We start from the raw sequence: 44,114 nt of genomic DNA on the forward strand, positions 1-44,114 counted from the left end.
AAAAGGTTGACGGTTTGCCATTGTTCTTCTATAATCTTAAACAATAAGTCATTCAAAATTGAATTATGAAAAGAAACTCTTATCGAGAGCGGCGGAGGGACTAGGCCCTGCGAAGCCCGGCAACCTTCAGGCATTTGCCTGAAAAGGTGCTAATTCCTACAGACATGCGTCTGAAAGATAAGGGAGGAACTTACATACATTGTAACCCTCTTCCCTTACGAAGAGGGTTTTTTCATTTCCTCTTCCATCTTTCACGAAAAAATTTTAAAAAATCAGGAGGCTTTAAAATGACACAACCATCATTCCAACCGGAAACTTTATTGTTGCACGGCGGCCAGGAACCGGACCCGGCGACAGGATCGCGCGCCGTACCGGTATACCGGACGACTTCTTACGTTTTTCCGGATACAGAACATGCGGAGGGCGTCTTCAATTTATCAAAAGAAGGTTTCATTTATTCCCGTCTCGGCAATCCGACTGTGGATGTTTTTGAAAAACGTGTTGCTGCACTGGAAGGCGGAACAGCGGCTGTCGGTTTATCATCCGGCGCATCGGCCATTGCCTTTTCCATTTTGAACATCGTGCGTGCGGGTGATGACATCGTATCCGCCAGCAATCTTTACGGCGGCACCTATAATTTGTTTGCTGTGACATTGCCGAAATACGGCATTAACGTCAAGTTTGTGGACGGGTCCGACCCTGAAGCGTTCCGCCAGGCGATCACCCCGAAAACAAAAGCATTGTACGCGGAAATTATCGGCAACCCAAGCCTGCAGGTGCTCGACGTGGAAAAAGTGGCGGAAGTGGCCCATGAAAACGGTATTCCTTTGATTGTCGACAACACGTTTGCTTCTCCGTATGGCGCGAATCCGATCAAATGGGGCGCGGACGTGGTTGTCCATTCGGCGACAAAATGGATCAGCGGGCACGGAACGGCGATCGGCGGTGTTGCCGTTGACGGCGGGCGTTTTGACTGGAACACAGACAAATTCCCGGACTTTAGCGAACCGGATCCGAGCTATCACGGCTTGCGCTACGGCGTCGACACGGCACAGGCTGCGTTCGCCACAAAACTTCGCGTTCAGCTTTTGCGCGACTTCGGGCCTGCTTTAAGCCCGGACAACGCCTTTTTATTCCTGCAAGGGCTTGAAACGCTGCATCTGCGTGTGGAAAGGCATAACGAAAATGCATTGAAAGTCGCGGAATTTCTGAAAAACCATCCAGATGTTGCTTGGGTCAATTACCCGGGCCTTGAAGACCATCCGTCCCATGAGCTGGCGCAAAAATATTTGAACGGCGGTTACGGCTCCATTGTCAACTTTGGTGTGAAAGGCGGCCGGGAAACAGGAAGACGCGTGATCGACAATGTTAAGCTGTGGTCGCATGTAGCGAATGTCGGCGACGCGAAATCGCTGATCATCCACCCGGCAACGACTACGCATTCGCAGCTGAGCGATGAAGAACTGGAAAAATCAGGGGTCACAGGCGATTTGATCCGCCTGTCCGTCGGGCTTGAAGCCGTCGAAGATTTGACAGCCGACCTCGATCAGGCCATTACAAAAGCAACAGCCGTTACAGCCCGGTAAAAGCGGGGAGCGGGTCCGGCAGATTCGTGCGAAGGCCGCCATGCGAATGCCAACAGGCGATCCGGAAAACTTATACGATGTTCTGGGCTGATCCCATTGAACAATGTTGCGGCCCGGACGGTCTGCATACCTGATCCAGATCGGGAGCTTCTGGATACCGGCTGCACCGAATACTGTCGGACCGCTTGACCGTTTTAAATGAACAAAACGCTTCAGAGGCGAAAGAGCGCTAGATGTAGGGAGGAGTTTGGATAATGAGAGTGATTAAAGCAGCGCTGCTCGGCTTTGGGACGGTCGGCCAGGGCGTGTACGAAGCGGTCCGGACCCACCGGGAGCAGCTGAAAGAAAAGCTGCATGCCGAGGTAGAGATTGCAGCGGTTCTGATCAAAAACCCCCGTAAAAAGCGGAACATTGACAGTTCTGTACTCGTCACGACGGACTTCCGGGAAGTTCTCGCCATTCCCGGTCTTGAAGTCGTGTTTGAAGCGATTGTCGGGGAAGAACCAGGCTTTTCCTACTGTTTACAAGCGATTGAAAAAGGCTGCCACGTCATTACTGCCAATAAAGTCATGTTTGCACGATATGGAAATGTGTTGCTTGAAAAAGCGAGAGAAAAAGGCGTGTTTGTCGGTTATGAAGCGACAACTGCAGGCGGCATCCCTGTGATCCGGACGATTTCCCAGCAGCTTCAGGTCAATGACATCCAGCGTGTACAGGCGATTTTAAACGGCACATCCAATTTTGTTTTATCGGCCATGCGCGAAAAACATCTTCCGTTTGAAGAAGCGTTGGAAATCGCCAGGCAGCACGGCTACGCAGAAGCTGACCCGGGCAATGATGTAAAAGGGCAGGACGCCTTTTGCAAGCTGATGATCCTGAGTCGGCTCGTATTCGGAACCCAGCCGGACTGGGAGAAAGTAGAAGTTGAAGGCATAGGCGGCCTCTCGCTTGCGGATATTGAAAGAGCGGATCGGCAGGGACTCCGTTATAAGCATATTGCGGACATATACCGTGATGGCGGTACGCTGAAAGCATCCGTTAAGCCTGTCCTTGTCCCTCCCGAACACGCCCTTTATGCGGTGGAAGGCGTCAACAATGCCATCACGATTTACGGCAGCCTGATCGGAAAAATTACCCTTACAGGTCCGGGTGCCGGAAAATTTCCGACGGCAAGCGCCATGATTGAAGACTTTGCGGCGGGTTACCGGCCCGTTCCGCAATTGGATGCCGTTTCGTGAACCAAGGAAACGTATCCATATTTTTTGCGATGCTAAGATGTCATTTTAGCGCGGGGGGAGAACCCCTCAACCTCTTTACGGCTTCTTCCGTTTTTGCTTTGCCGGCTTAGCGGAAGAGGCTTCTTTTTTACATGTTGTGATGGTGGCTCCGTCCCGTTCGTGCTGTTTTGTGAACAGCATGGTCATGGCCGGATCGCGTATCCCCTAAAGAAACCAGAGCCCGTTTTGCATTACGCATTTTTTAGCTTCACGGCAGCCTGTTTGCATCCTCGGCGGGACTTTCGCCGTCTTTTTCCGCTACCCGGCATATGCCCCCCGGCTTGTACATATATTGAATTATCGAGATGAAGAACCCCGCTTTTGGCGGCGCTTCTTGTACAAGGAGGGCATCACCATGAAACGAAAATGGCTGGCGCTTGCGATTTCGGGATCGCTGCTTGCCGGTGCAGGCGGCGGCTATACGGCAGGCCAATGGTTTTCACAAAAGGACAAGGCAGCCCCCACCCGCCAGGAAACAACCGGTGGGACAAGCAATATGCCGGACCTCACAAAAATTGCCCAGGCATACCAATTAATCAAAAGTTCCTATGTCCGGAAAGTTGACGAAAAAACACTCGTGGAAGGCGCAATCAAAGGCATGGTCAGTACATTGGACGATCCGTATTCCGTCTACATGGACAAAGAGACAGCCGCGCAATTCAATGACACGCTGGATTCCTCTTTTCAAGGCATCGGCGCCGAAATTACCAAAAAAAACGGAAAAATACTGATTGTTTCTCCTTATAGAAACTCCCCGGCGGAAAAAGCGGGACTGCGCCCGGAAGACGTGATTACAACAATTAACGGAAAAAGTACGGCAGGCATGGACTTATACGAAGTGACAACACGAATCAGAGGAAAAAAAGGCTCCAATGTGAAGCTGGGTATTTCAAGGGCCGGATCCGGCAAACAGATGACAGTGACGGTCAAACGTGATGAAATCCCGCTTGACACGGTCTACTCGAAAATGAAAAAGGCAAACGGGAAAAAAATCGGTTATATCGGCATTACCCAGTTTTCAAAAGATACGGCAACAGATTTTGCACAGCAGCTCGAAAAACTTGAAAACCGCGGCATGGAAGGGCTTGTTATTGATGTACGGGGAAATCCGGGCGGCCTTCTTTCCAGTGTTGAAGCGATTCTCAAGCAGTTTGTTACAAGAAACAAGCCGTATTTGCAAATTGAGGAACGGAGCGGGCACCGTGTCCAGTATGTGTCCAAACTGAAGAAAAAGAAGGCTTACCCGGTTGCGGTTCTCGTCGATAAAGGCAGCGCGAGCGCTTCTGAAATAATGGCGGCAGCACTTCATGAAACGGAAAATTATCCGTTAATTGGCGTCCGGACATTCGGCAAAGGGACGGTGCAGGAAGCGGTGCCGATGGAAGATGAGAGCATCATCAAACTCACCATGTTTAAATGGCTTACGCCCGATGGCCATTGGATCCATCATAAAGGCATTGCCCCGACGATTGAAGTGAAACAGCCGGACTATTTTGATGCCCAGGCTTTGCAAATTGCACACATTTTGAAAAAGGATATGAACAACACCCAAATCAAAACCGCCCAGCAAATGCTAAAGAGTCTTGGTTTTTCACCGGGAAGGGAAGACGGTTATTTCGATATCCAGACGGAAAATGCCGTCAAGGCGTTCCAGTTTGACAAAGGCCTTCCGGTAACCGGCAGCATCAATCAAAAAACGGCCGATGAAATGGAAAAATCGCTGTACAAAATGGCGCACGCGGAAAAAAACGATTTGCAGCTGCAAGTCGCATTAAAGGTTGTCAGCAAGTAACACCGTTTTAGCGGACCGGGTTGCAAGCCAACGTGCAGCAACTTGCTTTTTTTGCCCTTAACTCTCATGTCTCTGTCTTACTGCCACTTTTTGCGACTCCCAGCGCAATTGTAAAAAAACGGAAAAATAAACGTGGATGCCGGTTTGGACAGAAAATCTATGAGTCTGGAAAAAATCCTTATGGTCATTGTCTTATGACGGTAATATAATAAAGAAAAGATAACTATGCCTTTGAAAAAGGGGTTAATGATGTATTGGAAATTAAGAATTCCTTTATTGTTACTTGTTTTTGGTGTTACAGCTGGTTTTTGTCAAAAGTATCCCACGCTCTTTTTGGCGAATGTAAGTAACTTTGTAGCAAGTGCAGTATATATTGGATTGGTAGCAGTCATAATTCTTATTTTAGAAAGAACAGGAATAAACGAAAAAAGGTCCACTTCCTTTTTGCAATTCTCTTAATTTGTGTAGGATACTTATTTGACAGTTGGATGGCATAAGGGCTTGCTGAACGAATCCGCTTCTGCGTTTGTCCCCACTTTGTCAGTAAGCTCTAGAAGAACTTCGAAAATGCGATTATGTCTTTTCTATACATTGAATCAGTTTTCAAGTGCAAGCTTTTCTTTGGATTTTTATAATCCCCTTGTATTTAAATTTTTGCCAAAGCTGTCAGCATCCTTGCCAAATCTAGGAATTTTACTTATTTAGCAAGCCCTATGTTAAGGAAGCGCGGGAAAAAGAAGGCCTTTCTTCACATAGAGTCCGTCTACGTTAAGAAAGCAAGCAAAAACGAGACTCTTCCTTCACATAGGGCGCGTCTAGTTATGCCCCTTTGAACTGTCCTCCGGAACTCTTTGAAGTCCATCCCCGCAGCGAGGCACGAGCGAGGAGGCTCGCCGGCCGCCCACGAAAAGCGAGTGGATTTCGCGCGCATTAACACCCCTGTTATCCATCTTTATACAGAAATATTACGTCACTTCGGGGCAGCTTCCTCCTGAGCCAGGAAAGCAAGCATAGCGCGGTAGCCAAAAGTGTACAAAAAGAGCGTCTTAGAATACCCGATTTTAAACCCCTGTCGCGAAAAACTTGGTACATATCCCTATCGCTGAAAAACTTGACACATACAAAATCCGGAATTTCGAAGCGCTTTTCGCCAAAATCTGCTAAAATAATACTACAAATAGGTACGTGCGGGGGATGGTGTTTCGGTTGGAACAGATTTGGCTCATTGAAGTGTTAAAAGGCATCGGAAGATTTTTTCTCCATCCGATATTCTATTATGCGCTGTTGCTCGCGCTCGTTTCTGGTGCGGCAAGAGTGAAGCGGGAAAGAAACGATTTTCATATCAGGATTTATAAAGGATCGCTTGAACTGCGGTCTTTATTTCCTGCCGGGCTCATATGCGGGTTGATCCTTTCCGCTCTCTCAGTGGCGGCGGGGGTTGAAGTGTCATGGCCTGTTCTTGCTGCGGTGGCGGCTGCGACGATTTTATTTTCGCTCGTAGGCCAATTCCGGTTTCTCTCACCGGCATTTACCTTGGTCATACCGGTACTCCTGTTTTTTGTTTTCACATGGCTGCCGGTTCAACTGCCGGATTGGATGAGCGGCACAACCGATGCGATGGTTGCCGGGCTCTCCATTTTAGCAGGTCTTCTTTTGTTAGCGGAAGGCGTGCTGCTGAGGACAAGCGGCACGAAGCATGTTTCCCCGAAACTGCGGAAAAGCCGGCGCGGTTTGAATGTCGGTGCATTTGTGGCCAAAAAACTCTGGCTTGTGCCGGTCGTTTGTTTTCTGCCCGCAGGCCCGCTTTCGGTCACCGCTTCATGGTGGCCTGTTGTGAACTGGGGTGGACATACGTTTTCACTGGTGCTTGTCCCGTTTTTAATCGGTTTCCAGCACCAAATCCAGAGCACTTTACCGCAATCTGCATTGAAGCGGATCGGGACCTGGGTTATTTGGGCGGGCATCATGACGACCGCAATCGGAGCAGCAGGGCTCTATTTTCCTTATTTTCCTGCAGCAGCAGCCGTTTTTGCCATTGTCGCGAGAGCATGGATCTCCATTCGCCACCGGATGCGTGAAAACAACGCACCGTATTATTTTACACAGCAGAACAACGGCATGATCGTTTTAGGGATCATACCGGGTTCAAAAGCGGAGAAAATGGGGCTTTCCATCGGTGAAGTGATTTCCAAATGCAACGGCGAGCCCGTTCGCAATACGGATGAATTTTACCGTGCCCTACAGAAAAGCCCGGCTTATTGCAAACTTGAAGTCATCGATACGAACGGGGAAATGCGCTTTGCCCAGGGCGCGCTTTATGAAGGCGAGCATCATGAACTTGGCATATTGACCGTAGAAAATAACATCAACTGGGATCCGGACCAGGCGGGATGACCGGAAAATAGAAAGCGGCGGAAACTTCCAAAAGGAGGTCCCGCCGCTTTTTTCATCGACACATCGTAACCACAATTGCGTTTGTCACTGACCATCTCGTACGGAGGCGATTTCAAAAGGCCGGTTGCGTTTTTCGTTGACTATGATCCTTGCAATTCTATCTGTCAAAATTCAAAACCTGTTTTCTATGGAAAACACGTTAAAAATATTGAAAACTTAATTGACAATGATTCTCACTATCAATATAATTATAATTGATAATGAAAATCAATTACAACGAGCTGACAAAAGAAACGGGGGAGTACGAATGGAATGAAAAAAAGATATTTAGTGCCCCTGCTTGCCGTCCTGTCCATCATTTCAATTTTCATCGGCGCAGAAAATATCAGACCGGCGGATATGCTCCATTTAAGCAGGGAGCAGACGGAAATTTTGCTGGCAAGCCGCCTGCCGCGTCTGATCAGCATCATCATTGCAGGCATGGGCATGAGCATCTGCGGCCTTGTGATGCAGCAGTTGACGAGAAATAAATTTGTCTCCCCGACGACAGCCGGCACGATGGACTGTGCCCGGCTCGGCATTTTGGTTGCGATCATTCTGTTTTCGGCGGCAAGCCCGCTGATCAAAATTGCGGTTGCTTTTTGCTTTGCACTGGCTGGCACCTTGCTGTTCATGAAAATACTGGGCCGGATTAAATGGAACGATACAATTTTCATCCCGCTTGTCGGGCTGATGTTTGGCAATATCGTAAGCTCTGTATCGACTTTCTTTGCGTATAAATTCGATTTAATCCAGAGCCTGTCCTCATGGCTGCAAGGCGATTTTTCAGGCGTGCTGAAAGGGAAGTACGAGATGCTTTATTTAGCAGTTCCCGCCGTTTTGGTCGCGTATGTGTTCGCAAACCGGTTTACGGTCGCCGGCATGGGGGAAGATTTTGCCAAAAACCTTGGCCTGAATTACAAGCAGGTGGTCAATATCGGCCTTGCCCTTGTCGCGCTGATTACTTCGGCAACTGTACTGACAGTCGGCACCATCCCGTTTCTGGGCTTAATTATTCCAAATATTGTGTCCATTTACCGCGGCGACCATATGAAAAAAAGCATTACGGTGACGGCGCTGCTTGGGGCAGTGTTCCTGCTATTTTGCGATATTTTGGGGCGCCTTGTCATTTATCCATATGAAGTGCCGATCAGTTTAACAGCCGGCATCATCGGGAGTGGCATTTTTGTATATTTGCTGCTGAGGAGACACGCTTATGCATAGTCGTTCAAAACTGCTTATGCTTGCCGCAATCGCAGCGGGCCTCATAGCAGCGTATATTTGCATCGGGTCTTACTGGGATTTCAACTATATTATCCCGTCAAGAATCCGGAAAATTTTCGCCATCATTCTGACCGGCTGTGCGATTGCCTTTTCAAGCCTTATTTTTCAGACGATTACGAACAACCGCATTTTAACGCCGAACGTGCTCGGGCTGGATTCCCTTTATCTCATGATCCAGACGGCGGTCGTTTTTGCAATGGGGGCCAAAACGCTAACGATGATGCAGAACCATGTCAATTTTGTGGTTTCACTTGTGGCGATGGTGCTGTTTTCTGCCGTTTTGTTCCATTTGATTCTTCGCCGGGGCAGGCAAAATATGTATTTTCTGCTATTGATCGGGATGATTTTTGGCACTTTATTCGGCAGTTTCACTTCTTTTATGCAAATGCTGATCGATCCGAATGAGTTTCAGGTGCTGCAGGATAAAATGTTTGCCAGCTTCAACAATGTGAATGTCCATTTGCTGTGGGTTTCTTTTGTGCTTGTTGTATTGTGCGGGTTGTATTATTTGCGTTTTGCCAAGTTTATGGATGTGATGCTGCTCGGGCGGGATCAGGCGGTCAACCTTGGTGTCGATTATAACCGGGTAGTGCGGCATCTGCTTTTGATTGTCGTCATCCTTGTCTCCGTCTCGACAGCGTTGGTCGGGCCGATCACATTCCTTGGCCTGCTCGTTGTCAACGTCGCTTATCAATTTTTTGATACATACCGGCATACAATCCTTATACCGGGTGCAATGCTGATCAGCGTCGTCTTCCTGACAGGAGGGCAGTTGCTTGTGGAAAGAGTCTTCCAGTTCTCTGTTCCGCTCAGCGTCATCATCAATTTTGCCGGGGGCATCTATTTTATTTACTTACTTTTAAAGGAGAGTCGCGCATGGTAAATGTGATGAATGTCTTAAAAAGCTACGGGAGCAAGAAGGTCATTGACCATGTGTCTGTTAAAATTCCAAAAGGAAAAATCACTTCTTTTATCGGGCCAAATGGTGCCGGGAAAAGCACCCTGCTTTCGATCATCAGCCGGCTTGAATTTTCGGATGAAGGGGATGTATACATAGACGGGGAGGCCGTCAGCCGTACAAACAGTAAAAAGCTGGCGAAAAAAATATCCATCCTGAAGCAGTCCAATCATATGAACATCCGGCTGACAGTAAGGGAACTTGTCGCATTCGGGCGCTTTCCGCATTCAGAAGGGCGGCTCACGGATGCGGATCAAAAAATGATTGATCAAGCGATTGCCTATATGGAATTGGAAGAATACGAGAACCAGTACCTTGATGAACTGAGCGGCGGGCAACGGCAGCGCGCTTACATCGCAATGGTTATGGCCCAGAACACGGAGTATATTTTGCTTGATGAACCGTTAAATAATCTTGACATGAAACATTCGGTCCAGATTATGAAAGTGTTGCGCAAGCTTGCCGATGAGCTGGGCAAAACCGTTTTAATTGTCATTCACGACATTAATTTCGCCTCGTTTTATTCGGATTACATTGTGGCGATGAAAGACGGGAAAATCGTAAAACAGGGAAAAACGGATGACATCATTCGCCCTTCTGTTTTAAAGGAAATTTACGATATGGATATTCAAATTCAGGATTACTGTCAAAATAAGTTTTGCTTATATTACGGATGAAAAGGGGATTTGAGATGAGAAAGCGCTATTTAGCTGGAGTCATGATTTTGTTGTTAGCAGTATTTGCTGCCGGGTGCGGAACGAAAGAAAGCGCCGGGGGTAGCAGTGCCTCATCAAAGAAAATAACTGTAAAGCATGAACTTGGAACCACGAAAGTCACGGAAAACCCAAAGAAAGTCGTCGTGTTTGACTTTGGTGTGCTGGATTCGATGGATAAGTTGGGCATTAAAGTGACAGGTGTGCCGCAGGACAATCTTCCGTCATATTTGAAAAAATACAAAAGCAGCAAGTATGAAAATGTCGGCGGCGTCATGGAACCGGATTTTGACAAGATCAGTGAAATCCATCCGGACCTGATCATCATTTCCGGCAGGCAGCGGGACAACTACAAGGAATTTAAGAAAATTGCCCCGACGGTTTATATGGGGCTGGATCCAACGAAGTATATGGATTCCTTTAAACAGAATATGGAAACGCTCGGCAAAATTTTCAATAAAGAAAATGCCGTGAAAAAGCAATTGGCCGATATTGATGATTCAATCAACAGCCTGCATGCAAAAGCGGAAAAAGTGAACGGCAAAGCGTTGATTGTCCTGACGACCGGCGGAAAAGTGAGCGCGTTCGGGCCGGGTTCGCGATTTGGCATCATTCACGACGTATTCGGTGTGCCGGCTGCGGACAAACACATCAAAGCATCCATTCACGGGCAGAATGTGTCATTTGAATATATCATGAAAACCAATCCGGACTATTTGTTTGTCATTGACCGTGATGCAGCCATCGGGCAGGGCGGAAATGCCAAGAGCATCATCGAAAACGACCTCGTCAAGAAAACGAATGCTTACAAGAACAAACATATCGTTTACCTTGACCCGGGCTACTGGTACCTTTCCGGCGGCGGGCTCGTCTCCGTATCCGAAATGGTGAAAGAAGTCCGGAATGCGATTGATTAAGCCGTGCCAACGCCCGGTTTTAAAAATAACCCCCGCATATGGTGCGGGGGTTATTTTTACTCTGAATAAAATTTGCGGGCTTTTTCCAGGAAGGCCATATCCTCTTCTTCCAGTTCTTCTTCATGATAGATGGCTTCTACCGGACAAACTGCCTGGCAAGCGCCGCAATCGATGCAAATATCCGGGTCGATAAAGTACTGGTCTTCCCCCTCGGCAATACAATCCACGGGGCATACATCCACGCATTCGGCCGCTTTTTCGCCGATGCACGGTTGGGTAATTACAAATGCCATTTTCCAGATCACCTTTTTCCTATATGTTAATCATTATCCGTCTAGCGTTGCGTTTATATCCATCCATTTTGCCAGCCGGACATCCCCGGGCCGGCAGGGTGACAATACGCAATATTCGAAGCCGGGCGTCCATGCTTTATCTTTTAACGATCATTTTTAATATAACAAAATGGTAGGAATCTTTCAATCAAAACTCTCTGCGTGTGGGAAGGAGATTTAAAAAACACGCAACAAGAGACGTCTTAAAAGCAGGACATTTTATGACGGAGGCTGAATATAACAATAAAGAAAAGGAGGGGGCAAAAATTGAAGGCATATGCTGTTATAACCGGAATGATCATTGCTGCGGCTGGCATCATTGCAGGGCTGTTTACCAGGGATTTTTCAAAAACCTATTGGATCTGCGGGATAGCGGCAGCAATTGGGATTGTTTTCTCCGGCATCACGATGGGGGCGTTTGTGGGCGGCATGGAGACACGGGCTAACTATTTTTCTGAAACAAAAGAACATCACCAATCAAGATTCAGCCTGACGATGCTTTTTTTCCTGTTCGGATTGCCGAATCTTATTGCCGTTCTGGCAGTATTTCTCATCCAAATGTACGCTTAACATTTACATATTTTCCGGCCGCGCGCGGAATGCTTGAAATCCGGCTTTACAATGGAAAAGCAGGCACGATACAATGAAGAAAAACAAGTCGGGGAGCGGGGCTATAACAGATGGCTAAAAAAATTTTGGTTGTGGATGATGAACCATCCATTGTGACCCTTTTAAAATTCAATCTCGAGCAAGCCGGTTTTGAAGTGCTGACTGCCAGTGACGGAAACGAGGGATATGATACAGCGAGGAGAGAAAAACTTGATGTCATTATTCTCGATCTGATGCTTCCGGGCATGGACGGCATGGACGTTTGCAAGCAGCTGCGGCTTGGGAAAATCAATACGCCCATTTTAATGCTGACAGCCAAAAGCGATGAACTGGATAAAATTCTCGGCCTTGAACTCGGGGCAGACGACTATATTACAAAACCGTTCAGCCCGCGGGAAGTGGTGGCACGTGTGAAAGCGATCCTGCGGCGGGCAGAAACAAAAACAGAAGAAGAAACCGCTGAGGCGATAAAAGTGGGCGACCTGCGCATTTTACCGGAACAATTCGAAGCCTATTTTAAAGAGAAAAAACTGGAGCTGACCCCGAAAGAATTCGAATTGCTTTTGTATTTGGCAAACCATGCAGGAAAAGTGTTAAGTCGCGACCAGCTGCTTAATGCTGTTTGGAATTTCGATTTTGCGGGTGATACAAGAATCGTCGACGTACACATCAGCCACCTTCGCGAAAAAATGGAAGAAGATACGAAACAGCCGCAATATATTAAAACAGTCAGGGGTTTTGGCTATAAAATGGAAGTGATGTAGCAGGAAAGGGCTATGCAATGAATAAATTATGGATCCGCATTTTTATTGCATTTTTATCGATTTTGGCCGCCGTATTGCTGGCCATCGGCTTTTTCGTTGCTGATATGATTCAACATACATATATGGACATGGCGCGCACGCAGCTTTCCCAGGATGCAGATCTACTGATGAAAACGATCCGTCCGCAAACATTCAAAGACAAGCCGGATGTACTGCAAGGAAAAGTCCGGCATTATTATTCCAACCACGAACCGCGTATTACCATCATTGATACAAACGGGAAAGTGCTCGCAGATTCGGACGATGATCCGGCAAAGATGGAAAATCACGCAAACCGACCGGAATTCAGGCAGGTTATAAGGCAGCATAAAGCAAGCGGTGAGTCCATCCGCTCAAGCCATACGCTCGGGTACAATATGATGTATGTCGCAAATCCGGTAAAAGAAAATGGGAAAGTTATCGCAGTCATCCGGACCTCCATTGCGCTTAACCGGATTGATGCTGTGCTAAAAGGATTGTGGTTCAGCCTCGGGCTTGCAATGGCGGTGGCCTTCCTCATTTCCGGCTGGATCAGCTATGTGCTGGCACGGAAATTTACGCGCCCGATTGAAGCGAGCATTGAGGTTAGCAACCGCCTGATTGAAAAAGATTATGACAGCCGTGTCCGTGTCAATGCAAGCGGGGAATTGCGGCAGCTGACAAAAGCCATTAATAATCTTGCCCATAACTTAAAGCAGCAAATGAACGAGATTGATGAAAACGAGCAGCAGCTGACCGCCGTATTGGAAAATATGGACAGCGGGGTCATGCTTATTCAGACATCGGGGCGGATCATGCTCGTGAACCGGGCAATGGAAGAAATGACGGGTTTGTCGTCCGGCGAATTGATTGGAAAGCGCCATATCGAAGCGGGAAAAAGTTTCGGGCTCAGCCAGCTGATCGATCGTTCATTAAAAACGGGTGAACGGTTTCGGGACGAGGTCCATCTTTATTACCCGAAAGAGCGCATTCTCGATGCCCATATTGCGCCATATGTCGGGGAGAGCGGAGAGCTGCGCGGCGTTGTGGCGGTCCTGCACGACGTAACAGAAACGAGACGACTTGAGCAGATCCGCAGCGAGTTTGTTGCAAATGTCTCCCACGAATTGAAAACGCCTGTCACCTCTGTCAAAGGGTTTGCGGAAACGCTTCTGGACGGTGCCATGTATGATGAAGCGACACTCAGGGAATTTTTAAAGATCATCTATGACGAGTCTGACCGGCTGCACCGGCTCATTTCCGACATTCTCGATTTGTCCAGGATCGAGCAGCACCGCATTCCGTTGAAAATGGAACAGCTCAATGTGGTGGATGTTGTCGCAGAGACCGCCCAAACGATGCGGAAGAGAATAGAAAAGAAACAGCTGGAACTTGTCCTGCCACAAAAGCGGCACGTCATGATGGAAGCAGACAAAGACCGTCTCCGCCAAATCCTGTTGAATTTGGTAACGAACGCGATTGCCTATACGCCGGATAAAGGCAGGATTGAAATCAGCCTGATCGAAAGGGAAAATGAACTGGACTTGATTGTAAGCGATACAGGCATTGGCATTTCTGAAAGGGATTTGCCGCGCATCTTTGAACGGTTTTACCGGGTCGATAAAGCCCGGTCAAGGCAGTCCGGCGGCACCGGGCTCGGTCTTGCAATCGTTAAGCATCTTGTTGAATCGTACCATGGCAAGATCCGAGTGGAAAGCGAGGAAGGAAAAGGCAGCACCTTTATAGTCACCCTGCCACGGACGCAAACCAGGCCGGACGCTGTTTAAAAGTGCCCGGCCTGTTGCTTTTTGCGGATATGGGAGGTGTTCATAAGCGGGATGAAAGACAAAAAAGCAAGAGCTGCGGACCGAAATGTCCTTCATAAGCGGGATGAAGGACAAAAGGGGGCGAACTGCAAATTTTGTCCATTCGGCAATACATGATTTACACATTTAAACTGCCCTGCTCCCTTAGTTTTTCCATTACCTTTCCCGCCGTTTCTTTTCCATTCACGATGCAATCGGCGATGCCGACGCCGTAGTAAGAGCAACCGGCGAGCACCACGTCCGGGTCGCTTGCTGATAGCTTTTTGGTTAGCGCTTCTACCCTCTGACGGTGGTGCAAATCGTACTTCGGCATCTTGCCCAGCCATTTTGTCACTTCCGCTGCCACTGGCTGTGCACTTATCCCGAGCGCCTGCCGCACATCTTTCAGCGCCGTTTCAATCAGGCCCTCCTGATCCATCGCATTCAGCCGGTTAAACAGTGCGGCATCCGCGTCTTTATAAAACAAGCGCAACAGCAGGCGTCCATTTTTCGACGTGTGCGGCCATTTCCGGCTTGTCCATGTGCAGGCATTGCAAACGAGCCCGCTTCCGCCGGAAACAATAAAACCTGTCCCGTCTTTCGGCAAGACTGCATCCGGCACGTCAAAACCAAGATAAACGGTGATCACCGAAGCGGCCTTAAACTGATCCCATTCCTCATCCAAAGCAGGGTTCGCAAGCAGTTTCTTCGCTGCAGCATGCGGTACGGCAAGCACCACCACATCTGCTTTAAGCCTGCGCTCGTCCGACAATACAACAGTATAGCCTTTTTCGTGCCGTTCAAGCGCAACTGCTTTTACCCCTTTTATAATGTCAGCACCCGCTGCCTTTTCCTCGAGGCGGCTAGCCAGTTCGGACAAACCGTTTTTAAACGATACAAATTTTTTCTTCTCAGGAGACAAGAAAGTTTGCTTATGTTCGGACAAACCCTTCATAATGCTGCCATACCGATTTTTATAATCGACAAGAAACGGCATTGTTGTCGCCAATGTCAGTTCATACAAATTGCCGGAGTAAACGCCGGACAGCACCGGCGCAATTTGTTTCTCCACCAGTTCTTTGCCGAAAAAAGCCTCCAAAAATTCTCCGGCTGAACTGTCTTTTGTAAAAGAATGGTTTTTCGTAAACAAATCTTTCAGCGCTGCCAGTTTCCCTTTCGTTGAAACAAGTTCGCTGCCAAAAAGGGCATCCAAACTTGCCGGAATGCCAAACACTGCCTCTCGCGGAATCGGTTTTAACCCATCTTCCCGGTAAAGATACGAGATGCCGGTAGCATTGTGGCGGATCCGGTTTTCAAGCCCAAGTTCTTTCAAAAACCCGGCTACCCCTTTTTTGCGGGCAACGATCGAATCCGCGCCCGTTTCCATAATAAAACCCTCTTTCCGGACGGTACGGAGCTTTCCGCCGGCTTCCGGATTTTCTTCCACAAGGGCCAAGGATACCTGTGCCCCTGTTTTTTCAATCTGTTTATGAAGCTCGTACAATGCGGTAAGGCCCGTAATGCCCCCGCCAATGATCACGACCGATTTCAATTTTATACCTCCGTTCAGCCTCTGTTACTTCTATTATAAACAAACCGGTTTCTTCTATTTTTTATGTTTTTGCCTAAAATGTGACAATCACCCTTTAAAATCTTACACCTGGTTCTATCATCTTTACAAACTCTTAACATTCCATTCATATCTGCTTAATACCGCACGATTATCTTTAAAAGTGCAAGGAGCAAGCCAATAAAAAACAGGGGGCAAAAAAATGAAGAAAAAGTTTGCAGCGGTATTTGGCTTATTCACGATTTTCGCAGTGATTGCAGCCGGGTGCGGGAACACAAAAGAGACGACAGTATCCGGCAAGGGCGCAAAACAGGAAAGCATCACGGCTGTCGGTTCAACCGCACTCCAGCCGCTTGTGCAGGAAGCCGCGACACAATATATGAATGATCATCCTGAAGCAACCATTAACGTACAGGGCGGCGGCAGCGGAACTGGATTGAGCAAAGTTGCGGAAGGCGCTGTCCAAATCGGGAATTCTGACGTTTTTGCCGAGGAAAAAGACGGCATTGACGCAAGCAAAATTACGGACCATAAAGTTGCGGTTGTCGGATTTGCGCCGGTTGCAAATCAGGATATCGGCGTCGATAACCTGACAAAACAGCAGCTGATCGGCATTTTCACTGGAAAAATTAAAAACTGGAAAGAAGTCGGCGGAAAAGACCTGAAAATCGTTGTGATCAATCGTGCGGAAGGATCTGGCACACGGGCCGTCTTTGAAAAACAGGCTTTAGATGGCGCTACTGCAGTGAAGGCGCAGGAACAGGACTCTTCGGGTACTGTGCAAAAAATTGTCAACGAAACACCGGGGGCTATCAGCTATCTCGCATTCTCTTATATGAACAATAAAGTCAAAGCTTTAAAAGTGGACGGCGTTGAACCGACAGAAGAGAACGTCAAAACAAACAAATGGAAAATTTGGGCTTATGAACATATGTACACAAAAGGAAAGGCAAAAGGCTTAACGAAAAAGTTTATAGATTACATGCTTTCGGATGAAGTGCAAAAAAACTTCGTTCCGAAACTCGGGTACATGCCTATTTCTGAAATGCAAGTTGAACGGGATGCAAGCGGAAACGTTACAACAAAATAAAGTGGATTTAAAACTTTGCGGAGCTCTGAACTGATGCAAGCAGCAGAATGATCGCCAGAACGATACGGTTTCCGGTTATCCGGGGCACGTCCGGCGGCACATTTCTGCTTGTCTTGTCCTTTTTTGAAAACCGCAACTGAAAAGGATAGACCATGTAAAAGCACAAGCAGCCAAGCGGGCAGAGCGGGTTGCTCGCAAAGCAGAAATGAGTTCGGCAATCAAAGCGGCAACCATGCCCGTTTTTCAAAACCGCAACTGAAAAGGATAGACCATGTAAAAGCACAAGCAGCCGAGCGGGTAAAATAGGTTGCTCGCAAGGCAGAAATGAGTTCGGCAATCAAAGTGGCAACCATGCCCGTTTTTCAAAACCGCAACTGAAAGGGATAGACCAAGTAAAAGCACAAGCAGCCGAGCGGGTAAAATAGGTTGTTCGAAAACAAAATGAGTTCGACAAACAAGCGGCAACCATGCTCTTTTTTCAAAACCGCAACTGAAAAGGATAGACCGTGTAAAAGCACAAACAGCCGAGCGGGCAAAGCAGGTTGCTCGCAAAGTAGAAATTCATCCGGAAATCAAAGCGGCAACCATGCCCGTTTTTAGAAACCGTAACCGGAAGGGGATTTGAACAACGTGAGTGAAAATGCACTCAAATGGACAGAACAGGTTGTCAAAAATAAAGCTAAGCCGCGTTCGAAAATCAAAATAGAACGGCGCGGGAAAATGATGACACTGATTTGCATTGCTTTGATGGCGGTTGTTGCCGCATCGATTTTTATTTTTGTCGCAACAAAAGGGCTTGCCCTTTTCTTTGAACATCATGCCAGTGTCCTAGAATTTTTCACTGGAAAAGACTGGAACCCGGGCAAAAAGGATGCTGCCGGAAACCCGGTTGCGGGGGCTTTGCCTATGATAACCGGTTCCTTTGCCGTCACATTTCTTGCCGCTATCGTCTGTGCGCCGCTTGCAATCGGCGGGGCTGTATTTATGACGGAAATTTCCGCTAAACGGGGGCAAAAAATGTTGCAGCCGGTCATCGAATTGCTTGTAGGCATTCCGTCGGTTGTTTACGGATTTATTGGATTAAGCGTCGTCGTTCCTTTTCTTCGTGAACATATATCAGGAAGCGGCTTTGGCATTGCGGCAGGAACTATTGTGCTTGCGGTCATGATTTTGCCGACTGTGATGAGTCTGTCGGTGGATGCAATCCGGGCTGTGCCCGATTCGCTCCGGGAAGCCTCGCTTGCACTTGGGGCGACGCGCTGGCAAACGACTTACAAAGTTGTGCTGCGGACGGCGCGGCCGGGCCTGTTAACGGCTGTTATTTTCGGGATGGCCCGGGCATTCGGCGAAGCACTCGCGGTGCAGATGGTGATTGGCAACGCAACGGTGATGCCCCGTTCATTGTTCGAACCGGCATCCACTTTAACAAGCATTTTAACGATGGGCATGGGCAATACCGTGATGGGAAGCGTGGAAAATAACGCGCTTTGGACGCTGGCGCTCGTGCTGCTGCTCATGTCGCTCGTCTTTATCATCATCGTCCGTTTTATCGGCCGCAGGAGGGATGCAGCATGAAAACAAAAATGGCAGACCGTATCGCAACATCTGTTCTTTACTTCATTGCCATGTTTATCGTCGCCATTCTTGCGGGGCTCGTCGGATACATTCTTGTAAAAGGGCTGCCGCACGTCAGCTTGTCATTCATTTCGTCCCCTCCCCAAGCCTTTAAAGAAGGCGGGGGAATCGGGCCGCAGTTGTTCAATTCCTTTTATTTACTCGTGCTGACAATGGCGATCAGCATGCCAATCGCACTTGGCGCAGGCATTTATATGGCAGAGTATGCACGGAAAAACCGGCTGACGGATTTGCTCCGGACGGCGATTGAAGTGTTGTCTTCGCTTCCGTCTATTGTGGTCGGGCTGTTTGGTTTTCTGTTCTTTGTCCTGTCGATGGGCTGGGGATTTTCGATTTTGTCCGGCGCGTTTGCATTGGCGCTTTTCAATTTGCCGCTGCTGGTCCGGGTCGTGGAAGATTCACTCCGTGCCATTTCGCCAGCGCAGCGGGAAGCAGGCCTTGCACTTGGGGTGTCAAGATGGGAAACGATTCAATCGGTGCTGCTGCCGGCTGCGTTGCCGGGGATCATCACCGGGATTATTTTGGCCTCCGGGCGCGTTTTCGGCGAAGCAGCAGCCCTTATTTATACAGCAGGCATGAGCTCGCCGAATCTTGATTTTTCAAACTGGAACCCGTTCAGCATGAATTCTCCGCTGAACCCGCTCCGCCCGGCTGAAACATTGGCTGTGCATATTTGGAAAATCAACGGTGAAGGCCTCATGCCGGATGCCGCATCCGTATCAAGCGGCGCGTCCGCAGTGCTGATCCTTTTTGTGCTCATCTTTAATTTTTCAGCAAGGTTTATCGGCAAATGGCTCCACAACCGGATGACGTTGCAATGAAGGCGCCGTATCCATTTGGAAACGTGCCGTGCCTGCTTCCAAATTGGTGCATGGCAGGCTTAAAAGCAACAGCTTCGCAACCGGATAAGTGGGGATGTTCAAAAACTAACAACTTAGCCAAGACAAAAAACAGATCCACCTGAATCATTTCACAATAAAAGGAGGAATGACCCATGGCAGTATCGATGCTGGCACGGAATGAAAAAATAGTGCTACCCGCGGTTGAAATCCCTGGGCAGATGCCGGAAGCACAGAACATTATCATCGAAACCAAAAATTTAAGTGTTTTTTACGGGGAAAAAGCAGCGATCCAAAATGTTAGCCTCGCGTTTCCCGAACATCAGGTGACGGCATTAATCGGCCCGTCCGGATGCGGAAAATCCACCTTTTTGCGGAGCCTGAACCGCATGAATGATGAAATTGCAGGCTGCAGGATGTCCGGCGGGATTTTTTATAAAGGAGCCGACATCACCCTTTCGTGCGCGGACGTTTTTGAAATCCGAAAGCATATCGGCATGGTGTTCCAGCGCCCGAATCCGTTCGCAAAATCGGTTTTTGAAAATGTCGCGTTCGGCCCAAAGCACCATGGCGTGAAGAAAAAAGCATGGCTGGAAGAAATTGTCGAAGAAAGCTTAAAAAAAGCTACATTATGGGATGAAGTGAAGGACCGCCTGCATACGTCCGCGCTTGCCCTATCAGGCGGCCAACAGCAGCGGCTTTGTATCGCAAGGGCGCTCGCCATGAACCCGGATGTCCTGCTTCTTGATGAACCAGCATCGGCGCTCGATCCGGTCTCAACCGGTAAAATTGAGGAACTGATGCTCGAACTGAAAAAAGATTATACCGTTGCCATTGTCACGCACAATTTGCAGCAGGCCGCCCGCATTTCTGACAAAACTGCCTTCTTTTACATGGGTGCACTGATCGAAGCGGGGGACACGACGAAAATGTTTACTAAACCGGAAAAACAACAAACAAGGGATTACTTATCCGGCTTTTTTGGCTAAATCCTGGTGGAAAAGGAGAAATGCAAAATGGCAACAGTATTGGAAAAACGGGCAGACAACCAAACGGCTATCCGTGCCGAGCATGTAAATGTGTTTTATAAAAACTTCCAGGCCCTTTACGATATCAATCTGGCATTTCCAAAAAAGCATGTAACAGCACTGATCGGCCCGTCCGGATGCGGAAAATCCACGTTTTTAAGGACGTTGAACCGAATGAATGACAACATCCCCGGTTTCCGAATGGAAGGCCATGTTACGATTGGAGACGAAAATATTTATGCGCCGAAAACGGATGTTGTCCAATTAAGAAAAAAGGTCGGCATGGTCTTCCAGCGCCCGAATCCGTTTCCGATGTCCATTTACGATAATGTCGCGTACGGACCGCGCATCCACGGCGTTAAAAACCGGCATGTGCTTGATGAAATGGTAGAAAGATGTTTGCTTCAGGCTGCGCTGTGGGATGAAGTGAAAGACCGCCTTCATACATCTGCCGCGGGGCTTTCCGGCGGGCAGCAGCAAAGGCTTGTGCTTGCAAGGGTGCTCGCGGTTGAACCGGGTATTATTTTAATGGACGAACCGGCATCGGCGCTTGATCCGGTATCGGCCGCAAAAATTGAGGAGTTGATCCTTGAGTTGAAGGCGCAATACACAATCATCATCGTCACCCATAATATGCAGCAGGCGATGCGCGTGTCCGGACATACCGCTTTCTTTTTGAATGGCAGGGTGGTGGAATTCGCTGAAACAACCAAAATGTTTACAAATCCTGCATCGAAGCAGACAGAAGACTATATTTCAGGACGGTTCGGCTAATCCTTTCCATCGCTTGACAGGTGAAGGAAAGCACATTTTCCATTCAAGTTCAGCTGAGAGGGCAACCGTGCAGCTGACATTTCTGTTTTCTTGAGCCTGAAATGCACAAAAAAAAGCACGTTCACGAAGCGTGTTCTTTTCGTGTACCCGGTGAGCGGAACCATGGCAACAAAACGGAAAAAAGGTCCCGGCAAATCCGGAAAAATCCTGAAACACTCTTTCACTAAAATTTCTCCTCGTGCTATAATAGTTCAGTACTGTATGGCGAATGATAAAATCAGTAATGATTTGGAGGAGCAACAATGAAAACAGCCGTCTTGGTTCCTTGTTATAACGAAGAACTGACGATTGCAAAGGTGATCCGGGACTTTAAGAGAGAGTTGCCTGACGCGGACATATATGTTTATGATAATAATTCAACGGATCGTACATATGAAATTGCCCGGGAAAACGGGGCCATTGTAAAAAAAGAACCGCGCCAGGGAAAAGGCAATGTCGTAAGAGCCATGTTCTTTGAAATTGATGCAGATTACTATGTAATGGTAGACGGGGATGATACGTATCCTGCTGAATTTGTACATCAATTGTTAGAGCCTTTAAAAACAGGCGAAGCCGATATGACCATTGGGGACAGGCTGTCAAACGGCACTTACGAAAAAGAAAATAAACGGGCTTTTCATAACCTGGGAAACAATTTGGTAAGAAGTTTAATCAACAAGCTTTACAAAAGCAATATCCAGGATATTATGACGGGATACCGTGCATTTAACCGCTTGTTTGTACGTTCTTTTCCTGTGGTAAGCAAAGGTTTTGAAATTGAAACGGAGATGAGCATCCATTCGCTCGATAAAGGATTTAAAATCAAAGAAATTCCCATTGACTACCGCGATCGTCCGGAAGGGAGCGAGTCAAAACTCAACACTTTTTCTGACGGCCTGAAGGTAATCAAAACGATTTTTACCCTTTTTAAAGATTACAAACCGATGCTATTTTTCACATTTTGGGCAGTCATTTTGCTTATTCTCGGGCTCGTAGCGGGCGTGCCGGTTATTGTGGAATTTTTCCACACCCATTACATTACAAAAGTACCGTCAGCGATCCTGGCAGTCGGTCTTGTCCTGATGGCCATGCTTTCTTTTGCCAGTGCGCTCATTCTGGATACGGTTGTCAGCCACTCCCGTAAGCAATATGAAATGGAGCTTCACACCGTCTACGAAGAATTAAAAAGAGAAAAGGAATGGAGCAGGTAATGTTTGCGCATCAAAAGACCATGCAGGCGGTACTTAGTTTAGTGATCGGCATCTTGGTAGGGCCCGGTTTTCTGCTTTTTTCTTATTCTTTTAAAAGCGTGCCCGGCTGGTATCCGGTTTTTTTCGCGCTGGCCGGTAGCTTTCTGGCATACGGTGCCATTTTTTGGAATATTGGCCGGATGAAGCGCCCTTTAAAATGGGGTTCTTTTCTTTTTTTCCTTGTGCTCTCGGTCATTGTCACATTTGCCTTAAAAGGGCCGCAGCAGCATCTGGCGCACCAGCCCTTTTTGATAAACTGCCTTATTTATCTTGCAACGATTGTGTTTTTGCTATTTGCCATGCTGCTGGCGGTCAAAATACTGTATTCTTTAACAGAGAGCCGGGCAGAAGGGGATGTTCCCAGGAGGCATATTCTTTATTTTTCAATCCTGCCTTTATTGATCTCCCTTCTGTACTTCTGGGCTTTTTATCCGGGCATTTTAATGGCTGATTCTGTCAATCAGTGGCAGCAGGCGCACTCCACTTTTTACAATGACTGGCATCCTGCTGTGATGACATGGCTCATTAAGTTTACGGCCCACATATGGGATACGCCGGCATCATATGTGATTTTCCAGTTCATCTTGACAGCGCTGATTACCGGATACGTCTTTTATGTATTTGAAAAATTAAGGATCAAAAAGCCGGTTTTATGGCTGGGGTATGCGTTTTTCTGCTTTTTGCCGCTTATCCCGCTTTATTCTGTCGTGATTTGGAAAGATACGTTGTTCAGTTATTTTCTGCTGGCGTTTACGGTTATGCTGATTCAGATCATTGATTCGAACGGCAAATGGCTGCGGTCGTTCTCCCATTTGTTGTTTTTGTACTTATCCGTTTGCGGTGTCATTTTTTACCGGCATAACGGCTGGCCGGTGTTACTTGCAACGATTGTTATTTTTCTTTTTTTCCTGCGAAAACGGTATTTGTATATGTATGGCGTTTTCGCGCTTGCGGTCATTACGTTCCTAATTGTGACAGGCCCGGTTTACAAGCATTACAAAGTGCTTCCGGCTGATGAAACGGAATCGTATTCCATTCTTTACCAGCAGATTGGACGAATTGTGAAGGAAAACGGGCATATAACGCCTGCCCAAAGAGCCGTGATCAATCAGGTGATGCCGATTCCGGATTGGAGAAAATATTATCAGCCGACAGACGTTGATCGGATAAAGTTTACGCCGCACTTTGACCGTGCGTATATTAAATCCCATAAAAAAGCCTTTTTCAGTACGTGGTTCGCGCTATGCCGGCAAAATCCAAAACTTGCTTTGGAAGCTTTTTACGATCAGGAAAAGCTTTCGTGGAAACTGTATATTTCCGGCGAAGAGTTGCGCCGCCCGATTTTCCGGAACAAGGATTTTGAGAAGTACCGTCCCGTTTATTTTATGACCCAAAAGAATGTGCAAAAATATCATGTTCATTATAAATGGTTCTATTATAAAGATTATGGATCAGATCTGGCGAATACAAAACTTTCGTCGCGCATTACGCAAATCAATCAGACATTTTCACAAGGGATGCTCCGTGTGCTTATGATGCCGGCGTTCTATTTGTATCTCATCCTTTTGTTTTTGTTTACTGCCATTTTAAAAGGAAACTGGCGGTTTGTGCTCGCGGCTGTTCCGATGTTTTTAAATCTCGGTTCCATGTTCGCGGCGATTCCGGCCCAGGACATCCGCTACTTTTTTCCAAACTTTTTACTGGCGGTGCCGTTTTTCTTCCTTGCAACATTAACAAGCAGAAAGCGTGATAGCCATGGGTAATTCTATTTTTCAATCGATCCGTAAAAATAAAACGGGCATTTTGCTGATTATGCTTGCGGCATTTTCCACCTCTGTCGGACAGATGCTGTGGAAAATGTCCGGGCATTTTTTGGATGCATACTTTGTGACCGGCTTCTTTCTCTATTTTTGCGGCGCATTGCTGATGATAGTTGCGTTTCGTTTCGGGGATCTTTCTGTCCTTCACCCGCTTTTAAGTATGGGGTATATTTTTTCCCTTTTCCTGGGGAGCATTTTTTTGGGAGAACATATGACGCCTTTAAAAATCATCGGCACTTGCATCATTTTTGCAGGGGCAGCGCTGATAGGGGGCGGGGATGCTGATTAAACTTGTACTTCTTCTATGCATGACGCTGTTAGGGTCATTGGGGGGCTTCTTTTTCAAAAAATGCACTTCCAGAGGATTGAAGCTGAGCGGATTTTTCATTTTGAATCTTGGCATTGGCGGTGTTTTCTATGTATTAGGGGCATTGCTGAATATTCAGTTGCTGAAAATGATGCCGTATACGATTGTATATCCATTAACCTCCATTACATATATTTGGACCTTGATCCTCTCTTCCTTTTTTTTGTCGGAAAAAATGAACAAGAGAAAATGGTTCGGGATTCTGCTCGTCATTACAGGGGCATTTTTCCTTACCATGTAGATTTTAAATCCAGTTGCTTGACGCTGGGTTTATTTTTTTCTAGAATAGTGGAAATATCAAAGAACCAGTCCCGATCCTATAGAGAAAAGAAAATCGGACAGCAAGGAGGGAAGCAGGATGGGGGTTCACCAATATTTTAAAAGTTTGTCTGACCTGGAAAAAATTTACCGCTGCCCGGGCAAGTTTAAATTCCAAGAACACTCGGTGGCAGCCCATTCTTTTAAAGTGGCAAAAATCGCCCAGTTTTTCGGCCATGTGGAAGAGAAAGCCGGCAATAAAGTGGACTGGCGCGCGCTCTACCAAAAGGCGCTGAATCATGATTATCCGGAACTGTTTACAGGCGACATCAAAACGCCGGTCAAATATTCTTCAAAAGAGCTGCATGAGTTGTTCAAACAGGTCGAGGAAGAAATGACGAAAAACTTTATCAACGGCGTATTTCCGGAAGAATACCGGGAAATTTATTTTGATTTGTTCAAAGAAGGCAAGGACGATACGCTGGAAGGAAAAATATTATCCGTTTCCGACAAAGTCGATCTTTTGTATGAATCTTTTGGGGAAATTCAAAAAGGCAATCCGGAGCCGCTGTTTCTGGAAATTTACGAGGAATCGCTGCGGACCATTTTGCGGTTTTCGGGGCTTGCATCTGTCCAATACTTTTTAACGTCCATTTTGCCTGATCTGCTCGCAGAACGATTTATCGAACGGAGCCAGTTGCGCGGCATTACAGATGAAATCATTGAAAATGAATTCAAAAGATAATTCATTTTCAATGATTTTTCTTGTATTTTCAGGCGGAATGTTAAAAAATAGGGATAGCAGAAGAAAGGGCTTGGAGTGGGGTGAGGATGATCGTTCAATTGGTGGTAGCCGCTGTTTTTCCATGCTTTCTTGTCATCTTTTTTTCGCGGGTGACGTTTAACCAGGTGATTGGGCTGATCCTTACGGTTGCGCTCATTGTCGCTTCCGTTTATAAAGGCTATACGCGCACGTGGCCGGTATATATCGTGGATGCAGCTTCATTGACAATCGGGTTTTATTTTGCTAATACAATGATACGGAAGGCAAAGATGAAAAAAGAAATGAAAAAATGAAGGCGGAGGCGCCCATGACCGGATTCAAAATGGACCCTGCGGAAAAGCAGCGGATTCTACGGGAAATACAGCAATTTGTCTGGGAACAGACAGGTGAAGAAATCGGTGTGATTGCCACACAGGTTTATTTTGACTTTTTTCAGGAAAAGCTTGCGGCACACTACTATAATAAGGGAATTGAGGATGCGAAGAAAATATGGGAAGGGCAAAATGCACGCCTTGAAGAAGAATGGTACGCCCTGGAAATCCCGGTGAAATAACGTCCATCCGTTCCTGAAAGCGGTAGGGAAAATCCTTACCGTTCTTTCTTATGGAAAGATAGAAAACTTGTTCGCTTTTTGTTGGAGACGGGGCAGGATTTATGTTAAAATAAAAAGACTGAAAGACGAAGAACGGCCTTTTAAGGTTGAAATAGATGATGCCGGTTTAAGGAGGCTCATGGATGGAACAGCATGCTTTTGAACTTGTTTCGAAATACAAGCCGGAGGGGGACCAGCCGGAAGCGATCCGCCAGCTTGTGGACGGCATCCGTGCAGGCAAAAAGATTCAGACACTGCTCGGGGCGACCGGAACGGGAAAAACGTTTACGGTTTCGAATGTGATTAAAGAAGTGAATAAGCCGACGCTTGTCATTGCCCACAACAAAACGCTGGCCGGGCAATTGTACAGCGAGTTTAAGGAGTTTTTCCCGAACAATGCAGTAGAGTATTTCGTCAGTTATTACGATTATTACCAGCCTGAAGCGTACGTGCCGCAAACCGATACGTATATTGAAAAAGATGCAAGCATTAATGATGAAATTGACAAACTGCGGCACTCGGCAACGTCTGCCCTGTTTGAGCGCAATGATGTCATTATTATTGCGAGCGTCTCCTGTATTTACGGCTTAGGTTCGCCGGAAGAATACCGCGAGCTTGTCGTCTCGCTCCGGACCGGGATGGAAATCGAGCGGAACCAGTTATTGCGGCGGCTTGTCGATATCCAGTATGCCCGCAATGATATTGACTTCCAGCGCGGGACGTTCCGTGTGCGCGGCGATGTCGTCGAAATTTTCCCGGCTTCGCGCGATGAACACTGCATTCGTGTCGAGTTTTTCGGTGACGAAATTGACCGGATCCGCGAAGTCGACGCGCTGACCGGCGAGATTATCGGTGACCGCGACCATGTGGCGATTTTCCCGGCTTCCCACTTCGTTACGCGCAATGAGAAACTGCAGATTGCGATCCGGAATATTGAAGCGGAACTTGAAGAACGGCTGAAAGAGCTCCGCGATAACGGTAAACTGCTCGAAGCGCAACGGCTCGAACAGCGAACGCGCTATGATCTGGAAATGATGCGGGAAATGGGCTTTTGTTCCGGGATTGAAAACTATTCCCGCCATTTGGCGCTGCGCCCGCCCGGTTCGACGCCGTATACGCTTCTGGACTATTTCCCGAAAGATTTTCTGCTCGTCATTGACGAATCCCATGTTACGCTCCCGCAAATCAGGGGAATGTTTAATGGGGACCAGGCGCGCAAGCAGGTGCTCGTCGACCACGGGTTCCGGCTGCCGTCTGCGCTTGACAACCGGCCGCTCCGGTTTGAGGAATTTGAAAAACATATTTCGCAAATGATTTGCGTATCCGCTACACCGGGGCCGTATGAACTTGAGCATACGCCGAAAATGGTGGAACAAATTATCCGCCCGACAGGCCTTTTGGATCCGGAAATTGAGGTGCGGCCGATCGAAGGGCAAATCGACGACCTACTCGGGGAAATTCAGGACAGGATTGAAAAAAATGAGCGCGTGCTTGTCACGACACTGACGAAAAAAATGGCGGAAGATTTAACGGACTACTTGAAAGAAGTGGGCATTAAAGTCCAGTATCTCCACTCCGAAGTAAAAACGCTCGAACGGATTGAAATTATCCGCGACCTCCGTCTTGGCAAATATGATTGTATTGTCGGCATCAACCTGCTCCGGGAAGGGCTGGACATCCCGGAAGTGTCGCTTGTTGCCATTCTCGATGCCGATAAGGAAGGCTTCCTGCGTTCCGAACGGTCACTGATTCAGACGATCGGCCGCGCCGCCCGGAATGCAAACGGCAAAGTGATCATGTACGCCGACAGAATCACGGATTCGATGGAAAAAGCGATCAGCGAAACGAAACGGCGCCGTACCGTCCAGGAAGCCTATAACAAAAAACATGGCATCACGCCGAAAACGATCCAAAAAGATATCCGCGATACGATCCACGCGACCTATGCGGCGGAAGATGCAACGCCGTATGAAGCGGAAGAAACGAAAAAGCCGCTGACGAAAGAAGAACGCATACGGATGATTGCAGAACTGGAAGAAAAGATGAAAGAAGCGGCAAAAGCGCTTGACTTCGAGCAGGCCGCCCGGTACCGTGATGCCCTTTTAGAACTGAAAGCAGGTGACGACCACAATGGTATTAGATAAAATTGAAGTAAAAGGGGCCCGCGTCCATAATTTAAAAAATATTGATGTAACCTTGCCGCGGGACCAGCTTGTTGTGCTGACGGGATTGTCCGGGTCCGGAAAATCTTCGCTCGCATTTGATACGATTTATGCGGAAGGGCAGCGGCGCTATGTTGAATCGCTGTCCGCCTATGCCCGGCAATTTTTAGGGCAGATGGACAAGCCGGATGTGGATGCGATTGAAGGCCTTTCCCCGGCAATCTCCATCGACCAGAAGACAACGAGCCGCAATCCGCGTTCCACCGTCGGGACGGTAACAGAAATTTATGATTATTTGCGGCTTCTGTATGCCCGCGTCGGCCACCCGATCTGCCCGAACCATGGCATTGAAATTGCTTCGCAGACGGTCGAACAAATGGTGGACCGGATCATGGCATACCCGGAACGGACACGGCTCCAGGTGCTTGCCCCGGTGGTATCGGGGAAAAAAGGCCGGCATGTGAAACTGCTGGATGATATTAAGAAACAGGGTTTCGTCCGTGTCCGCATTGACGGGGAAATGCTTGACCTCGGCGAAGAAATTGAGCTGGACAAAAACAAAAAACATTCCATTGATATCGTTGTTGACCGTATTGTCGTAAAAGACGGAATTGAGCCCCGCCTGGCCGATTCGCTTGAAACAGCGCTGAAATTGGCGGACGGGCGCGTGGTAATTGATGTGATCGGGGAAGAGGAACTGCTGTTTAGCGAGCACCTTGCCTGCCCGATTTGCGGCTTTTCGATCGACAAACTGGAACCGCGCATGTTTTCGTTCAACAGCCCGTTCGGCGCCTGCCCGGAATGTGACGGGCTCGGGGCAAAGCTTGAAGTGGATCCAAGCCTTGTCATTCCGGACGCCTCACTTACGCTCAATGAAGGCGCGATCGCCCCGTGGGAACCGATCAGCTCACAATATTATCCGCAGCTCTTAAAAGCGGTGTGCGAGCATTTTGGCATTGACATGGACACGCCTGTAAAAGATTTGCCAAAGCATCAGATGGAGATCATTTTATACGGATCCGGCAATGAACGGATTTATTTCCATTATGAAAATGATTTCGGCCAGGTGCGCGACAATATGATTCAATTTGAAGGCGTACTGAACAATATCGAACGCCGTTACCGCGAAACCAGTTCCGATTTTACGCGCGAGCAGATGGAAAAATATATGGCTCAGCAGCCATGCCCGAAATGCAAAGGTTACCGTCTGAAACCGGAAAGCCTTGCTGTGAAAGTGGGCGGGAAACATATCAGTGAAGTGACGGATTACTCGATCGCGGAAGCCCGCTCCTTTTTTGCCCATCTCGAATTGACGGAAAAAGAGCAGGCGATCGCCCGGCTGATCCTGCGCGAAATCGAATCCCGGCTCGGTTTTCTCGTCAATGTCGGCCTCGATTATTTGACGCTGAGCCGTTCTGCCGGCACGCTCTCCGGCGGCGAAGCCCAGCGCATCCGGCTTGCGACGCAGATCGGATCGAGGCTTACAGGCGTTTTATACATTCTTGATGAACCGTCGATCGGCCTCCATCAGCGCGACAATGACCGCCTGATTGCAACGCTCAGGCAAATGGCTGATATCGGCAATACGCTTATTGTTGTCGAACACGACGAAGATACCATGCTTGCCGCAGACTACTTGATTGACATCGGCCCGGGAGCAGGCGTCCATGGCGGAAAGGTTGTTGCTGCCGGCACGCCGCGCGAGGTGATGAAAAATCCGGATTCACTCACCGGCCAGTATTTATCCGGAAAGAAATTTATCCCGCTCCCGCCTGAACGGCGGAAAGGGGACGGCCGTTTTGTTGAAATCAGGGGCGCGAAAGAAAATAATTTAAAAAACATCAATGTAAAATTCCCGCTCGGCCTGTTTATTGCTGTAACCGGCGTCTCCGGCTCCGGAAAGAGCACGCTTGTCAATGAAATTTTGCATAAGGCGCTTGCCCAAAAATTGCAGCGTGCAAAAGCAAAACCGGGCGCTTACAAAGAAATCAAGGGTATTGAACATCTCGACAAAGTCATTGACATCGACCAGTCCCCGATCGGCAGGACGCCGCGGTCCAACCCGGCGACCTATACCGGCGTGTTCGATGATATCCGCGACGTGTTTGCTTCCACGAACGAAGCAAAAATCCGCGGCTATAAAAAAGGGCGGTTCAGCTTTAACGTCAAGGGCGGCCGGTGTGAAGCCTGCCACGGCGACGGGATTATCAAAATTGAAATGCACTTTTTGCCGGATGTGTACGTACCGTGTGAAGTATGCCACGGCAAACGGTACAACCGCGAAACGCTCGAAGTTCAATACAAAGGCAAAAATATTGCTGATGTACTCGATATGACGGTGGAAGATGCGATTTCCTTTTTCGAAAACATTCCGAAAATCAGGCGGAAACTGCAGACCATCGCGGATGTCGGCCTTGGTTACGTCAAGCTCGGTCAGCCGGCAACAACTCTGTCCGGCGGCGAAGCGCAGCGCGTGAAACTCGCATCTGAACTGCATCGGCGTTCGACCGGCCGTTCTTTCTATATTTTGGATGAACCGACAACCGGCCTTCACGTCCATGATATTGCCAAACTGCTTGATGTGCTGCAGCGGCTGGTGGAAAACGGCGATACGGTGCTTGTGATCGAGCATAACCTCGATGTCATCAAAACCGCCGACTATATCATTGACCTCGGACCGGAAGGCGGAGATGGCGGCGGAACCGTAGTTGCTACCGGTACGCCGGAAAAAGTTGCGGAACACCCAACCTCCTACACCGGAAAATATTTGAAACCGGTGTTGGAACGCGACCGGGAAAGAATGGAAAAAGAAATAGAAAACCTGGCGCGCTGAGGCATGCTTTTTGTTTTTTCATAAGTGCGACTCTGGCTGTGTTCGCGCCTAAAGTCCCGGACGCCCGCGTTTCTCTACCTCCTGCCCTGCCGGATGAATAACTGAATGCGGGATGTACGGTGTCTTTTGGCCATTTTTTCTATTACGTGGCGTGCTCACTGTATGGCGTTCCTCCCCGCTTGTGGGAGGGACCCTCTTACATAGGGGAAAACCCGGCGCCCGCTTCTTGAAGAAGTATTTGAATTCTGCTTGAAATAGACATATAATGAGTAAAGATTAGGGAAAAATAATGAAAAGTGTCGCATTGTGCAGGAATGTTGCCTATTACATTTAGCAGGGAGAGAACTGTATGAAAAAAGTAATCACATACGGAACATTTGACCTTCTCCATTGGGGGCATATCAATTTACTGAAACGCGCAAGAGCATTAGGCGACTATTTAATCGTCGGCCTTTCATCGGATGAATTTAACGAAATCAAAAATAAAAAATCGTACCACAGCTATGAAAACCGGAAATTAATTTTGGAAGCGATCCGTTACGTTGACCAGGTCATACCGGAACATTCGTGGGAACAAAAAATAGACGATATCAAAAAATACAATGTCGATGTTTTCGTGATGGGCGATGACTGGAAAGGCAAATTTGATTTTCTGAAGGATTATTGCGAAGTGGTTTACCTGCCGCGAACGGTCGGCATCTCTACGTCAAAAATTAAGAAGGACCTCTTCTCTGTGAAAAATGGTTAGGGAACTGTTCATTTCCTTATACTTATTGCTTTTTCGTGTGCTGTTTACATTGTGTAAAATTTTTCCTTTGAAAAGGAAAATCACATTTGTCGTTTCATTTGAGCAGAACAGTTTATATGTGTATGAGGAATTGAAAAAGCATCCCGATCCTTTTCAGGTAGTGTTCGTTTGTACTTCTTCCTGCTATCGCCGTGTTGCGGAAACCGTCCGGCAAGAGAAGGTATTTCTGTTTGAAATGAAAAATTTGCAGCATTTTATCCGCAGCATATACAACATTGCGACATCGAAATTTGTGATTGTTGATAATTATTATGGTTTCCTGGCTGCCGCCCGGTTTAAAAAAGGGGTGGAGTGCATCCAGCTCTGGCATGCAGCAGGGGCTGTTAAAACGTTTGGCCTTGAAGACAAAACGATCCGCACGAGGGGCAAGCGTGCATTGAAGCGGTTTAAAAAAGTGTATGCCCATTTTGACCGGGTAGTGGTGGGGTCTGAAAAAATGAAGCATATTTTTATGAGGGCTTTCGGGCTTCCTCCTGAAAATTTTCTTTGCACAGGCATACCACGGACCGATCTTTTTTTTGACCAAAACAGGATCCGGGACATTAAGAGGGAGCTGTACAAACGGTATCCTGCCTTTCAAAAGAAAAAAGTGATCTTGTATGCTCCGACTTTCAGGGACCAGCATCCGGATCATTTTGAAGCGCCGCTTGATTGGGGCCGGCTTTATGATGCATTGAAGGATGAGTATATTTTCGCTGTGAAATTTCATCCGGCTGTAAACAAAGGGGCAGGGCTGCTGCAGTATCCTGATTTTGTAGTGGACTGCCCGCATGATATGAATATCAACGAATTATTGGTGGTAACGGATTACTTGATCACGGATTATTCTTCTGTTCCTTTTGAGTTTTCCCTATTAGGCCGCCCGATGATCTTTTATCCGTATGATCTGGAAAGCTATCAGGCCACACGGGGGTTGTGGGAACCGTATGACCGGCTTGTCCCCGGGCCGATTGCGTGTACGACGGCAGAAATTATTGGTTTGATTAAAAATGGTTCTTTTGATGCGGGAAGTATTGAAGCATTTTCAAGAACCTGGAATACATACTCTGCCGGCCACTCCAGCCGCGATCTGGTACAGTATTTGCGTGAACAGGACGAAAAAAAGGGAAGAATGTATGGGTGAGTTTGCAGGAGTATGAGAAGCGCGCGGATGTGGCCGGAATTCACCCTTTTGGGATATCTTTTTAGACTTGAATTCAGGCCGGAATGTGACTGAGTTTTTATTTTTTATACGTAGAGGACAGGGATTTCCTGATAAAGGGATCTTTCATATTTTTAATACGACTTTTGCATGTTTACTATTTATCTCAATAGGAAACAGAGTGGCAATGTTTCTTTCGGATTATATAGTTGGAAATCTTATTTTCCACTAATAGGAGTGTAAAGTATGAGTAATAATTTGCCGATGCTAACAATTGTGGTTCCTTGTTATAACGAAGAACTTGTGCTTGAGAAAACAACGCAAGAATTAACGAGAGTGCTGGATAAATTAGTTGTAAAAAATAAAATAAACAGTAAAAGTATTATTTTATATGTTGATGATGGAAGTAAAGATAGCACTTGGGAAGTTATTGAAAAATTAACAGATTTAAATGCTTATGTTCAAGGACTTAAGTTAAGCAGGAATTTCGGCCATCAGGGAGCTTTAATAGCTGGATTAGAGACAGCAAGAGATTTTTCGGATTGTGTCATTTCCATCGATGCGGATTTGCAGGATGATGTGGATGCCATCGAGATGTTTATCGATAAGTTTAATGAAGGTTATGAAATTGTATATGGAGTAAGGGATAAAAGGGACACCGACACTTTTTTCAAAAGAAATACAGCCCTTTTTTATTACAAGCTGATGGGAAAATTAGGCGTAAACCTGGTTCCAAACCATGCAGATTACAGGCTCCTAAGCAAGAGAGCTTTGGATGAGTTTGTTAAGTATCAGGAAGAAAATATTTTTATCAGAGGTATCATACCACTTTTAGGGTTTAAATCGGCTAAGGTTTACTATGATCGTAAAGAAAGATTTGCAGGAGAGTCAAAATATCCATTAAAAAAGATGCTGGCATTTGCATTTGACGGAATTACATCTTTCAGTATCGCACCTGTGCGTTTTGTCACGTTTCTCGGGTTTGTTCTTGTATTTGTTGGGATCGTGATTGCAATTTATACATTATGTGCAAAGATTTTTTCTTATACCATTAGCGGATGGACTTCTCTTATGTTATCTGTCTGGCTTGTTGGGGGTGTCCAACTGCTCGCGATCGGGATTATAGGGGAATATATTGGAAAAATATTCAAGGAAACAAAAAGACGCCCAAGATATACGATTGAAAAAAATACGTATAAAGAAAATCAAGTTGAATCTTCATACCCGGTCCACCATTGATTTTTATTTTGCTGATGCAGGTACAGGATTCAAATGTTGGTAATCAGGAAATTGTCCGTCAAAAAGTACACCATTATGTTTGATAGATTTTTTGGCGATAGATGAATACAAAAGCGCATAGTTCAAGCTTGTTTATTGCTAGATTGCGCACAAAATTCTAGCATATTTTCAATATAAAGAGGCCCGCTATATTAGAAGGTTTGCCTTGAAACTTTTACTGGATTAATAGCCGGATGCCTTTATTTTCCTCTTGAATAGGGAGGCTTCATTTGTTATTCGAGGGAGTACGTTTATTAAAATATAATAACCATGTTGCATGAAGGGGCTCGTACTTTATGAAAAGGGAGATCGCGTTTAAAAAAGAAAAGTTTTCATTTTATATAGCAGTTTTTTTATTTTTATATGCTTTTGTGCTTATGCTGTTTTTTACAGAGTCTTCTCCTCTTTTTGCGATCAATGAATGGGTAGACGCCAACGCATTTTTTACAGTTGGGAAAGGGATGGCAAATGGGCTGGTACCTTACCGTGATCTGTTTGAGCAAAAAGGCCCTCTATTATACGCGCTGCATGCTATAGCTTACACCATTTCCCACAAAACTTTTTTAGGTGTATATTGTTTGGAAAGCGCCGCTATGTTTATCAATTTGATATTTATCCAAAAAATTTCAAACCTGTATTTAAAACGGCTTCCATCCATGCTGGTTACAGTAATTTTTCCGGTTTTTTTCCTCAACTCTAACTTTTTTCGTTTTGGGGATAGTGCAGAAGAGTTTGTCACTCCATTTTTAATTATCTTTTTCTATTTTGTGCTAAAGCGTTTGAAAAAAGAATCGGATTTTACGTTTTCATGGTGGGTTTATTTACTCAACGGGTTCATGGCAGGATGTGTTTTTTGGATAAAGTTTACCTTGATAGGAGCCTGGATGGGCTTTTATTTTGCTTTATTCATTATTTTTATCGTGCAAAAGAAATGGATGGATGTAGTGCGGGCTGTATTCTTCACAATCATCGGGCTATTCCTGTCTTGTGTGCCATGGCTTTTCTATTTTGGATTACATCACGCTATCTCAGATTTAATTGAAGTTTATTTAAGATTTAATCTTTTTATGTACCCGTCTCAATTGTCTTTTATTGGAAAGTTAATTAATTGTGCTGTATTATTCGGGGAATTTTTTAACAGAAATTGGGAAACAAAACTCATTATGATGATTGGAATCGTTGATTTTTTGTTTACACGCAAATATCTTGTTCACAAATTGCAAAAATATTTGCTGGCAAGCATGATTTCTTTTTTGATTTTAGGAGTGTATATTGGCGGAAGAAGCTATCCTTATTATTATTTAATCATCGTTCCGATAATCATGTTTGGACTAATATCAATCGCCTATTATCTACAATCCACCTATGAAAAGTTTGATTATAATGTGTTGAATCATGTCAATTGGGATGTAGTATTTGTGACTGCTTTTTTGTCCCTGCTTCTGTGTTTTGGATATAATTCAAATATTAAAGAATCCAAGTTCTTTGTTCGTTTCCCACCGGCTCAGCAGACCTTTGCAAAAGTGATCAATCAAACAGCTAATCCAACTCTGCTTAATTACGGGGATTTGGACGGCGGCTTTTACTTGGCGGCAAACCTAGTTCCCAATGTAAAATATTTTGAAAAGCAGAATATAGACCCAAAAGTTTATCCGGAAAACATGCAAGCACAAAATCGTTATATTATGGAAAAAAAGGTGAAGTTTGTGGTCATAAGGAAATCGCGTTTGAATTTAAGGCCCCTCCATGTTCCATATTTGGAGCAAAACTACAGATTGATCAAAAAGCAATTCCAAATTGTAGAGGGCAAACCATATGATTATCTGCTTTATAAACAAAAAAGCAAATAATCCCCTTTTTTGAACGAATGGTTGTAAAACGGGGTGCCCGGCTGGAAAAATAACGTTGTTGCAGAGTGGATGGCATTTCGATTATAATTACGGATGGATTGTGCATTTCATCCGATCCGATCTTTTGTGAAAATTTTATTTATCTTAAAAGAATATAATATATCCCTCATTCGGAAAGATACAATACAGAAAGAGGTTTTTTATTCTATGGATGCGCCAAAAATCAGTGTAATAGTTCCAATTTACAATGTACAGCAATATCTGGAAGAATGTTTAGACTCCCTCGTTCAACAAACTTTTACGGACATTGAAGTCATCATGGTGAATGATGGTTCGACAGATAACAGTGGAAAAATTATGCACCGCTATGCTGAACAATATAATAATTTTTTTGCGTACGATAAACCCAACGGCGGTTTAGGACAAGCACGCAATTATGGAGTTGAGCATTCGCGAGGGGAATATATTGCTTTTGTTGATTCAGATGATGTAGTGGACAAAGAAGCCTATGAAAAAATGTACAAAACCGTTAAACAGACGGGTTCTGACATGGCCATAGGAAATGTAATGCGATTTAATTCCCAAAAACGATATGCTTCCTCACTGCACCAGAAGGTTTTCTTTAAAACAAAGTTAAAAGCTCATATTACCAGGGATCACGAACTGATATATGATACAACAGCTTGGAACAAATTATACCGAAGATCATTTTGGATGAACAATAATTTTAAATTTCCAGAGGGAATGCTTTATGAAGATATTCCCGTTACGTTTCCCGCTCACTATTTAGCGAATTCTGTTGATGTTTTGGATGATATTATTTACTACTGGAGATCAAGGGATCTGGGAGATCAGTCTATTACACAGAGCAGGACGGATATAAACAATTTAATTGACCGATTCAAGGCAGTGGAGATGCTCAACCAATTTTTTGAAGAAAACCATATAGAAGGAGAACTGAAAGAAGAAAAGGACTTTAAAATCCTAAACATTGATTTGAAAGTTTATTTAAATAAACTGACTGAGGCTGACGACACATTTATCTCAAAATATATAGATGAAGTCTCACGCTATTTGGAGACTGTGCATGAAATCAGTATAAGCAAATTATGGCCTGTAGACCGGATGAAATATTATTTTGTGAAACAGAAGGATGTCCACAAACTTTTAGATTTACTAAAACTTCAGCAAAATGGTGAATTAAAAAAATGTAAATTAATAAAAAAGAACGGGCACTATTATATAAACTATCCTTACAAAGATTTAGTTCCTGAGTCTTATTTGTTAATTGATGATAATCTTAAAGTGAAACGAAGAACGGTCAAGGCACAATGGGAAGAAATGACATTAAAAATTAAAGGGTACTGTTTTATCGAAAAAATGGATATCCCGCGCAAAAAAGATGTTACAATGGAATTCTTTTTATGCAATGAGGAAACGGATGATCGTTTACCTATTCAGGACACAAAAATTTTTAAACGCCCTAACAGTACCTATAAATTCGGTGTTCCTGCCAATCAAAAATTTCGTCCTCTAAAAAGAGTGTTTAACTATGACTGGTCTGGGTTTGAATTATCTATCAATTTTAATGTAGCGCCTTTTAATGATCTGCCCGAAGGCCAATATTATGTGCAAACGATTTTAACTGCTGGCGGTATTAGAAGAGAATTCCGGGTTGGTTCGCCAGCAAAGGGTAAAAACCCAAGACCAAGGTATACAAATAATGAAACCACAATGATGTACGCCCATTATAATGGGGCTTGGGATTTTATTATCCACAAGGAAAAAATAGAATACCAGGTGACAGACGTTAGAGTAGATAATCGGCTCATTCATTTAACTTGTATGGCTGATGGAGTGAAACCAGACGAGCTTATACTAAGAAACATGCGGACTGGAGAAAGGCAAAATTATCCGGTTTATTTTGAGCAAGGTAAATTCACATGCAGTATTCCTGTGGAAGCATTACAAGCTGAAGAAAATTATGGCCATAAGTGGAAGGCGCTCATTTTAACCGGAGATTCGGAGCGGCCATTATTAATAATGAAAGAAAACGTATTTGAACCAATGGACCTTGGATTTGCAGAGTTAAAAACACACGCAAATCATGACGGCTCCTTTACCCTTTCAGCGCGGGAATATGGGGGACATTTACAGGAAATCACGCTATCGGAAGGTCACGTCTCATTATCCATTGCCCCACCTATCCATTGGAAGGAACCCGTAAGTGACATTAAAATCCAGTTTGCATCCAAAGATAACAGTGAACGCCATAATTTCATTGCCAGATGGAGCCAAAATGAAGAGAACACTCCTTCACTACAAGTTGATATTGACCTGTTAAAAGACTTTAATGAAAAAACTTTTATTCATGATAAGTTTGATTTGAAAATCGTTCAGGATAAGCCACTGCCCGAGCAATTCGTCATTTACACAGATAATGTTAAAAAAACTGAATCCGCAACAATTGATCGTAAGGTTTATCAGTTTAATACGGATAGTACGCTAAGTTTGAGTATTAAACCGACATGGAGTTGGTTTGATAAGGGAGCGCTTCGTAGAGAAGCACTTCGGACTATATTTTATCCGCTTGTAAGACTCTTGCCTTTGAAAAAGAAAACGATTATTTTTGAAAGTTATTGGGGCAAAAATTATGAATGCAATCCTAGAGCGTTATATGAATACATCGACAAACATTATCCGGAATTTGAGACGATCTGGAGCCTAAAAAATCCTCTGACCCATATAGAAGGAAAAGGAAAAAAAGTCCGAATGCATTCTTTAAAATATTTCTATTACATGGCAAGGGCCAAGTATTTTGTAAACAATGTTAACTTTCCTGATTTTTACCAAAAACGAAAAGGTGCAGTAGAATTGCAGACTATGCATGGAACGCCATTAAAAACTTTGGGTCTCGATGCACCAGGAGAAATAAAACCTGGGAAGAACATGGAAAAATTTTTAGAGAAAAACAGGAGATGGGATTATTTATGTGTTCCAAGTGACTATGTAGCCAATATCGCTGAAAAAGCCTTTGCACACCGTGCCAAAGTGTTAAATTCCGGATATCCGAGAAATGATAAGCTGTTTAATGAGAATACGCCGGAAAGAATTAATGAGATAAAAAGCACGCTTGGGATACCTTCAGACAAAAAAGTCATCTTCTATGCACCAACCTGGAGGGTTCGAAATAAATTTAAATTGGAATTGGATATTTTGCGGCTTAAAGAACAACTGAGCAAAGAATACATTCTTCTGGTAAAATTCCATCATTATGTGGCAAACGCAGTAAATTTACCTGACGAGGAAGAAGTTAAGGGTTTCTTGTACGATCTGTCTAGTTATAATGATATACGCGATCTGTATTTAATATCCGATGTGTTAATTACAGATTATTCTTCTGTTATGTTTGATTATGCGATTTTAGACCGGCCAATGATCTTTTTCACATATGACCTGGAGATGTATCGAGACAACCTGAGAGGTATGTATTTCGACTTAATTGAAAAGGCGCCTGGACCCGTATGTTTAACAAATGATGAATTAATTGATGAAATTCTAAATTTGAAGGAATTCCGATCGAAATACGGGGAAAAACTTGATACATTTAGAAAAATGTTTAATCAGTACGATAAAGGAAACGCAAGCGAGCAAATATTTAATGTAATGTTTAAATCATAAATCATGTTAAATGCCCGGGTAATGATATCTTAATCCGGGCTATTTTTCTGTATAAATTTTTATTTGAAAAGGATTTAATGGATACTTTTTTGATGAATCCCCATTAATTTTCACGTACGTTTGGAAATAAATATGTATATGGTATAAAATTTTAAGGGGAGCTTTGTTCTATTTGCAGTAGAAGATCTCTTTGAAGGGAGACATCGTCAGTTGAACAAAAACGATTTAAAACGAGGATTAAGGTTTATAGCAGGGCCAATCATACGATATCTCATTAAAGATAACCACCGGCGTGCCAATCAATATGCAAAATTTTATGACCGGTTGCAGATAAAACCAAACACCATTCTTTACGAAAGCCGCGACGGAAAAAGTATGACAGACAGCCCTTATGCGATTTTTAAATATATGGTTGACAATCCCGCTTATCAACATTACAACCATATTTGGTCAATCCAGGATTTTCAATCGCTCCAGCCGGTTATAGACAAATACAAAAAATATCCAAACGTTAAATTTGTGCAGCGTAATTCCAGGGAATATTTAAAGGAATTGGCCTCATGTGCGTATTTAATTAATAATTCAACATTCCAATCTTTTTACGCTCCGAAAAAAGGTCAGGTTTATATCAATACGTGGCACGGCACGCCATTGAAAAGCATGGGCTTTGACATTCCGGGCAATCCGGCCCAGTCGCAAAACGTGCTAAGAAATTTCCTGAGTGCTGACTATTTGCTGAGCCCGAATGAACATACGACCAAAATGTATCTGGACAGTTATAAGCTTGAAGGGCTGTATGACGGAAAAATTATCGAAGAAGGGTATCCGAGAATTGATTTAACCTTCCATACAAATCCGGATACCATAAAAAATGCGTTAAAAGACGCCGGATTAACCGTTGATTTCAATAAAAAGAACCTCCTTTACGCGCCGACGTGGAAAGGAAAAAGTGTTTCAAAGGCCAATAACGATGTGATGCAAATCATCTCTGACATGGACAGAGTCGAAAAAGAGGCAGGAAATGAATACAACGTTTTCGTAAAAGTCCATCCGTTTTTGTATACGCAGGCAGCCAAATATCCTGAATTGCAAAGCCGGCTTGTTCCTGACTATATGGACACGAATGAACTGCTTGCTGCAACAGATCTTTTAATCACGGATTACTCAAGTATCTTTTTCGATTACCTGGTCACAGGAAAACCCATATTATTTTATACATGGGATTATGATGTATACAGCGAGGAAAGAGGACAATATCTCAAAAATGAAGATTTGCCCGGCCCGCTCTTGTTTAGCGTCGAGCAATTGATTGAGGCCATTCAAAACATCGAAACGGTATCCCAAAAATATGCTTCAAATTACCAAAACCTCAGGAGCCGTTTTACCAACCATGAAGACGGAAAAGTGACGGAAAGGATTGTACAGTATATTTTCGACCAAGCTCCTTTGCCTCTTCATATTGTCAATGCAGTGCCGGTTAAAAAGGAACGGATACTGATTTATCCGGGGGGCATGCGGAATAACGGGATTACTACCTCCTTCCTAAACTTAATGAACAATATTGATTTTGAAAAATACGATGTCAGCTGTTTTACCGGTGAGCCAAAATCAAAAGAAGTTCTGAACAATATTTACAAAATCAATCAAAATGTACGCATGATCTTTAAACCGGGCGTACCGCTTTACCGTATATTCGAAGTATACCGTGATAGATATACATATAACCGGGGCGTACGTGGGAATCTCGGAAAAAAGATTTTTCCGGAGCGTGCTTATATCAGGGAACATACGAGATTGTTTGGCAACAGCCATTTTGATTATATTATCGATTTCAGTGGATACAGTTATTATTGGGCAAAGTATCTGGTCGTTGCGGATGCGAAAAGAAAAATTTGCTTTATGCATAACGACCTGCTTTCAGATAGTGAACGTGAAATCAACGGGAAACACCCGCACAGAATCAACCTGAGAGGCTTGTTCACGCTATACTACAGATTTGATAAGCTGGTCAGCGTCTCCAAAGGAACAATGGAAGTCAACCGGAAAAATTTAAGCCGGTATGCAAATGATGATCAATTTGATTACGTCCTGAATTCCATTAATCCGGACAGAATTCTTTATGCAGAAGAAGAAAAATCGGATGAGCCTAAAATTACCAAGTTTAAGGCACGGGCGCTCCTCAGCAATGTAAATGATTATCCGGTTTGGCGGGTGCTCCCTTCCATTGAAGGCGCAACACAAGTATCTTTGTCCAATGATATGGCGGATGCCGAGGTTTTAATTACAGCCAAATCAACAGTGAAACACGCATTGTATTACCGATTCCATTACGAAGGCAAAGAAATTGGTTGGATTCATAAAAAGGCAGTAACCCTTCTTCCTGACAGTATAATTGCAGAGAAAAAAGTAAATAAGCTTGCACGGATAATTGAAACAAATAATATTGCGATATGGAGTAAACCTTTTAAATTACCTGGAGCAAGAAAAATTACTTCAAGTTCTGATTTTAAAAACTGCGTGATTTCCATTGATCAGGTAATCAAGACACAACATTCAACTTATTACCGGTTCTCTGTAAAGAAAGAAACGATCGGCTGGATTAATAAAAAAGGCCTTGCAATTTTTAGACGGTGTACGATTGGACCGGAAACGGGAATTTTCAGCAAGGTCAAGATACTTGTTTTAAGAAAGTTGATTCAAACGCTAAATTACAGTAAAAGAGAGTTTTTAAACCATCTTGACGGCCGGACACGCAGGCTAATTGACCTCCGCAAGCCTAAATATTATAAAGTGGCCGGTTCAGCGAATGAACCGATATGGAACAAGCCGTATCCGAATTATAAGGCCAGGATGATAGAAGAAGCTTCGAACTATAAAGATGCGATTGTAACTGTAAAGAAATTGGCAAAAACAAAACAGGGCGTTTACGCTCTCATTTATTTAAAAAACAATAAAATCGGCTGGATTCATACAAGCGCATTAAGCCCGTTGAAACGCTCATCTGTCGTCTCTGACATTGAAGTTTTAAAAATCGCCAGGGTATTGCCGGATGAGAAAAATGCGGTAATCTGGTCCAAACCATATGGGATGGAAGGCGCGGAAAAAATGGCCCTTCCCGATATGCTGAAGGGAAATGCAACCTTTACAATAGACAGGGAAGTTACCACCCCGTCCGGGACTTATGGCCGCATCCTGCAGGCGGACGGGTCTGAAATTGGCTGGGTCAACATGCGGAACGTCTTTGTAGAGCGTGCTTACGGATACGAAGTAAATGGCCAGTATGTCCCCGAACCGGACAGCAGCCATTACAATTTTGTCAACATGGGCAGGCTTTCTCCGGAAAAAGCGCAGGCCAATTTAATTTCAGCGTTTGCCGATTTTCATAAAAACCATCCGAAAAGCAAACTCTATATTCTCGGGCAGGGGCCTTTAAAAACCGAGTTGCAGGCGCTGATTCTGGAACTTGGCGTAAGCGATTCTGTTTTCCTAATGGGCCAGCTTGATAATCCTTTTCCTTTTATGAAAAAATGCGATTGCTTTGTCCTGTCATCACATTATGAGGGCCAGCCGATGGTGCTGCTTGAAGCGCTAACGCTCGGCATGAAAATCGTGGCAACAGATATTGTCGCAAATCGTACTGTTCTTGAAGACGGCAAATACGGGCTGCTTGTGGAAGACAGCATTAACGGGTTAAAATCAGGGTTGGAAGCCATGATCACCCGCCAGCATCCGGAATTTGAAAAATTTCATTATCAGGCGTATAACAAAGCCGCCATGGAAACATTCTACAGATGTTTGCATGAATAAGATGAAAAAACCGCACTCCC

At 45.2% G+C, this 44,114-nt stretch carries 33 protein-coding genes and 1 riboswitch; of the genes, 31 read left to right on the forward strand and 2 right to left on the reverse strand.

Annotated elements, in window-relative coordinates; all coding sequences use genetic code 11:
- The first annotated feature begins 76 nt into the window (after positions 1–76).
- Positions 77–184: riboswitch (SAM riboswitch) on the forward strand.
- Between the two features lie 103 nt (positions 185–287).
- From P9687_RS03580 to P9687_RS03615, 8 genes are all read left to right on the forward strand, one after another.
- Entirely contained in the window at positions 288–1,586 is a 1,299-nt protein-coding gene (locus P9687_RS03580) for an O-acetylhomoserine aminocarboxypropyltransferase/cysteine synthase family protein (protein WP_061564987.1), read from the forward strand.
- A gap of 254 nt (positions 1,587–1,840) precedes the next feature.
- Positions 1,841–2,824: a homoserine dehydrogenase gene (locus P9687_RS03585; protein WP_061564986.1), complete on the forward strand. Its 984-nt coding sequence runs from the start codon at positions 1,841–1,843 to the stop codon at positions 2,822–2,824.
- 394 nt (positions 2,825–3,218) lie between these two features.
- The gene (locus tag P9687_RS03590) at positions 3,219–4,655 is read left to right on the forward strand and encodes a S41 family peptidase (protein WP_017551675.1); all 1,437 of its coding nucleotides are present in this window, start codon (positions 3,219–3,221) and stop codon (positions 4,653–4,655) included.
- 1,197 nt (positions 4,656–5,852) lie between these two features.
- Positions 5,853–7,049 carry a PDZ domain-containing protein gene (locus P9687_RS03595; RefSeq protein WP_235801682.1) on the forward strand — a complete coding sequence of 399 codons (1,197 nt, stop codon included), beginning with the start codon at positions 5,853–5,855 and terminating at the stop codon, positions 7,047–7,049.
- A gap of 312 nt (positions 7,050–7,361) precedes the next feature.
- Positions 7,362–8,312, forward strand: a complete 951-nt coding sequence (locus tag P9687_RS03600; RefSeq protein ID WP_035182202.1) for an ABC transporter permease — start codon at positions 7,362–7,364, stop codon at positions 8,310–8,312.
- On the forward strand, positions 8,305–9,255 hold the full coding sequence (locus P9687_RS03605; RefSeq protein WP_035182199.1) for an iron chelate uptake ABC transporter family permease subunit: 951 nt from the start codon (positions 8,305–8,307) through the stop codon (positions 9,253–9,255). Before P9687_RS03600 ends, P9687_RS03605 begins: the two co-directional genes overlap by 8 nt.
- Positions 9,249–10,007, forward strand: a complete 759-nt coding sequence (locus P9687_RS03610; RefSeq protein WP_026684167.1) for an iron ABC transporter ATP-binding protein — start codon at positions 9,249–9,251, stop codon at positions 10,005–10,007. The genes P9687_RS03605 and P9687_RS03610 overlap by 7 nt, the downstream gene beginning before the upstream one ends.
- A gap of 14 nt (positions 10,008–10,021) precedes the next feature.
- Complete coding sequence (locus P9687_RS03615; RefSeq protein WP_026104641.1) at positions 10,022–10,960, forward strand: siderophore ABC transporter substrate-binding protein; 939 nt, start codon at positions 10,022–10,024, stop codon at positions 10,958–10,960.
- Between the two features lie 56 nt (positions 10,961–11,016).
- On the opposite strand, the gene P9687_RS03620 is transcribed toward P9687_RS03615, so the two are convergent.
- Complete coding sequence (locus P9687_RS03620; protein ID WP_026104642.1) at positions 11,017–11,253, reverse strand: indolepyruvate ferredoxin oxidoreductase subunit alpha; 237 nt, start codon at positions 11,251–11,253, stop codon at positions 11,017–11,019.
- Between the two features lie 306 nt (positions 11,254–11,559).
- Here P9687_RS03620 and P9687_RS03625 point away from each other — a divergent pair, with 306 nt between their 5' ends.
- The 3 genes from P9687_RS03625 to pnpS all read left to right on the forward strand — a co-directional run bounded on the left by P9687_RS03625 (position 11,560) and on the right by pnpS (position 14,470).
- Positions 11,560–11,862: a DUF5316 domain-containing protein gene (locus P9687_RS03625; protein ID WP_014095855.1), complete on the forward strand. Its 303-nt coding sequence runs from the start codon at positions 11,560–11,562 to the stop codon at positions 11,860–11,862.
- Positions 11,863–11,972: 110 nt separating this feature from the next.
- A complete protein-coding gene (locus P9687_RS03630; RefSeq protein WP_061577191.1) occupies positions 11,973–12,665 on the forward strand; it encodes a response regulator transcription factor in 693 nt (230 codons plus the stop codon).
- Positions 12,666–12,682: 17 nt separating this feature from the next.
- Positions 12,683–14,470, forward strand: coding sequence for a two-component system histidine kinase PnpS (gene pnpS / locus P9687_RS03635; protein WP_061577190.1), 1,788 nt, complete (start codon positions 12,683–12,685; stop codon positions 14,468–14,470).
- Between the two features lie 157 nt (positions 14,471–14,627).
- Here pnpS and hemG read toward each other — a convergent pair whose 3' ends face one another.
- Positions 14,628–16,040 carry a protoporphyrinogen oxidase gene (gene hemG / locus P9687_RS03640; RefSeq protein WP_035189108.1) on the reverse strand — a complete coding sequence of 471 codons (1,413 nt, stop codon included), beginning with the start codon at positions 16,038–16,040 and terminating at the stop codon, positions 14,628–14,630.
- A gap of 220 nt (positions 16,041–16,260) precedes the next feature.
- Here hemG and P9687_RS03645 point away from each other — a divergent pair, with 220 nt between their 5' ends.
- The 20 genes from P9687_RS03645 (at position 16,261) to P9687_RS03740 (ending at position 44,094) form a co-directional block, all read left to right on the forward strand.
- A complete protein-coding gene (locus tag P9687_RS03645; protein ID WP_014095851.1) occupies positions 16,261–17,148 on the forward strand; it encodes a phosphate ABC transporter substrate-binding protein in 888 nt (295 codons plus the stop codon).
- A 720-nt stretch (positions 17,149–17,868) separates the two neighbouring features.
- Positions 17,869–18,723, forward strand: coding sequence for a phosphate ABC transporter permease subunit PstC (pstC, locus tag P9687_RS03650; RefSeq protein WP_235601115.1), 855 nt, complete (start codon positions 17,869–17,871; stop codon positions 18,721–18,723).
- Positions 18,720–19,604 carry a phosphate ABC transporter permease PstA gene (gene pstA / locus P9687_RS03655; protein ID WP_061577188.1) on the forward strand — a complete coding sequence of 295 codons (885 nt, stop codon included), beginning with the start codon at positions 18,720–18,722 and terminating at the stop codon, positions 19,602–19,604. The genes pstC and pstA overlap by 4 nt, the downstream gene beginning before the upstream one ends.
- Positions 19,605–19,777: 173 nt before the next feature.
- Complete coding sequence (gene pstB, locus P9687_RS03660) at positions 19,778–20,611, forward strand: phosphate ABC transporter ATP-binding protein PstB (RefSeq protein WP_429892609.1); 834 nt, start codon at positions 19,778–19,780, stop codon at positions 20,609–20,611.
- 27 nt (positions 20,612–20,638) lie between these two features.
- Positions 20,639–21,424 (forward strand): phosphate ABC transporter ATP-binding protein PstB, encoded by a 786-nt coding sequence (pstB, locus tag P9687_RS03665; RefSeq protein ID WP_035182176.1) that lies wholly within the window; start codon positions 20,639–20,641, stop codon positions 21,422–21,424.
- A 302-nt stretch (positions 21,425–21,726) separates the two neighbouring features.
- On the forward strand, positions 21,727–22,674 hold the full coding sequence (locus P9687_RS03670) for a glycosyltransferase family 2 protein (RefSeq protein WP_026684180.1): 948 nt from the start codon (positions 21,727–21,729) through the stop codon (positions 22,672–22,674).
- Positions 22,662–24,476: a DUF6020 family protein gene (locus P9687_RS03675; protein WP_035189111.1), complete on the forward strand. Its 1,815-nt coding sequence runs from the start codon at positions 22,662–22,664 to the stop codon at positions 24,474–24,476. The genes P9687_RS03670 and P9687_RS03675 overlap by 13 nt, the downstream gene beginning before the upstream one ends.
- Positions 24,469–24,822 carry a DMT family transporter gene (locus P9687_RS03680; RefSeq protein WP_014095843.1) on the forward strand — a complete coding sequence of 118 codons (354 nt, stop codon included), beginning with the start codon at positions 24,469–24,471 and terminating at the stop codon, positions 24,820–24,822. The genes P9687_RS03675 and P9687_RS03680 overlap by 8 nt, the downstream gene beginning before the upstream one ends.
- Positions 24,823–24,841: 19 nt before the next feature.
- Entirely contained in the window at positions 24,842–25,141 is a 300-nt protein-coding gene (locus P9687_RS03685) for an EamA family transporter (protein ID WP_233896728.1), read from the forward strand.
- 117 nt (positions 25,142–25,258) lie between these two features.
- Positions 25,259–25,903 (forward strand): HD domain-containing protein, encoded by a 645-nt coding sequence (locus P9687_RS03690; protein WP_014095841.1) that lies wholly within the window; start codon positions 25,259–25,261, stop codon positions 25,901–25,903.
- 86 nt (positions 25,904–25,989) lie between these two features.
- A complete protein-coding gene (locus tag P9687_RS03695) occupies positions 25,990–26,235 on the forward strand; it encodes a CsbA family protein (protein ID WP_104851286.1) in 246 nt (81 codons plus the stop codon).
- 14 nt (positions 26,236–26,249) lie between these two features.
- Positions 26,250–26,495 (forward strand): DUF2164 domain-containing protein, encoded by a 246-nt coding sequence (locus P9687_RS03700; protein ID WP_104851287.1) that lies wholly within the window; start codon positions 26,250–26,252, stop codon positions 26,493–26,495.
- A gap of 182 nt (positions 26,496–26,677) precedes the next feature.
- Positions 26,678–28,678, forward strand: coding sequence for an excinuclease ABC subunit UvrB (uvrB, locus tag P9687_RS03705; protein ID WP_014095838.1), 2,001 nt, complete (start codon positions 26,678–26,680; stop codon positions 28,676–28,678).
- Positions 28,665–31,529 carry an excinuclease ABC subunit UvrA gene (gene uvrA / locus P9687_RS03710; RefSeq protein WP_014095837.1) on the forward strand — a complete coding sequence of 955 codons (2,865 nt, stop codon included), beginning with the start codon at positions 28,665–28,667 and terminating at the stop codon, positions 31,527–31,529. Before uvrB ends, uvrA begins: the two co-directional genes overlap by 14 nt.
- Before the next feature lie 349 nt (positions 31,530–31,878).
- A complete protein-coding gene (tagD, locus tag P9687_RS03715; protein ID WP_013858674.1) occupies positions 31,879–32,277 on the forward strand; it encodes a glycerol-3-phosphate cytidylyltransferase in 399 nt (132 codons plus the stop codon).
- Complete coding sequence (locus P9687_RS03720; RefSeq protein WP_308927687.1) at positions 32,270–33,460, forward strand: CDP-glycerol glycerophosphotransferase family protein; 1,191 nt, start codon at positions 32,270–32,272, stop codon at positions 33,458–33,460. Before tagD ends, P9687_RS03720 begins: the two co-directional genes overlap by 8 nt.
- A 264-nt stretch (positions 33,461–33,724) precedes the next feature.
- Positions 33,725–34,717: a glycosyltransferase family 2 protein gene (locus P9687_RS03725; protein ID WP_017551695.1), complete on the forward strand. Its 993-nt coding sequence runs from the start codon at positions 33,725–33,727 to the stop codon at positions 34,715–34,717.
- 335 nt (positions 34,718–35,052) lie between these two features.
- Positions 35,053–36,606, forward strand: coding sequence for a hypothetical protein (locus tag P9687_RS03730; protein WP_168985928.1), 1,554 nt, complete (start codon positions 35,053–35,055; stop codon positions 36,604–36,606).
- A gap of 207 nt (positions 36,607–36,813) precedes the next feature.
- Positions 36,814–40,287: a bifunctional glycosyltransferase/CDP-glycerol:glycerophosphate glycerophosphotransferase gene (locus P9687_RS03735; protein WP_168985929.1), complete on the forward strand. Its 3,474-nt coding sequence runs from the start codon at positions 36,814–36,816 to the stop codon at positions 40,285–40,287.
- A 210-nt stretch (positions 40,288–40,497) separates the two neighbouring features.
- Entirely contained in the window at positions 40,498–44,094 is a 3,597-nt protein-coding gene (locus P9687_RS03740; protein ID WP_168985930.1) for a CDP-glycerol glycerophosphotransferase family protein, read from the forward strand.
- Positions 44,095–44,114: the final 20 nt, after the last annotated feature.

The sequence above is a fragment of the Weizmannia sp. CD-2023 genome (assembly GCF_036225245.1).
Classification (GTDB): Bacteria; Bacillota; Bacilli; order Bacillales; family Bacillaceae_C; genus Weizmannia; species Weizmannia faecalis.

What these genes read in the sequence shown, in the direction of transcription:
- P9687_RS03580 (WP_061564987.1), top strand. Translation starts at nt 288, where the DNA reads ATGACACAACCATCATTCCAACCGGAAACTTTATTGTTGCACGGCGGC.
- P9687_RS03585 (WP_061564986.1), top strand. Translation starts at nt 1,841, where the DNA reads ATGAGAGTGATTAAAGCAGCGCTGCTCGGCTTTGGGACGGTCGGCCAG.
- P9687_RS03590 (WP_017551675.1), top strand. Translation starts at nt 3,219, where the DNA reads ATGAAACGAAAATGGCTGGCGCTTGCGATTTCGGGATCGCTGCTTGCC.
- P9687_RS03600 (WP_035182202.1), top strand. Translation starts at nt 7,362, where the DNA reads ATGAAAAAAAGATATTTAGTGCCCCTGCTTGCCGTCCTGTCCATCATT.
- P9687_RS03605 (WP_035182199.1), top strand. Translation starts at nt 8,305, where the DNA reads ATGCATAGTCGTTCAAAACTGCTTATGCTTGCCGCAATCGCAGCGGGC.
- P9687_RS03610 (WP_026684167.1), top strand. Translation starts at nt 9,249, where the DNA reads ATGGTAAATGTGATGAATGTCTTAAAAAGCTACGGGAGCAAGAAGGTC.
- P9687_RS03615 (WP_026104641.1), top strand. Translation starts at nt 10,022, where the DNA reads ATGAGAAAGCGCTATTTAGCTGGAGTCATGATTTTGTTGTTAGCAGTA.
- P9687_RS03620 (WP_026104642.1), bottom strand. Translation starts at nt 11,253, where the DNA reads ATGGCATTTGTAATTACCCAACCGTGCATCGGCGAAAAAGCGGCCGAA.
- P9687_RS03630 (WP_061577191.1), top strand. Translation starts at nt 11,973, where the DNA reads ATGGCTAAAAAAATTTTGGTTGTGGATGATGAACCATCCATTGTGACC.
- pnpS (WP_061577190.1), top strand. Translation starts at nt 12,683, where the DNA reads ATGAATAAATTATGGATCCGCATTTTTATTGCATTTTTATCGATTTTG.
- P9687_RS03645 (WP_014095851.1), top strand. Translation starts at nt 16,261, where the DNA reads ATGAAGAAAAAGTTTGCAGCGGTATTTGGCTTATTCACGATTTTCGCA.
- pstC (WP_235601115.1), top strand. Translation starts at nt 17,869, where the DNA reads ATGATGACACTGATTTGCATTGCTTTGATGGCGGTTGTTGCCGCATCG.
- pstA (WP_061577188.1), top strand. Translation starts at nt 18,720, where the DNA reads ATGAAAACAAAAATGGCAGACCGTATCGCAACATCTGTTCTTTACTTC.
- pstB (WP_429892609.1), top strand. Translation starts at nt 19,778, where the DNA reads ATGGCAGTATCGATGCTGGCACGGAATGAAAAAATAGTGCTACCCGCG.
- pstB (WP_035182176.1), top strand. Translation starts at nt 20,639, where the DNA reads ATGGCAACAGTATTGGAAAAACGGGCAGACAACCAAACGGCTATCCGT.
- P9687_RS03670 (WP_026684180.1), top strand. Translation starts at nt 21,727, where the DNA reads ATGAAAACAGCCGTCTTGGTTCCTTGTTATAACGAAGAACTGACGATT.
- P9687_RS03675 (WP_035189111.1), top strand. Translation starts at nt 22,662, where the DNA reads ATGGAGCAGGTAATGTTTGCGCATCAAAAGACCATGCAGGCGGTACTT.
- P9687_RS03680 (WP_014095843.1), top strand. Translation starts at nt 24,469, where the DNA reads ATGGGTAATTCTATTTTTCAATCGATCCGTAAAAATAAAACGGGCATT.
- P9687_RS03685 (WP_233896728.1), top strand. Translation starts at nt 24,842, where the DNA reads ATGACGCTGTTAGGGTCATTGGGGGGCTTCTTTTTCAAAAAATGCACT.
- P9687_RS03690 (WP_014095841.1), top strand. Translation starts at nt 25,259, where the DNA reads ATGGGGGTTCACCAATATTTTAAAAGTTTGTCTGACCTGGAAAAAATT.
- P9687_RS03695 (WP_104851286.1), top strand. Translation starts at nt 25,990, where the DNA reads ATGATCGTTCAATTGGTGGTAGCCGCTGTTTTTCCATGCTTTCTTGTC.
- P9687_RS03700 (WP_104851287.1), top strand. Translation starts at nt 26,250, where the DNA reads ATGACCGGATTCAAAATGGACCCTGCGGAAAAGCAGCGGATTCTACGG.
- uvrB (WP_014095838.1), top strand. Translation starts at nt 26,678, where the DNA reads ATGGAACAGCATGCTTTTGAACTTGTTTCGAAATACAAGCCGGAGGGG.
- uvrA (WP_014095837.1), top strand. Translation starts at nt 28,665, where the DNA reads ATGGTATTAGATAAAATTGAAGTAAAAGGGGCCCGCGTCCATAATTTA.
- tagD (WP_013858674.1), top strand. Translation starts at nt 31,879, where the DNA reads ATGAAAAAAGTAATCACATACGGAACATTTGACCTTCTCCATTGGGGG.
- P9687_RS03720 (WP_308927687.1), top strand. Translation starts at nt 32,270, where the DNA reads ATGGTTAGGGAACTGTTCATTTCCTTATACTTATTGCTTTTTCGTGTG.
- P9687_RS03725 (WP_017551695.1), top strand. Translation starts at nt 33,725, where the DNA reads ATGAGTAATAATTTGCCGATGCTAACAATTGTGGTTCCTTGTTATAAC.
- P9687_RS03730 (WP_168985928.1), top strand. Translation starts at nt 35,053, where the DNA reads ATGAAAAGGGAGATCGCGTTTAAAAAAGAAAAGTTTTCATTTTATATA.
- P9687_RS03735 (WP_168985929.1), top strand. Translation starts at nt 36,814, where the DNA reads ATGGATGCGCCAAAAATCAGTGTAATAGTTCCAATTTACAATGTACAG.